The 56,311-nt window shown below is 62.6% G+C and carries 53 protein-coding genes and 3 tRNA genes (1 of these 56 cut by a window edge); 22 read left to right on the top strand and 34 right to left on the bottom strand.

From position 1 onward, the window contains the following. Positions 1-1,355: site-specific integrase (locus tag B5F27_RS05570; protein WP_087365331.1), on the top strand; the 1,355-nt coding region annotated here is incomplete at its 5' end. 150 nt (positions 1,356-1,505) lie between these two features. Here the strand turns inward: B5F27_RS05570 and B5F27_RS05575 are convergent. The 3 genes from B5F27_RS05575 to sdaAB form a co-directional block, all read right to left on the bottom strand. Further along, positions 1,506-1,582: transfer RNA gene (locus tag B5F27_RS05575), tRNA-Arg, on the bottom strand. Between the two features lie 84 nt (positions 1,583-1,666). Beyond that, a complete protein-coding gene (sdaAA, locus tag B5F27_RS05580) occupies positions 1,667-2,551 on the bottom strand; it encodes an L-serine ammonia-lyase, iron-sulfur-dependent, subunit alpha (RefSeq protein WP_087365333.1) in 885 nt (294 codons plus the stop codon). Between the two features lie 24 nt (positions 2,552-2,575). Continuing rightward, complete coding sequence (sdaAB, locus tag B5F27_RS05585) at positions 2,576-3,241, bottom strand: L-serine ammonia-lyase, iron-sulfur-dependent subunit beta (RefSeq protein WP_087246747.1); 666 nt, start codon at positions 3,239-3,241, stop codon at positions 2,576-2,578. A 164-nt stretch (positions 3,242-3,405) separates the two neighbouring features. Here sdaAB and tig point away from each other — a divergent pair, with 164 nt between their 5' ends. The 5 genes from tig to B5F27_RS05610 all read left to right on the top strand — a co-directional run bounded on the left by tig (position 3,406) and on the right by B5F27_RS05610 (position 8,706). Continuing rightward, on the top strand, positions 3,406-4,707 hold the full coding sequence (tig, locus tag B5F27_RS05590; protein WP_087246748.1) for a trigger factor: 1,302 nt from the start codon (positions 3,406-3,408) through the stop codon (positions 4,705-4,707). 229 nt (positions 4,708-4,936) lie between these two features. Continuing rightward, entirely contained in the window at positions 4,937-6,058 is a 1,122-nt protein-coding gene (locus B5F27_RS05595) for a ketopantoate reductase family protein (protein WP_158098197.1), read from the top strand. A 60-nt stretch (positions 6,059-6,118) separates the two neighbouring features. Beyond that, positions 6,119-7,021, top strand: a complete 903-nt coding sequence (locus B5F27_RS05600) for a DUF4097 family beta strand repeat-containing protein (RefSeq protein ID WP_087365337.1) — start codon at positions 6,119-6,121, stop codon at positions 7,019-7,021. Positions 7,022-7,082: 61 nt separating this feature from the next. Further along, positions 7,083-7,634, top strand: coding sequence for a histidine phosphatase family protein (locus B5F27_RS05605; protein WP_087246751.1), 552 nt, complete (start codon positions 7,083-7,085; stop codon positions 7,632-7,634). A gap of 598 nt (positions 7,635-8,232) precedes the next feature. Next, positions 8,233-8,706: a DUF2798 domain-containing protein gene (locus B5F27_RS05610; protein ID WP_087365339.1), complete on the top strand. Its 474-nt coding sequence runs from the start codon at positions 8,233-8,235 to the stop codon at positions 8,704-8,706. A 67-nt stretch (positions 8,707-8,773) separates the two neighbouring features. Here B5F27_RS05610 and B5F27_RS05615 read toward each other — a convergent pair whose 3' ends face one another. Beyond that, positions 8,774-9,595 (bottom strand): purine-nucleoside phosphorylase, encoded by an 822-nt coding sequence (locus tag B5F27_RS05615; protein WP_087365342.1) that lies wholly within the window; start codon positions 9,593-9,595, stop codon positions 8,774-8,776. 209 nt (positions 9,596-9,804) lie between these two features. Here B5F27_RS05615 and B5F27_RS05620 point away from each other — a divergent pair, with 209 nt between their 5' ends. From B5F27_RS05620 to B5F27_RS05630, 3 genes are all read left to right on the top strand, one after another. Beyond that, positions 9,805-11,883 carry an MMPL family transporter gene (locus tag B5F27_RS05620; protein ID WP_087365344.1) on the top strand — a complete coding sequence of 693 codons (2,079 nt, stop codon included), beginning with the start codon at positions 9,805-9,807 and terminating at the stop codon, positions 11,881-11,883. Between the two features lie 5 nt (positions 11,884-11,888). Further along, positions 11,889-13,631, top strand: a complete 1,743-nt coding sequence (locus tag B5F27_RS05625) for a hypothetical protein (RefSeq protein WP_087365345.1) — start codon at positions 11,889-11,891, stop codon at positions 13,629-13,631. A 186-nt stretch (positions 13,632-13,817) separates the two neighbouring features. Beyond that, a complete protein-coding gene (locus B5F27_RS05630; RefSeq protein ID WP_087365347.1) occupies positions 13,818-14,555 on the top strand; it encodes a Type 1 glutamine amidotransferase-like domain-containing protein in 738 nt (245 codons plus the stop codon). A 72-nt stretch (positions 14,556-14,627) separates the two neighbouring features. On the opposite strand, the gene B5F27_RS05635 is transcribed toward B5F27_RS05630, so the two are convergent. Genes B5F27_RS05635 through B5F27_RS05650 form a run of 4 tightly spaced genes read right to left on the bottom strand, consistent with a single transcriptional unit; the run spans position 14,628 to position 17,660 of the window. Continuing rightward, positions 14,628-15,383, bottom strand: coding sequence for an ABC transporter ATP-binding protein (locus B5F27_RS05635; RefSeq protein ID WP_087246757.1), 756 nt, complete (start codon positions 15,381-15,383; stop codon positions 14,628-14,630). Continuing rightward, a complete protein-coding gene (locus tag B5F27_RS05640; RefSeq protein ID WP_164488777.1) occupies positions 15,380-16,366 on the bottom strand; it encodes an iron ABC transporter permease in 987 nt (328 codons plus the stop codon). The genes B5F27_RS05635 and B5F27_RS05640 overlap by 4 nt, the downstream gene beginning before the upstream one ends. Next, positions 16,356-17,372, bottom strand: coding sequence for an ABC transporter substrate-binding protein (locus B5F27_RS05645; RefSeq protein WP_087365351.1), 1,017 nt, complete (start codon positions 17,370-17,372; stop codon positions 16,356-16,358). The genes B5F27_RS05640 and B5F27_RS05645 overlap by 11 nt, the downstream gene beginning before the upstream one ends. Before the next feature lie 60 nt (positions 17,373-17,432). Continuing rightward, positions 17,433-17,660, bottom strand: a complete 228-nt coding sequence (locus B5F27_RS05650) for a hypothetical protein (RefSeq protein WP_087246760.1) — start codon at positions 17,658-17,660, stop codon at positions 17,433-17,435. A gap of 241 nt (positions 17,661-17,901) precedes the next feature. On the opposite strand from B5F27_RS05650, the gene B5F27_RS05655 reads away from it, so the two are divergent. After that, positions 17,902-18,567: a hypothetical protein gene (locus B5F27_RS05655; RefSeq protein WP_087365354.1), complete on the top strand. Its 666-nt coding sequence runs from the start codon at positions 17,902-17,904 to the stop codon at positions 18,565-18,567. Positions 18,568-19,054: 487 nt separating this feature from the next. On the opposite strand, the gene B5F27_RS05660 is transcribed toward B5F27_RS05655, so the two are convergent. Beyond that, on the bottom strand, positions 19,055-19,381 hold the full coding sequence (locus B5F27_RS05660; protein WP_242956838.1) for an acylphosphatase: 327 nt from the start codon (positions 19,379-19,381) through the stop codon (positions 19,055-19,057). Positions 19,382-19,416: 35 nt separating this feature from the next. Further along, positions 19,417-21,072, bottom strand: a complete 1,656-nt coding sequence (locus B5F27_RS05665; protein WP_087246830.1) for a putative manganese-dependent inorganic diphosphatase — start codon at positions 21,070-21,072, stop codon at positions 19,417-19,419. Between the two features lie 281 nt (positions 21,073-21,353). Here B5F27_RS05665 and B5F27_RS05670 point away from each other — a divergent pair, with 281 nt between their 5' ends. Then, positions 21,354-22,709 (top strand): MATE family efflux transporter, encoded by a 1,356-nt coding sequence (locus B5F27_RS05670; protein ID WP_087365357.1) that lies wholly within the window; start codon positions 21,354-21,356, stop codon positions 22,707-22,709. Between the two features lie 117 nt (positions 22,710-22,826). After that, on the top strand, positions 22,827-23,303 hold the full coding sequence (locus B5F27_RS05675) for a hypothetical protein (protein WP_087365360.1): 477 nt from the start codon (positions 22,827-22,829) through the stop codon (positions 23,301-23,303). Between the two features lie 90 nt (positions 23,304-23,393). Here B5F27_RS05675 and gluQRS read toward each other — a convergent pair whose 3' ends face one another. From gluQRS to B5F27_RS05690, 3 genes are all read right to left on the bottom strand, one after another. Further along, positions 23,394-24,338 (bottom strand): tRNA glutamyl-Q(34) synthetase GluQRS, encoded by a 945-nt coding sequence (gene gluQRS, locus B5F27_RS05680; RefSeq protein WP_087365362.1) that lies wholly within the window; start codon positions 24,336-24,338, stop codon positions 23,394-23,396. After that, the gene (locus B5F27_RS05685) at positions 24,335-25,669 is read right to left on the bottom strand and encodes a M18 family aminopeptidase (RefSeq protein ID WP_087365364.1); all 1,335 of its coding nucleotides are present in this window, start codon (positions 25,667-25,669) and stop codon (positions 24,335-24,337) included. Before B5F27_RS05685 ends, gluQRS begins: the two co-directional genes overlap by 4 nt. 181 nt (positions 25,670-25,850) lie before the next feature. Further along, the gene (locus tag B5F27_RS05690) at positions 25,851-27,404 is read right to left on the bottom strand and encodes a PTS transporter subunit EIIC (protein ID WP_087365366.1); all 1,554 of its coding nucleotides are present in this window, start codon (positions 27,402-27,404) and stop codon (positions 25,851-25,853) included. Between the two features lie 899 nt (positions 27,405-28,303). On the opposite strand from B5F27_RS05690, the gene B5F27_RS05695 reads away from it, so the two are divergent. Continuing rightward, a complete protein-coding gene (locus B5F27_RS05695; RefSeq protein WP_087365370.1) occupies positions 28,304-28,903 on the top strand; it encodes a hypothetical protein in 600 nt (199 codons plus the stop codon). Positions 28,904-28,974: 71 nt separating this feature from the next. Here the strand turns inward: B5F27_RS05695 and B5F27_RS05700 are convergent, their stop codons facing one another. The 3 genes from B5F27_RS05700 to B5F27_RS16770 all read right to left on the bottom strand — a co-directional run bounded on the left by B5F27_RS05700 (position 28,975) and on the right by B5F27_RS16770 (position 31,285). Continuing rightward, complete coding sequence (locus B5F27_RS05700) at positions 28,975-30,099, bottom strand: DUF362 domain-containing protein (protein WP_087246769.1); 1,125 nt, start codon at positions 30,097-30,099, stop codon at positions 28,975-28,977. Positions 30,100-30,213: 114 nt separating this feature from the next. Continuing rightward, entirely contained in the window at positions 30,214-31,044 is an 831-nt protein-coding gene (locus tag B5F27_RS05705) for an undecaprenyl-diphosphate phosphatase (protein ID WP_087246771.1), read from the bottom strand. Between the two features lie 94 nt (positions 31,045-31,138). Then, entirely contained in the window at positions 31,139-31,285 is a 147-nt protein-coding gene (locus tag B5F27_RS16770) for a hypothetical protein (RefSeq protein ID WP_158098198.1), read from the bottom strand. A 125-nt stretch (positions 31,286-31,410) separates the two neighbouring features. Here B5F27_RS16770 and B5F27_RS05710 point away from each other — a divergent pair, with 125 nt between their 5' ends. The 3 genes from B5F27_RS05710 to B5F27_RS05720 are packed head-to-tail and all read left to right on the top strand — an operon-like array spanning position 31,411 to position 33,901. Next, positions 31,411-31,854, top strand: coding sequence for a PH domain-containing protein (locus tag B5F27_RS05710; protein WP_087365372.1), 444 nt, complete (start codon positions 31,411-31,413; stop codon positions 31,852-31,854). Beyond that, complete coding sequence (locus B5F27_RS16775) at positions 31,851-33,242, top strand: hypothetical protein (RefSeq protein ID WP_087365374.1); 1,392 nt, start codon at positions 31,851-31,853, stop codon at positions 33,240-33,242. Before B5F27_RS05710 ends, B5F27_RS16775 begins: the two co-directional genes overlap by 4 nt. Then, positions 33,239-33,901 (top strand): HAD family hydrolase, encoded by a 663-nt coding sequence (locus tag B5F27_RS05720; RefSeq protein ID WP_087365378.1) that lies wholly within the window; start codon positions 33,239-33,241, stop codon positions 33,899-33,901. Before B5F27_RS16775 ends, B5F27_RS05720 begins: the two co-directional genes overlap by 4 nt. A 344-nt stretch (positions 33,902-34,245) precedes the next feature. On the opposite strand, the gene B5F27_RS05725 is transcribed toward B5F27_RS05720, so the two are convergent. The 17 genes from B5F27_RS05725 to rpmH form a co-directional block, all read right to left on the bottom strand. After that, positions 34,246-34,317, bottom strand: a tRNA-Glu gene (locus B5F27_RS05725). Between the two features lie 88 nt (positions 34,318-34,405). Beyond that, positions 34,406-34,482, bottom strand: a tRNA-Met gene (locus B5F27_RS05730). A 319-nt stretch (positions 34,483-34,801) separates the two neighbouring features. Then, on the bottom strand, positions 34,802-36,127 hold the full coding sequence (gene serS, locus B5F27_RS05735) for a serine--tRNA ligase (protein WP_087365380.1): 1,326 nt from the start codon (positions 36,125-36,127) through the stop codon (positions 34,802-34,804). Between the two features lie 64 nt (positions 36,128-36,191). Next, complete coding sequence (locus tag B5F27_RS05740) at positions 36,192-37,076, bottom strand: ParB/RepB/Spo0J family partition protein (RefSeq protein WP_087246780.1); 885 nt, start codon at positions 37,074-37,076, stop codon at positions 36,192-36,194. 16 nt (positions 37,077-37,092) lie between these two features. Next, positions 37,093-37,911 (bottom strand): ParA family protein, encoded by an 819-nt coding sequence (locus tag B5F27_RS05745; protein WP_087246782.1) that lies wholly within the window; start codon positions 37,909-37,911, stop codon positions 37,093-37,095. A 183-nt stretch (positions 37,912-38,094) separates the two neighbouring features. Continuing rightward, the gene (locus B5F27_RS05750) at positions 38,095-38,406 is read right to left on the bottom strand and encodes a GNAT family N-acetyltransferase (protein WP_087365383.1); all 312 of its coding nucleotides are present in this window, start codon (positions 38,404-38,406) and stop codon (positions 38,095-38,097) included. Then, positions 38,391-38,903: a GNAT family N-acetyltransferase gene (locus tag B5F27_RS05755; RefSeq protein ID WP_087365385.1), complete on the bottom strand. Its 513-nt coding sequence runs from the start codon at positions 38,901-38,903 to the stop codon at positions 38,391-38,393. The genes B5F27_RS05750 and B5F27_RS05755 overlap by 16 nt, the downstream gene beginning before the upstream one ends. Positions 38,904-39,164: 261 nt before the next feature. Further along, entirely contained in the window at positions 39,165-39,974 is an 810-nt protein-coding gene (locus tag B5F27_RS05760; protein WP_087365387.1) for a ParB/RepB/Spo0J family partition protein, read from the bottom strand. Between the two features lie 150 nt (positions 39,975-40,124). Then, positions 40,125-40,832 (bottom strand): 16S rRNA (guanine(527)-N(7))-methyltransferase RsmG, encoded by a 708-nt coding sequence (gene rsmG, locus B5F27_RS05765; protein WP_087365389.1) that lies wholly within the window; start codon positions 40,830-40,832, stop codon positions 40,125-40,127. Beyond that, the gene (gene mnmG / locus B5F27_RS05770; protein ID WP_087365391.1) at positions 40,825-42,714 is read right to left on the bottom strand and encodes a tRNA uridine-5-carboxymethylaminomethyl(34) synthesis enzyme MnmG; all 1,890 of its coding nucleotides are present in this window, start codon (positions 42,712-42,714) and stop codon (positions 40,825-40,827) included. The genes rsmG and mnmG overlap by 8 nt, the downstream gene beginning before the upstream one ends. A gap of 56 nt (positions 42,715-42,770) precedes the next feature. After that, positions 42,771-44,141, bottom strand: a complete 1,371-nt coding sequence (gene mnmE / locus B5F27_RS05775; RefSeq protein WP_087365416.1) for a tRNA uridine-5-carboxymethylaminomethyl(34) synthesis GTPase MnmE — start codon at positions 44,139-44,141, stop codon at positions 42,771-42,773. A 183-nt stretch (positions 44,142-44,324) separates the two neighbouring features. After that, a complete protein-coding gene (locus tag B5F27_RS16495; RefSeq protein ID WP_144066484.1) occupies positions 44,325-44,675 on the bottom strand; it encodes a hypothetical protein in 351 nt (116 codons plus the stop codon). Between the two features lie 1,449 nt (positions 44,676-46,124). Continuing rightward, a complete protein-coding gene (jag, locus tag B5F27_RS17400; protein ID WP_087365395.1) occupies positions 46,125-47,309 on the bottom strand; it encodes an RNA-binding cell elongation regulator Jag/EloR in 1,185 nt (394 codons plus the stop codon). 5 nt (positions 47,310-47,314) lie between these two features. After that, a complete protein-coding gene (locus B5F27_RS05790; protein WP_087365397.1) occupies positions 47,315-48,400 on the bottom strand; it encodes a YidC/Oxa1 family membrane protein insertase in 1,086 nt (361 codons plus the stop codon). Positions 48,401-48,482: 82 nt separating this feature from the next. Further along, a complete protein-coding gene (gene yidD, locus B5F27_RS05795; RefSeq protein WP_087365399.1) occupies positions 48,483-48,773 on the bottom strand; it encodes a membrane protein insertion efficiency factor YidD in 291 nt (96 codons plus the stop codon). After that, positions 48,770-49,189, bottom strand: a complete 420-nt coding sequence (rnpA, locus tag B5F27_RS05800) for a ribonuclease P protein component (protein ID WP_087246801.1) — start codon at positions 49,187-49,189, stop codon at positions 48,770-48,772. Before rnpA ends, yidD begins: the two co-directional genes overlap by 4 nt. A 282-nt stretch (positions 49,190-49,471) precedes the next feature. Beyond that, the gene (gene rpmH, locus B5F27_RS05805; RefSeq protein WP_087231281.1) at positions 49,472-49,606 is read right to left on the bottom strand and encodes a 50S ribosomal protein L34; all 135 of its coding nucleotides are present in this window, start codon (positions 49,604-49,606) and stop codon (positions 49,472-49,474) included. Positions 49,607-50,017: 411 nt separating this feature from the next. Between rpmH and dnaA the strand changes: the two genes are divergently transcribed. Next, positions 50,018-51,340 carry a chromosomal replication initiator protein DnaA gene (gene dnaA / locus B5F27_RS05810; RefSeq protein ID WP_087246803.1) on the top strand — a complete coding sequence of 441 codons (1,323 nt, stop codon included), beginning with the start codon at positions 50,018-50,020 and terminating at the stop codon, positions 51,338-51,340. A gap of 133 nt (positions 51,341-51,473) precedes the next feature. Here the strand turns inward: dnaA and B5F27_RS16500 are convergent, their stop codons facing one another. Continuing rightward, positions 51,474-51,689 (bottom strand): hypothetical protein, encoded by a 216-nt coding sequence (locus B5F27_RS16500; protein ID WP_144066485.1) that lies wholly within the window; start codon positions 51,687-51,689, stop codon positions 51,474-51,476. Between the two features lie 57 nt (positions 51,690-51,746). Between B5F27_RS16500 and dnaN the strand changes: the two genes are divergently transcribed. The 5 genes from dnaN to gyrB form a co-directional block, all read left to right on the top strand. Next, positions 51,747-52,853, top strand: coding sequence for a DNA polymerase III subunit beta (gene dnaN, locus B5F27_RS05815; protein ID WP_087246805.1), 1,107 nt, complete (start codon positions 51,747-51,749; stop codon positions 52,851-52,853). Positions 52,854-52,867: 14 nt separating this feature from the next. Beyond that, positions 52,868-53,083 (top strand): RNA-binding S4 domain-containing protein, encoded by a 216-nt coding sequence (locus tag B5F27_RS05820; RefSeq protein WP_087246807.1) that lies wholly within the window; start codon positions 52,868-52,870, stop codon positions 53,081-53,083. Next, the gene (locus tag B5F27_RS05825; protein WP_087365401.1) at positions 53,083-54,186 is read left to right on the top strand and encodes a DNA replication/repair protein RecF; all 1,104 of its coding nucleotides are present in this window, start codon (positions 53,083-53,085) and stop codon (positions 54,184-54,186) included. The genes B5F27_RS05820 and B5F27_RS05825 overlap by 1 nt, the downstream gene beginning before the upstream one ends. Before the next feature lie 23 nt (positions 54,187-54,209). Beyond that, positions 54,210-54,479: a DUF370 domain-containing protein gene (locus tag B5F27_RS05830; RefSeq protein ID WP_087365405.1), complete on the top strand. Its 270-nt coding sequence runs from the start codon at positions 54,210-54,212 to the stop codon at positions 54,477-54,479. Positions 54,480-54,601: 122 nt separating this feature from the next. After that, on the top strand, positions 54,602-56,311 hold the 5' portion of the coding sequence (gene gyrB, locus B5F27_RS05835; protein ID WP_087246813.1) for a DNA topoisomerase (ATP-hydrolyzing) subunit B. It continues 279 nt past the right edge of the window; the window shows 1,710 of its 1,989 coding nt (coding positions 1-1,710); it begins with the start codon at positions 54,602-54,604; its stop codon lies beyond the right edge, outside the window.

Here is a 56,311-nt window from a genome sequence, read left to right on the forward strand (position 1 = left end):
GCGTCCGCTACACCTATCTCGATGAGCACGGCAAAAGCTGCGACAAATGGGAGAGCTTTCCCACCAAAGAGGAGGCGATGAACCGCAAAAAGCAGGTGGAACACGAGCTGGCCAGCGGAACTTTTTTAATTCCGTCCACCATAACGGTCGGCGAATTCCTGATGAACTGGCTGCCCAAGCAGTGCACCAAGCATAAGTGGGCTCCCAAAACCTACCAGTCCAACCTGTCCACCATCCAGAATCTCATCCTCCCCTATATCGGCAGCTTCGAGATGCAGAAGCTGAAGCCCTATCACCTGGAGAATCTGTACAGTACCCTGAGCAAAACGCCCTGTGGACAGTATATTGAGGGCAAAAAGCAGAAGCTCACCCCCAAGCAGAAACAGCGTCTGCTGTCCGGCACCACCATCCATGAGGTCCATCGGCTGCTGCACACCGCGTTCCTCTATGCGGTGGAATGGGGAGTCCTTCTGAAAAGTCCCGTCCCCCTGGAAGGCCCCAAAAAGACCACCCAGGAACGGAGCATCTGGACAGTGGAAGAAATGCGGGCGGCACTGGCCAGCATGGAGGACCCCATCCTCCACCTGGCCGTCCACCTAACCCTTGTGGGTGCACTGCGGGAAGGAGAGGTTACCGGGCTGACCCCGGAGGACATAGACTTTGATGCTGCTGGCGGAATCGGCACCTTTTCAGTCAATAAATCCATGCAGCGGGTCCAAAAGGCATCTCTGAGCCAAGTTGGAGACGGGAGCATTTTGAAATCCTTCGAGGACAAACGAGAAGGAAGCAAAACGCTTCTGGTCCTGAAAACCACCAAAACGGATGCTTCCCGTCGGGTCATTTTCCTGACGACCGCTCTCCGGGAGGAGCTGAAACACTGGCTGGACCGTCTGAAAGCAGACGAAGCCCTCGCCCCGGACCGCTACCACGACAGCGGAATGCTGCTTCGCCTGCCCAATGGTCAGGCCGTGGAGCCAGTCCTGATCCGCAAGAAATTCCTCAAGTGGCAGGACGCTCACCCGGAGTTCCCCCGCATCGTCTTCCACGGGCTGCGGCATTCCAGCGCCACCTATCAGCTTATGATCTCAGGCGGTGATGTGAAGGCTGTCCAGGGCACAACAGGTCATGCCAGCGCCAACATGCTGGTCAACACCTACGCCCATATCCAGCAGACTTCCCGCAAAGAGCTGGGCAAAAAGTTTGAAAGTGGCTTCTATGCCAAGCCCGACACCCCCAGCCCGCAGGCTGTACCCGCCGCAGGCGAACCTACCATCTCCATGACGGCTCTTTTGGAATTGCTCAAGGATGCTGACCCGGAAATGAAGGCAAAACTGCGCCTGGCACTGCTCACCTGATGCAAAAAAGGGCACTGATTGCAATGCAATACAGCGCCCTACATAATCGGACATGGAAAACACCGACCGTGCAAAAACCGTGCAGAAACCGTGCACCCATGGCTTACAAAACAAAAAAGCCATGAAATCTTTCGATTTCACGGCATTTTCTGGTGCGATGGAAGGGACTCGAACCCCCGGCCTACTGATTCGTAGTCAGTCACTCTATCCAGCTGAGCTACCAACGCATGTGTTCCGTTCGGAACGAAACATATTCTACCATCAGTTCGGCCATTTGTCAATGGGTTTTTGAAAAATATTTTAAAAAATTTTTAGACCCCTCCGGCCTCGCTGGCCAGACGGCGGGCAATGGCCCGTCCGGTGGGGGTGGCGGCCAGGCCGCCGGCGCCGGTTTCCCGCAAATCCGGGGACAGCTGCAGGCCCACGCGGCCCATGGCGTCAATGACCTCGTCGCAGGGAATGGCGCTGTCAATCCCCGACAGGGCCATATTGGCGCAGGCCACGGCATTCACCGCGCCCACCACGTTCCGCTTGACGCAGGGCACCTCCACCAGGCCGGCCACCGGGTCGCAGACCAGGCCCAGCAGGTTGCCCAGGGCCATGGCGGCAGCGGAGGCGCAGGATGCGGGGGTGCCGCCCTTCAAATAACACAGGGCAGCGGCGGCCATGGCGCTGGCCGCGCCCACCTCGGCCTGACAGCCGCCCTCTGCGCCCGCCAGGGTGGCCCGGGCGGCAATCACCTGCCCAAAGCCCGCCGCCACATACAGGGCGTCACAGATGGCGTCGTCGTCCGCCTCCCCCATCCGGGCCAGAGGCAGCAGCACCGCCGGCAGAACGCCGCAGCTGCCCGCCGTGGGGGCCGCCACAATCCGCTTCATGCAGGCGTTGCACTCGGCGGTTTTCAAGGCTTCCGCCGTCACCGCCGACAGGTATTCCCCGCCCAGCAGCTGGCCGGCTGCGGCCGCCCGCTCCACTTTGGCGGCGTCGCCGCCCACCAGGCCGCTGCGGCTGCGGCGGTCAGGGTCATAGTCCCGGCTGGTGGCCTGCATCACCTGCCACAGCCGCCGCATCTCGGCCCGGCTGTCCGCCTCAGTGAGGCGGCTCTCGGCCAGGTCGCTGCGCAGCACCGCTTGGGCCAGGCTGCACCCCTGTTCATGGGCATAGGTCAACATCTCGGCACAGGATAAAAAGGACATCTTCTTCCCTCTCTTTTTTCGTCGTTACGGGGTGTCATCCACATTCAGGCAGGTGACCTTGTGGATGCCGGACACCGCCCCCAGCTGGGGCTCCAGGTCCGCCGGAATATGGCTGTCGCATTCCAGCACCATCACCGCCTCGCCGCCCGGCGCAGAGCGGAACACCTGCATGGATGCGATATTGATTCGCCGGGCCGCCAGAGCCCGGGTCACCTCGGCAATGCAGCCGGGGGTGTCTTCGTTGTGGATAATCAAGGTGTTGGCGTCGCCCCCAAAGTCGGCGCTGACGCCATCAATGGAGGTCACCCGAATCCGTCCGCCTCCCACCGAGGCCGCCGTCAGGCTCAGCTTCCGGCGCTTGCCTTCCAGGGTCAGGACGGCGGTGTTGGGATGGGCTGCACGCAGCTCCACCGAATGAATCACGAACTCCATCCCGGCCTCCTCGGCCAGGGCGAAACTGTCGGGCAGGCGGGGGTCGTCCGGCTTCATATCCAGCAGGCCCGCCACAATGGCACGGTCGGTGCCGTGGCCCCGGCCGGTGGTGGCAAAACTGCCGTACAGGCCAATATCAGCGCGCAGGGGCGCTTCACCCAGAAGCTGGCGCGCCGTGCGGCCGATCCGGGCCGCGCCGGCCGTATGGCTGGAGGATGGGCCGATCATCACCGGGCCCAGTACGTCAAATAGGCGCATCGTTGCAAAACCTTGCCTTTCGTTGTGGGTTTGGCGCGCTCACCCGGGGGCTGCGCGCAGAAAATTACAATTTTATTATACCGCTTTTGCGTTATATGTGCTATAATAATTTTAAATTGACTATACTGCGCCCGTAGGGGGCTGCACGGAGGGTAAGATCGACTATGAAATTGGTAAGTGTAGAAACGCCTGAAAAGAACGTCTGCAAGATGACCTTCAGCGCCTCAGCCGCCGAGCTGGAGGAGGCCGCCGAGGCCGTATATCAGCGCACACGGGACACCTTTACGATCAAGGGCTTTGCCAAGGGCCAGGCCGACCGCGCCCAGATCGAGGCGGACCGGGGCGAACACATCTTCTGGTACGACGCCATCAACGACCTGATGGACCGTGACGTCCCCGGCCTGTACGAAAAGGCTCTGGCCGACGGCAACCTGCGCCCGGTGGACGAGCCCAGCTACGATCTGGTCAGCGTCAAGAAAGAGGACGGCTTTGTGGCCACCGCCACCGTCGCCCTGCAGCCCGAGCTGAATCTGACCAAGACCTCCGGCTTTGAGGTCACCTGCACCATCCCCGCCACCTCCGACAAGGAGGTCAACGGGGTCATCGAGCGCCGCCGCGCCGGCTTTGCCGAGCTGGTCCCCCACAAGGGTCCCGCCGTCAAGGGCAACATCGTCCACATGGACTACACCGGCTATCTGAACGGCGAGCCCTTCCCCAACGGCAGCGCCCAGAACCAGGCCATTGAGCTGGGCCGCGGCCGGATGATTCCCGGCTTTGAGGAGGGCGTCATCGGCCACCAGGCCGGGGACGAATTCGACCTGAAGGTCACCTTCCCCGCCAATTACCACGCCAAAGACCTGGCCGGCCAGGAAGCCACCTTCAAGATCAAGGTCCACGATGTCTGCATCCGCCAGCTGCCCGCCCTGAACAGCGATTTCGCCAAGAAGGCCGGCAAGGTGGACACCATGGAGGCATACCGCGCCCAGGTTCACGACCAGCTGGCCGCCCGCAAGCGCACCTCCGCCCTGAACCACGCCCGCAACCAGGTCCTGATGCTGCTGGCCGACGCATCCGAAGGCGAGCTGCCCGAGATTCTGGTGGAGAACGCCTACCACAACGAGATGCAGAGCTTCCAGCAGCAGCTGCAGATGCAGCGGATGAGCCTGGACAAGTACCTGGGCCAGATTCACCAGACCCGGGACGAGTTCAAGGCCACCGTCCGCAAGGTGGCCGAGAAGAACACCCGCGCCCGGATGGCTCTGCTCCAGATTGCCGACACCGAGAAGCTGGTTCCCACCGACGCCGAGCTGGACGCCCAGCTGGCCCAGCGCGCCGAGATGGCCAAAAAGACCCTGGAAGAGGTCAAGTCCAAGACCGACATGCGGGCTCTGCGCCGCAATGAGTCCATCCGCCGGGCTGCCGACTGGGTGATTGAGCACTCCACCATCACTGAGAAGCAGGCCTGAGCCTGAAATTTATCCCATTCGACCTTTCCCCCGTCCTTTCCGGACGGGGGTTTTTGTTTCCGGGGCGGGACCTGTCAACTCTGCCAAAAGCGGGGCAATATTTTCTCACCGGGTTTATGGGTTTTGTGACCCAAACACATTGACGGGATGTTTCGGCTCCGTTATAATGAGGATAAAATATCAAATATTTGACAGGTGTCCCGGACCCATGCCAAAGGAGGGCAAAACCATGGAACTGTTTCAGGTGACCCAGATGAGCGAGGCCGACTACGGCTGCGAAGAACTGCCGGAGGGCGCGCCGGTACTCTGTGCGGTGACTCTGGCCGATTCCCAGGGCCAGACCCGGACGCTGGAGCTGCCCGACGCCGCTCTGACGGCCGCCGGCATTCAGGAGGGTGACACCGTCCTCTGCACCGAAACCGGGCTGGAAAAGGTCCGGCCCATCCGCACCAGCGCCCTCATTGGGCTGGGCGCTCTGGGCATCCTGTTCGGGCGGAAGATGCCGGGGGTCCAGGTGATTGCGGGGCCGGAGCGGGCCGCCCGCTACGCCGCCGAGCCGGTCCTGTGCAACGGCCAGCCCTGTCATTTCAACTACTGCGCCCCCGCCGACGGGCAGCCGGTGGACCTGATTCTGGTGACCGTCAAGGCCACCGCTCTGGAGGACGCCATCCGGGACATGGCCGCCTTTGTGGGCCCCCACACCGTGATTCTGAGCCTGCTGAACGGCATCACCAGCGAGGAGCGGATTGAGGCCGCCTACCCCGGCCACACTCTGTGGAGCGTGGCCATCGGGATGGACGCCAACCGCAAGGGCCGCCAGCTGGTGTTCCAGGCGCCGGGCCGAATTCAGTTCGGCGAAAAGGACGGTTCCATCACCCCGCGGGTGGCGGCAGTGGCCCAGTATCTGGACCGCTGCGGCATTGTGGGGGAACCCTGCACCGACATCCTCTACAAGCAGTGGCACAAACTGATGATCAACGACGGCCTGAACCAGGCCTCGGCCGCCTTTGGGATGACCTACGGCGGCCTGGCCCAGGACGGCCCCGAGCGTGCCAAAATGCTGGAGGCCATGCAGGAGGTCATCCGTCTGGCCAACGCAGAGGGCGTTCCCCTGCCCCCGGACGACGACGTCCAGTGGCTGGCGGGGGCCATCCCCACCTTCAAGCCGGACAACAAGCCCAGCATGGGCCAGGACGTGGCCGCCCACCGTCCCACCGAGGTGGAGGAGTTCGCCGGCGTGGTCCGGCGGCTGTCGGCCAAGCACGGCCTGCCCACCCCCGCCAACGACTTTTTCTATGAGCGCATCCGGGCCATTGAGGCCAGCTGGAGCGATCCCCAGCAACAAGCCTGATCCGGGCCCTGTACCCGGCCTGTCCACCATGAACCCTATACAAGAAAGGAGCCTGTTTCCATGAAGCACCATCTGTCCACCATTGTTCTGTCCGCACTGGCTGTTGTGGCTGTCGGCGGACTGACAGTCCTGCGCACCAACCTTGTGGCGGACGCCGCCTGGCGGAGCACCGCCACCCTGGTGACCAAGAATTATCCGGTGAGCGCCGGCTTTACCGACATTTCCATCACCGAATATTACGCCGACGTGGAGCTGCGGGCTTCCCGTGACGGCACCGTCAGCGTCACCACCCGGGACGCCGAGGACGTCACCCACACCGTCACCGTCAAAAACGGCACCCTGAGCATTTCCCGCCCCGGGCCCACCGTCGGGGAGCGGTGGTTCCACGATGATGACGACGACCCCAAAGTCGTGGTCTATCTGCCCGCCGGGGATTACGGCGCTCTGACCGTCAACACCACCAGCGGCGATGTGGAGAGCGCCAGCCAGCTGAATTTCTCGGCGGCCAGCCTCACCACCGTCAGCGGCGACATCGATCTGATGGGCTCGGTGACCGGCGCTGTGAACTGCACCTCCACCAGCGGCGACATTGAACTGCGCAGCCCGGCGCTGGGTGCGGTCAAAACCAACACCACCAGCGGTGATACCGAAATCACCGGCGCCCTGATCCAGAGCCTGAAGGCTGAGACGGTGAGCGGCGATGTAGATCTGGAGCGGACCACCGCCTCCGGCGCCATCGAGATCAACACCACCAGCGGCGACGTGGATATGGAATCGGTGGACGCCGCCAGCCTGAACATCCTCACCACCAGCGGCGAGGTGGAGGGTTCTCTCCTGTCGGGCAAGAACTTCTCGGCTTCCAGCACCAGCGGCCGGGTGAATGTCCCTGCATCCACCCCCAACGCCGGCGCCTGCACCGTCTCCACCACCAGCGGCAGCATCCGGCTGACCGTCCGTCCGTAACGCCTGTTCTGCCCGGCCCCCGCAGGGCCGGGCTTTTTGGATGAACCCCCATGGAGGAGCTATGAAAACGGTTTACTTCACACGCCACGGCCAGACGGTCTGGAACGTGGAAAACAAAATCTGCGGCGTCACCGACAGCCCCCTCACCGATCTGGGCCGCCAGCAGGCCCGGGCCCTGGGGCGGCAGCTGGCCGCCGACAGCCACGGCATCACCCGGATTCTCTGTTCGCCCCTGAGCCGGGCCCGGGAGACCGCCGAGATTGTGGCCGCCAGCACCGGCCTGCCCCTGACGGTGGAACCCCGTCTGCGGGAACAGGCTTTCGGCCGGTATGAGGGCACCCCACGGAACGACGCAGCCTTTGCGCTGGCCAAGCTCCACTTTGCCGACCGGTTCGAGGGCGGCGAGAGTATGTTCCAGCTGGCGGCCCGCATTTACAGCCTGCTGGACGATCTGTCCCAGCAGGACGGCACCGCCCTGCTGGTGGCCCACAACGGCATCGCCCGGATGGTTCACTCCTACTTCAACGAGATGACCAATGAGGAATTCGCCCTGTTCGGGATCGGCAACTGCGCTTTGATCGGCTACGATTTCCCTGAATCCAAACCCTATTGATTCCCCGGGCTGTCCACTGGGTACCATACACTCTAGCCGCTCTTTATGACGCGGCAGGGAGTTGCAGACTATGCCGCGCTCACCCAGGTCCGGGCTGTGCCCGGATACGATGCAAACTCCAATATAACCCTGGAGTTCTCTTTTTGAGAAATCTGTGTGAAGATTTGGACGACTGTCTCAAACAATAAAAAGATCCTCCGCCGACAGGATGAAGGCGGGGGAGCTTTTTGCAGGGGCAGAAAGGAGAGAAAACCGTGGGACGTCCCGGGCTGTCCTTCGGACACCCCGAACTGTTTTTCCTATCACCGCCCGAATCAACCTCGCATCGTACCGGGCCGCAGGCCCAAACGCCGGGAGCGAGCCGGAACGTAAAGGCCCCGCGAAATCTTCGGAGACCCGGAAACTTGATGGTACCCAGTAAAAAGTCTTTTGCCTACTTTTCTTCCAGAAAAGTAGGTATTACGAGGGGCGGAAAAATGTGCTATAATATGCAACTGGTGCATATGGTGACGATTGGCAACGCACATTCCCTGGAATGATAACGAACAACACAGTGCACGTCCCCGGAAGGGGAATCATTCCAGGAGGATTTTTTACCATGCCCAAAACCAAACTGCAAAACGTCGTCTTTACCGCCATCATGGCCATCTGTATGGTCTATGGCATGATCGTCTACAACGTGGCCCTGAACACCGGCGGCGTCCACGCCGAAACCTTCGCGCTGGCTCTCCATGAACTGTACATCATGGCCCCCATCGCCTTTGTTCTGGAATTCTTCGTGGTGGACAACCTGGCCCATCGGCTGGCTTTCACCTTCATGAAACCGGACGACCGCCCCCAGTTCATCTCCTACGCCATCTCCTGGTGCATCTGCTGCGTGATGTGCCCCATCATGAGCCTGATCGCCACCATCCTGTTTAAGGAAGAACACACCTTCGCGGTGTGGGTCCAGACCTGGGGCATGAACCTGCCCTGTGCCCTGCTGTGGCAGCTGTGCTACTGCGGCCCTCTGGTCCGGCTGATTTTCCGGACCCTGTTCCGCGAAAAACAGGACTCCCCCGCCTCCCGCTAATCCAAACGCCCCCGCCCCGGCTGACGCCGGAACGGGGGCGCTTTTTTGTATCGTATGCAGATGGGGCTTACATCTTCTGGATGACTTCGCCCAGCCAGCGGCACATCCGGTCGCCGGCGGCGTTGGCAATCTCCAGCACCCGCTGATGGCTGTGCTTGACGGTCTGGATGCCGGTGGCCATGTTGGTGATGCAGCTGACCGCCAGTACCTTGATGCCCAGATAGTTGCAGACCATGGCCTCGGGCACGGTGCTCATGCCCACGGCGTCGGCGCCCATGCCGGCAAAGGCCCGGATCTCGGCGGCCGTCTCATAGCAGGGACCCATGAAGCCCAGATAGACGCCCTCTTTGTACTCGATGCCCTGGGCGTCCGCCACGCTCTTGGCCAGGTCCAGAAGCTGGTGGTTGAACATCTCGGTCATGTCCGGGAAACGGGGTCCGAACCGCTCGTCGTTGGGTCCGATGAGGGGGTTGGTGCCCATCATGTTAATGGTGTCGGTGATGAGCATGAGGGTGCCGGGCTCAAAGGTGCGGTTGACGCCGCCGGCGGCATTGGTCAGGACCACCTTTTCGATGCCCAGCAGCTTGAACACATAGAAGGGATAGCAGACCTCCTTCATGGTGTAGCCCTCATAGAAATGGAACCGGCCCTCCATGGCCAGCACCGGGGTGTCCCCCAGCTTGCCCTCCAGCAGGGCGCCCTTGTGGCCCGCCACCGTGGACTGGGGGAAGCCCGGAATATCCCCGTAGGGGATCTCCCGGGTATCGGTGAAATCGGCGGTCAGGTCTCCCAGGCCGGAGCCCAAAACCACCGCAATCTTGGGATCAAAGCGCAGCTTCTCCTTCAGGTAAGCCGCGCTGGCAGAGGCTTTTTCATACAGTTGTTCCATGGTATGACTCTCCTTTGCTTTTTTCTTTTATTATACGGTTCGGCCCCCGGCTTTGCAAGATACAGTCCCCCTTTAACAAACCTTATCTTATGTACAAAAAAATTCACAGGTTGTTCATTCCCTTTCTCTGGCAAAACTCTTATAATAAAGGGCAGAATGTTCCGGCGCAGACTCTGCCCAGGGAACACGTTTTAGAAAGGAACCGCTTCATGAAAGGAACAGGCTTTTTTGCCGCCGTTGTCCGGCGCCGCAAACAGGTGCTGGCCGGCTATGCCATCGCATCGGTCCTGTGCGCCGTGCTGTGGATGCTGGTGTCGGTCAACTACGATATCAACGATTACCTTCCCCCCACGTCTCCTTCCACCACCGCCATCGAGGTGATGGAGGACGCCTTTGCGGGAGGCATCCCCAACGTGCGGGCCATGGTGCAGGACGTCACCGTCCCGGAGGCCCTGGCCTACAAACAGCAGATTTCCCAGCTGGAGGGCGTCACCGCCGTCACCTGGCTGGACGACGTGGTGGACGTCACCGTCCCCCTGGAAATGCAGGACCAAAAGACGGTGGAGGCCTACTACAAGGACGGCGCCGCCCTCTTTACCATCACGGTCCTGGACAGTGAGCGGACCGAGGCGGTGGACGCCATCAGCCAGCTGCTGGGAGACCAGGGCGCCCTGACCGGCTCGGCAGTCTCCACCGCCGCGGCCACCAATTCCACCGTGGTGGAGGTGGCCAAGATCGCCGCCATTGCGGTGGTGTACGTCTTCTTCATTCTGGGCCTCACCACCAACAGCTGGGCCGAACCCCTGCTGATTATGATCGGCATGGGTGTGGCCATCCTGCTGAACAACGGCACCAACCTGATGTTCGGGGAGATCTCCTTTGTCACCAGCGCAGCCGGCAGTATTTTGCAGCTGGCGGTGTCGCTGGACTATTCGGTCTTCCTGATTCACCGGTTTGAGGAAGTGCGGGCCGCCCGGCCCGGCGCAGACCCCGGGGACTGCATGGTGGAAGCCCTGTCCAAGTCGGCCTCCTCCATCCTGTCCAGCGGCCTGACCACCGTCATCGGCTTTGTGGCCCTGATCCTGATGCAGTTCCAGATCGGCCCCGACCTGGGCCGCGCCCTGGCCAAGGGCGTCGCCCTGAGTCTGGTGACCGTCTTTACCTTGGTGCCGGCCCTGGTGGTCACCGCCCTGCCCTGGATGGACCGCACCCGTCACAAGCCTCTGCTGCCCAGCTTCCATGGTTTCGGCCGGTTTGTCAGCCGGATCATGCTGCCCATGGTGGCGGTGCTGGTCATTGTGATGGTCCCCTCCTATCTGGCCTCCAACGCCAACACCTACTACTACGGCGCCGGCCATATGTTCGGCACCGACACCAAGGTGGGCCGGGACACCCAGGCCATCGACGACACCTTCGGCCAGAGCGACACCTATGTCCTGCTGGTCCCCGCCGGGGACACCGCCACCCAGAGCGAGCTGTCCGACGCCCTCCACGGCCTGCCCGAGGTCACCAGCATCATCTCCTATGTGGACAACGCCGGGCCCGAAATTCCCCCCGAATATCTGGACGACGCCACCCTGTCCCAGCTGGTTTCGGATGGCTACACCCGGATGGTGATTTCGGTGGCCGCCGACTTTGAGGGAGACGCCGCCTTTGCCCTGGTGGAGAACGTCCGGGCCATCGCCCAGGAATACTACCCCGACAGCTGGTATCTGGCCGGCCAGGGGGTCAGCACCTACGACCTGATGGACACCATCACCAGCGACATGATCAAGGTGAATCTGGTGGCCATTGCAGCGGTGTTCCTGATCCTGCTGGCCCTGGAACACAGTCTGGTGCTGCCCATTGTGCTGGTGCTGAGCATCGAGACCGCCATCTGGTTTAATCTGGCCCTGCCCTATTTCACCGGAACCACCGTCTTTTACATCGCCTACCTAATCATCAGCTCGGTGCAGCTGGGCGCCACGGTGGACTACGCCATCCTGTTCTCCGACCGCTACCGAGAATACCGGGAGACCATGGACAAAAAGCCGGCCATCGCCTCCACCGTGGCCACCGTCACCACTTCGGTGCTGACCACCGGCAGCGGCCTGGCGGTGGTGGGCTTCCTGATGGGAGCCATCTCCACCAACCAGCTGCTGAGCCAGCTGGGCACCTTCCTGGGTGTGGGCAGCATCGCTTCCCTGACCATCGTGCTGCTGGCCCTGCCCGGCATCCTCTATCTCATTGACCCGCTCATCACCCGCAAAAAGCCCGGGGCCTCCGCCCCTGTGCCCAAGGAGGGCTGAACCCCATGAAACTTGCATCCCTTTCCCGCCGCGCCGCCGCGGCACTGCTGGCGGCTGCGGTGCTGTGCACCACAGCCCTGCCGGTCTTTGGAGCCGACGAGGCTTCCGCCGTCAACGACCTGCCCAAAGAGGAGGTCATCTACGGCAAGCTGGCCGCCGACGGCAGCGTCCAGAGCATCTATGCCGTCAACCACTTTGAGGCCTCCGCCGGCGACACCATTACCGACTACGGCAATTACACCGCCGTCCGCAACATGACCACCACCGATCCCCTGACCCAGGGGGACAACACGGTATCGGTGACCCCCGCCGGCGACGGTCCGGTGTATTACGAGGGCACCATGGACCCCTCCACCCCGCTGCCCTGGCTGATTGAGGTCCATTACATTCTGGACGGCGTCGAGAAAACCGCCGGGGAACTGGCGGGACAGAGCGGCGCGCTGATCATCCGCATCAACGTCAGCCCCAACCCCGACTGTCCCGGGGACTGGTTTGACCAGTATGCCCTTCAGACCACCGTCACCCTGGACACCGCCAACGCCTCCAACATCCGTGCCGACGGCGCCACCATCGCCAGCGTGGGCAGCCAGCGGCAGATTGTCTTTACCCTGCTGCCCGGCCAGACCAGCGAGGTGGAAGTGGCCGCCGACGTGACCAACTTCACCATGCCGGCCATCACCCTCAACGGCGTATTGCTCCAGCTCAAGCTGGACATCGACGGGGTGTCCCTGACCAACCGGATCAACCAGCTCACCACCGGCACCGGCCAGCTGGACGAAGGCACCGCCGCCCTCAGCGAGGGCATCGCGGCCCTGGAGGAAGGCCTGGCCATGCTGAACGAACAGTCCGGCCTGCTGACCAGCGGTTCCTCCGCCATCCACAGCGCTCTGCTCCAGCTGCAGAGCGCCGTGTCGGGGATTTCCGCCTCCAATGACCAGCTGAACGCCCTGCTGACTGCTTCCAGCCAGATCGGGAACGGTCTGGCCCAGCTGGACGACGGCGTGGCCCAGCTGGACAGCCAGGTGAACTACGACGCCTTCAAAGCCATTCTGGCCCAGAACGGCCTGGATCTGGACACCCTGGCCGCCGGCAACGCCCAGGCCATCGCCATGCTGCAGAATCTGACCGGCCTGCCCTTCGGCATCGGCGACCAGATCAGCCAGATTGTCCTGCTGCTCCAGGGCAACGCCGCCCTGGCCGGGGCGGTCCAGGTCTATCTGGACACCGTCAGTGAGGGCATCGGCACCCTGCGCCAGGGTACTTCCGCGGTGCGGGAGGGATACGCCGCCTTTGACAGCGGCATCCAGGCCATGGCCTCCATCCTCACCGGGATGCTCCAGAATCTGGCCCTGCTGTCCGACGCCGTCACCACCCTGGCCACCCAGTACGGCACCTTCGACACCGGCGTCAACGCCTACACCGCCGGCGTGGAACAGATTCTGGCCGGCGCACAGCAGCTGAACGCCGCCTCGGCCCTGCTGGTGGCGGGCGCGCACCAGCTCTACACCGAGACCAGCAGCCTCCACCTGGATGAGGAGCTGAGCAGCCTGCTGGACGCCCTGTCGGGCGGCCAGGCTCCCGCCTCCTTCACTTCCAGCCAGAACACCAACGTCACCGCCCTGCAGTTTGCCCTCCAGACCCAGCCCATCGCCCTGGACGAAAGTGCATCCGCCCAGGAAGAGCCGGCCAGGGAATTGACCTTCTGGGAAAAGCTACTGGACCTCTTTGGCCTTTACAAAGAGGACTAAAACAAAAGAATATTCCGGAAAAGTTTCACTTTTGTGCGTTTTGTGAAAAGTGAAACTTTTTCTTTTGGTGGAAATTGCACTCCCCACTTGCGGCGTTTTGTGCTACAATAGTACCGCTGTACATACTGGCCGGCTCTGCGCCGCCGGATGTAGCTTTTTGTTTCTGGCCATGAAAGAGGAATCCGTATGACCCTGTTTTTGACAAGCAGCCCCACCGGCTGCCCCTTCGAACCCGGCCCTCAGCCCGCTGCTCTGGACCCCAAAAACCAATTTGTTGACAAGCTGCGCGCTGTCTGGCCCGAGGAGCCCCCCGAAGGGCTGTATCTGGCGGCCGACCCCGAAGCCCATGCCGCCAACGACGAGGCCTGCGCCTTTTTCGCCGGCTGCTTTGCCCGGGCAGGGCTGCGTCTGGACGGTCTGACTCCCTGCGACAGCCGCAATAAAGACGAGATCGGCGAACTGCTGACCCGGTGCAATTTCCTGATTCTGGGCGGCGGCCACGTTCCCACCCAGAACCGCTTTTTCTCTGAGATCGGCCTTCCTGCCCTGATCCAGAGCTACGAAGGCATTGCGGTGGGCATCAGCGCCGGCTCCATGAACGCCGCCCGCATCGTCTACGCCCAGCCCGAAGAGGCCGGCGAAGCCACCGATCCCCTCTACAGCCGCTGGATGTCGGGCCTGGGCCTGAGCTATGTGAGCATCTGGCCCCACTATCAGTACTCCAAAGACCTGTCGGTGGACGGTCAGCCCCTGATGGACATTGCCCTGGCCGACAGCAAGCGCCGTCCCTTCATGGGCCTGCCCGACGGGTCCTACATTCTCTGTGTGGACGGCCACGAGACCCTCTACGGCGAAGGCTGGTATTTCAGCAACGGCCGCGTCTCGCTGGTCAACGAGGAGGGCGAGGAGCTGCCCCTCTGGTAACCCGCCGCAAGATCATTCTGCAACAAAAAATCCGCACGTTTCCGGCTGGAAACATGCGGATTTTTCTTTTTGTCACAGGTAATAGTAGTGCCAGCCGTTTTCGGCCTGAATCCGGCCGATCCGGACCCCAAAGGCCTCTTCCAGCGCCCCCGACTGCCAGACTTCCTCGGGGGTGCCCAGAGCCATCAGCCGGCCGCCGGCCAGCAGGGCCACCCGGTGGGCGGTCCGCAGGGCCAGACTCAGTTCATGGGACACCAGGCCCACGGCCCGGCCCTCGGCGGCCAGATCCCGGGCGGTGGCCATCACTTCCAGCTGGTGTTTGGGGTCCAGCCAGGTGGTGGGCTCGTCCATCAGGATGGTGGGGGCCTGCTGGGCCAGCGCCATGGCCAGATAGACCTTCTGGCGCTGGCCGCCCGAGAGGGTATCCATCATCCGGCCCGCCAGGTCAGCGGCGCCGGCGGCCTTCAAAGCCGCATCGGCGGCGGCATAATCCGCGGCCCGGTACTGCCGCGGGAAAGACAGGTACGGGAACCGCCCGTGAAGCACCATCCGCCGGACGTCAATCCGGGGCGCGGGGCGGTTCTGGGGCATATAGGCGGCCTTGCGGGCGGCCTCGGTGGGGGTCATAGCGGCCAGGTCGGTCCCATCGTAGAGGACCTGTCCCGCCACCGGGTCCAGCAGACCCAGGGCGGTTTTCAGGAGGGTGGTTTTGCCGCAGCCGTTGGGCCCCAGCAGCACCGTCACTTCCCCCGGCCGAAAGGACAAGCTCACGTCCTCCACCACCGGGCGGCCGTCGTAGCCTGCGCTCAGGTGAGAACATTCGATCAACGCCGCCGTCCCCCTTTCTGCCGCAGCAAAAGCCAGATGAAGAAGGGCCCGCCGCCCAGGCTCAGTACCACGCCCACCGGGATTTCATAGGGGGCAAAGAGGGTGCGGGCGGCGGTGTCGCAGACGGTCAGCAGGGCCGCGCCTCCAAAGGCGCAGCCGATCACCAGGGGGCGGCTCTCCTCCCCCAGAAACCGGCGGATGAGGTGGGGCACAATCAGTCCCACAAAGCCGATGAGGCCCGACACGCTGACGGCAGCTCCCGCCAGACCGGCGGCCAGAGCCAGCAGAATCACCCGCATCTTCCCCACCCGCAGGCCCAGACTGCGGGCGGTCTCGCTGCCCAGAGCCAGCACGTCCAACTCGTTGGTCAGCAGCAGGACGCCCGCCAGGCAGATCAGCCCCACCGCGGCGGCGGGGCCCACCCGGGCCATGGTGACGCTGCCCAGGCCGCCCACCCGGAAATCCGAATACCCGTTCAGGGCGTCGGGGGCCAGGGTCACCACCAGGTCCACCAGGGCGGAAAAGATGCTGGACAGGGCCACGCCGGTGAGAATCAGGGTCATCCGGGAGGAACCCGCCCGCTGGGAAATGGCCAGCACCAGCATGGCGCTGCCAAAGGCTCCCAGAAAGGCGGCCACCGGGGTGATGCCCACCACGGTGGGGGCCACCGCACAGCAGAGGGCCACCGCCGCGCCGGCACCGGCGTTGATGCCGATGACGTTGGGGGAAGCCAGCGGGTTGGCCAGCACGGTCTGAATCACCACGCCCGCCACCGCCAGCGCCGCCCCCGACACCAGGCATCCCACCGTCCGGGGAAGGCGGACATACAGCACAATGGCGGTGCCGGTGCCGGTGCTCTTTCCGGTCAGGGCGGCCAGAAGGTCCCCGGGCGGCACCGTCACAGCGCCCACGCAGATGCTGAGCACCGCTGCCAGCACCGCCAGCAGAACGGTGACCCTCAGCACCGTCTTTTTATGCGCCATAGAGGATGTCCACCAGCTGCTCATAGGCCTCGCCCCAGCGGGCATTGGGCTTGAGGTGATAGAGGTCCTTGTCCATGTAGTAGTAGTTCTCCTCCTGCACGGCGGTCAGCTGCTGCCATGCGGGATTGGACAGGACGGCCCCCTCCAGCTGGACCCGGGCCGGCTCGGGGTCGGCGCCCTGCAGAACAAAGAAAATCTTGTCCGGGTCGGCGGCCAGAATGGCCTCCATGCTCAGGTCCTCCAGCAGGGTCTCATCCTGATCCGCAATGTTGATGCAGCCCAGGTCCTTCAGCATGGCGCCCAGCACGTTGCCCTTGGAGCTCTTGGCCTTGACCAGAGAGGCCGCGGCGCGGATGTAGAGGACGGTGGGCGGGTCCTGGGTTTCCAGGGCTGCGGCAGCCTTGGCCCGGGCGTCTTCCACTTGCTGGGCCACCTGGGTGCCGTAGGTCTCATAGTTTTCGGGGCAGCCGGTGAGGTCGGTGCAGACCTTCAGCACCCGCAGATAATCCTCAAAGGTATCCACCCCAAAGTAGGCCACCGGAATGCCGGCAGACTCCAGAATGGACTGCATTTCCAGGTTGGAGGAGGTGTTGGTGCTGGCCAGAACCAGGTCCGGCTCGCTGGCCAGCAGGTCCTCCACGCTGGTGGACATGGCGCCGCCCAGGTTCACCACATCCTCCGACAGGCCCAGATCAAAGTCGCTCCAGGCATCCGAAGCGGTGGCGCACAGGGTATCCTTGCCGCCGGCGGTGCACCAGATATCGGCGTAGCTGCCGATGGTGGCGGCCACCCGCTGGGGGGCGGCGTCCAGGGTGATTTCCCGGCCCAGGTCATCGGTGAAGGTATAGCTGTAGGCTGCATTTTCCTCCGGGGAAGCCGCGGAAGAAGAGGCGACCGGCGCCGCCTCCGAAGAAGCCGCGGAAGAAGCCTGGCCGCAGCCGGCAAACAGCAGGCCGCAGGCCAGCAGGAGCGCCGTGGCGGCGCAGAGGGTCTTGTGTTTGTTCATGGGAAATATTCCTTTCAAAGTGATGGGGCCTGCCGAGGTAGGCCGGACGCGGCGGGCCTTTTAAAAAGGCCGCCAGCCAGTGCAGTAGCGCGCATAGTCCCGGTCTGCATTCTTGACGTAGAGGACATACTCCTCCTGGCCCTGTTTGTTCCGGCGGGTGCGGACTTTATAGGGCAGGCCCGCCCGGGAGAGGGTTTCCAGGATGTCGTCGATGGTCTCTTTTTCCTCGCTGGTGTCAAACTCCACCCAGTGGCACAGAAACAGCCAGAACTTGATGAGCGGTTCCATAACAGCTTCTCCTTTCACGACGTGATTTTGCTGGAACAGGTTTCATTATAACACAGCCGCGCTGGTTTGTCATCGCCGGGCGGCGGCGGCAATTGTGAATCTTTACCAAAAAACCGGGCGCAATTTTTCCGCCCGATCCGCCGGGGCTCTCACATTTTCACCATTTTTTCATAGTATACTTCTTTCTGGCAGTCGGCTTTTGCCGAACTGTGAACATCAAACCAGAAAGAAGGTTTTTCCCATGCACTCAGCCGCCCCGGTCCGCCGCAGTCTGGCAGCGCTTTTCCTTGTTTTGTCGCTGTGTTTGACTTGTCTGCCCCGCGCCTTTGGCGCCAGCCTCGAAAATTGGTACGGCATCCAGGTTCTGTCCTTTGACACCTCCCAGATCCTCTCCATCGGCAACCAGGCCCCCGGCCAGTGCAGCCTCTACGCTCTGCGGTACGCCCGCACCATTCTGGACGGCGCCACCAATTCCGGCGCCGGCATGTGGTCCAATGGCGCGGTCTGGTCGGCGGGCGGCTATACCGGCTTTTCCGGCGACCTGTCCGCCTGTCTCACCAAAATCTACACCGAGCTGGCCGCCGGCCATCCGGTGATTGTACATCTGCAGAATACCACCGTCAGCGGCGTCTCCAAGCACACCAACCGCACCTCCACCGAGGAATACCATCTGACCGGCAGCGGCTGGGATGTGGTGAACTATCCCCACATCTCCACCAGTTCCACCTACGGTCACTGGGTCTGTGTGGTAGGTTTTGACACGGCCGCTGACCCCAACAACCTCCAGGAAAGCGACTTCTTCGCCCTGGACCCCGCCCGGGTGTCTGCCAACGGCGCCCTGGCCTTGACCCGCCTGCTGAACGGCACCATCTGGACCGAAAACAGCCCCCTGAAAATCCTGGCCTGAACATGACAAAAGCTCCCCCATCCGCCTTACGGGCCGATGAGGGAGCTTTTTCTTTGCAGTTATTACGCCCTGAGCCCCTACGGGGCAACGGCGGCGACTGCGTCCTGCGGACGAAACAAGGAGCTGCCGTTGGCGCAGCGGTCTAAAGATTCAAGCATCCATTCTGATGCGCCGAATCTTTAGGGAACCGCAAGAGGACAGACCGCAGGTCGGGGGGAAATGCCCCCCCGCCTCAGGCGGTCGGTCCTCTTGTGCTTAGTCAATTTTCCCTGTAGTTATAAGTGCCTTTGCGAAAAAGGGAGAACTTTATGTCTTGAGCCCCTGCGGGGCAACAGCAGCGACTGCGTCCTGCGGACGAAACAAGGAGCTGCCGTTGGCGCAGCGGTCTAAAGATTCAAGCATCCATTCCGATGCGCCGAATCTTTAGGGAACCGCAAGAGGACAGACCGCAGGTCGGGGGGAAATGCCCCCGCCTCAGGCGGGCGGCTCAGTAGCCTCTGACCGAAAAGCCCCGGGACCAGGGGTCGGGCGGGAGTTCCTCTGAGCGGATGCCGGTGATCTCAATGTATCCGCCGGCGGCGATCATATCAAACATCCGGTCAAACAGCTGCGGATCACCCTGGACCTCCAGGGTGACGGTGCCGTCGTCCTCGTTTTCCACCCAGCCGGTCAGGCCCAGCTGGCCGGCGGCGTACCGCGCCCGGTACCGGAACCCGACCCCCTGCACCCGGCCCGACACCCGGTAGCGGCGGCGCACCGTCCCCTCCGGCAGGGTGGGCGGGGTGCGGTCTTTTTGTTTCAGAAAGTCAAACACGGTTCCTGTTCACCTGGCCTTTCCCGGTGTTTCTCTTACAGTTCCTGATAGGCGTCCATCATGGCGGGGATGAACTGCTTTTTGCGGCTGACCACACCCGGCAGAACCCAGCTGCCGTCCTCCTGGGGCTCGCTGTCAAAGGCAGCCCGCAGCATCTCGGGGGCGTGACGGCCGGTGCAGATGACCACGCTCTCCTTCCGGGGCACTTCGGTCAGCATCATATACAGATCCTCCACGTTCTGCTTGCGGCGGGCCTCCTCCAGATAGGGCATCAGCAGGGACTGGGCCGCCTGCAGGTTGGAGTGGGTCATGTAGCTGCCCTGGGCCACGCCGAACCGCAGGTCGCCGCACATAAAGACCTTGAAGTCCTGCAAAAAGACTTCCTCGGGGGTCTTGCCGTCCAGCCGCTCGCCGGCCTCGAACATTTCGGCGGCGAAGTCCTCCAGGTTGACCCCGGCAATGGTGGCCAGCCGCCGGGCGGTGGCCTCATCCAGCGGGGTGCAGGTGGGGCTGCGGAACATCAGGGTATCGGACAGGATGGCGGCCATCATCAGGCCCGCCATCTGGGGCGGAATCTCCACCCCCTGCTCGTCGTACATCTGGGTGACGATGGTGCAGGTGCAGCCCACCGGCTGATTGCGGAAATACACCGGGCCGCTGGTCTCCAGGCTGCCGATCCGGTGATGGTCGATGATCTCCAGGATCTCGGCCTGGTCAAAACCTTCCACCGCCTGGGTGGCCTCGTTGTGGTCCACCAGAATCATCCGGCGCTTGCGCAGGTTGATGATGTTCCGGCGGCTGACCATGCCGCAGTATTTGCCGTTCTCGTCCAGAATCGGGAAATAGCGGTGGCGGTATTTGGCCATCACGCGGGTCACATCCGCCACCGGGGTCACCCGGGTGAACTTGAGGATGTTCTCGCTGGTCATATAGTACGAAATGGGGGCGCACTGGCTGATGAGCTTGCCCGCCGCGTAGGTGTCAAAGGGGGCGGTCATGATGTTGACGCCGGTCTCCTCGGCAATGCGGCTGATGGTCTTGCCCACCTTGGAATCGTTGCAGATAATCAGGAGGGAGGCCTCCTGCTCGATGGCGCACAGCTGGCTCTCATAGCGGTTGGTGAGGATGACGATGTCCCCCTTCTCCACCACGTTTTCCAGCATTTCGGGGGTGGCGGTGCCGATATGGACGTTGCCTGCGGTGCAAACTCCGTCCTCACTGCCCACCACCATCTCGCCGCCCAGGGTCTCCAGAATGTTCCGGTAGGTGGTGTGGGTCTTGGCCAGAACCGCCGTGTCGAACACGTCCATGTTGGCGGTGGCGATATCCTTCACCGTGATGACGCCCAGCAATTCATTGTCGGCGTTCACCACCGGCAGGGTGTCGATATCCCGGTCCCGCATGATCTGCCAGGCCCGGCGCAGGCTGGTGGAACCGTCGATGCCCTCCATCTCGCGGTAATCCACATCCCGGATTTTGGGGTTGACGTCGGTGCACATCCGGGGCGGCTCCACCCCGAAGCGCTTGAGGACAAACTCGGTCTCCTGGTTCATCTTGCCGGCGCGGCGGGGCTCACAGACCAGGTCGCTGGTGCGGTTCTTGAGGGCCGCATAGGCAATGGCCGAACAAATCGAATCGGTGTCAGGGTTGCGGTGGCCGATGACCACCACTTTATGTGCTTCTTTGGGCATGTTTTCATTTACCTCCATCCATTGGATTCAATGCCTCTCCCGGCCTCCTGCACGGGCCGCGGAGGGCTGGCTTTCCCTTCTCATTCCTGTTTTTATTGTAGCATATCCGCCCGCGGGGGTAAATAGCTCCCCTGCGAAAATCCCGCACAGAGGACCGGGGCGAAATTTGGTTTTCCCACCGCTTGCATCGGCTATTGCTTTGTGCTATAGTATCCAAAGTAGTATACAACATATCGTCCCCTTTTCCGGGGCGCTGCGCGCGGGGAGGAATCGAAATTCACATGACAGAATCCGTCTCATCCAAGCCGGTCTTTACCCGGCAGCAGCTGATTGCCCTGCTCCTGCCTCTGGTGGCGGAACAGGCCCTCAGCGTCACCATCGGTCTGGCCGACACCCTGATGGTTTCCTCGGTGGGCGAAGCCGCCGTGTCGGGCGTCAGTCTGGTGGACACCTTCAACACCCTGATGATCCAGATTATGACCGCGCTGGCCACCGGCGGCGCGGTGGTCACCAGCCAGTACATCGGCCACCGGGAACCCAAAAACGCCAAGAACACCGCCGGCCAGATCATTCTGGTGATGGTGGCCTTCAGCTGTGCGGTGGCCCTGGTGGTGGTGTTTGGCCGCCACATGATTCTGCGGGGCATCTTCGGCGCCATCGACGACGACGTCATGGCCTTCGCCGAGACCTATTTCCTGCTGTCGGCACTGAGCTATCCCTTCATCGGCCTGTACAACGCCGGAGCGGCGCTGTTCCGGGCCCAGGGCAACAGCAAAATCAGCATGCTGTCCAGCCTGGTGATGAACGTGCTGAACATCGGCGGCAACGCCCTGTTTATCTTCGGGTTCAAGTGGGCGGTGTTCGGCGCGGCCCTGGCCTCCCTGCTGTCCCGCATCATCGCCTGTACGGCAGTGATCTTCCTGCTGCAGCGGCCCACCAGCATGCTGCGGGTGGACAGCATCCAGAACCTGCGCCCCGACCGCAAATTGATCCGCCGGATTCTGGTCATCGGCATCCCCAACGCCATCGAAAACGGCATGTTTCAGGTGGGCAAGCTGGCGGTGTCCAGCCTGACCAGCACCCTGGGCACAGCGGCCATCGCCGCCAACGCCGTGGCCAACAATACCACCACCCTGTTGAACATTCCCGCCAACGCGGTGGGCATGGGCGCCCTGACGGTGCTGGGCCAGTGCCTGGGCGCCGGCGAAAAGAAGCAGGCCAAGCGGTACGGCGGCCTGATGATGGGTCTGGCCTATGCGGGCGCCTGGATCATGAACCTGACCGCCTTCTTCTTCGGCAACCGGTTTATGCTCCAGTTCTTCAATCTCTCCCCCGAGGCCAGCGCCATCGCCCTGGAAGTCATGATGTGGTTCAACATCATCTCCCTGTTCATCTGGCCCTCCAGCTTCACTCTGCCCAACATCCTCCGTGCTGCCGGCGACGCCCGCTACACCATGGTGGTGAGCATCGCCTCCATGTGGCTGTTCCGGGTGGGCCTGTGCTACCTGCTGGTGGGACATTTCGGCGGCGGGCTGCTGGCCATCTGGACCGGCATGTTTGTGGACTGGGGCTGCCGCTCTTTGTTCTTTGTCATCCGCTTTATCAGCGGCAAATGGATGGAAAACTCGGTCATCTGATTTCGCCTATACTTCAAGGCCGCTGCGGGCTTCCGCGGCGGCCTTTTTCATTGACAAGAGGCCGGGCCATCTCCTACAATAGAGAAAAGCGTTCTCACCCCGAAAGGAGGCCCCGCCATGCAAAAACCATCCGCTCCTTCTCCCCGCCTGCGCCGGACCCTCTGGGCCGGCCTGCTGGTTCTTGTTTTGGGCCTGGCCCTGTTCTGGTGGCTTCGGGTGGACCTGCGGACTTCCCTGGCCCGGTCGGACGGGGCATGGGTCCGCACCGAGACCTACAGCAGCATCCGGGAGCCCGAAATCACCACCGCCGAGCTGGTTCTGGAGGACCCCGCCTACCGGGCTCTGGTGGATCTCCTTGCCGCCCAGAGTTACCGAAAAGTTCTCCTCCCGCAGAACCCCTCCCACGACCTGACCGGCGGGGCCAATGTCACCTTTCTCACCCTCGACTTCACCGCCGGCGGCGTCCGGACCTTCAGCCTCACCCTGACCTCCGACGGCACTCTCCAGGCCGACGGGGTCGTTCTGGACACCTGGCCCGGCCAGCCCGACGGGCAGGCCCTCTTTGAACAGGCCATGGCCATCCTGCAATCCTGAACCCAACCAAAAAGCCGCCGCGGACTTCCGCGGCGGCTTTTTTCATCATTGTTCCACGTGGAACAAAACATCACAGAACAAATGCAAAAATCAGAACAGGCCCGGCTCCAGGCAGACGTCCTGTTTGGGCACTTTGGCCCAGTCAAAACCGTCCAGCAGGCTTTCGGGGGTACGGGGGGCCGGCTCGGGCTGCAGGCCGTAGAGGTAGACCAGCTTGCCGATGATTTCGGGGGCGGTGTAGCGGCTGCGGAGGTTTTCCAGGCTCTGGTCCCCGTCCCGCTTGGAGAGGCGGCGGCCGTCCACATCCAGCAGCAGCGGACAATGGGCAAAGGCCGGAGGCGTCAGCCCCAGCAGCCGGTAGAGGTAAATCTGGCGGGCGGTGGAGGACAGCAGATCCGCTCCCCGGACCACCTGGGTGACCCCCATCCGGGCGTCATCCACCACCACCGCCAGCTGATAGGCAAAGACGCCGTCGGCCCGCCGGAGATAAAAGTCCCCGCAGCCGGTGAGCAGATTTTCCCGGTGCTCCCCCATGCACAGGTCGGTGAAGGTCACTTCCTCATCGGGAACCTTCACCCGCCAGGCGGGGGCCTTGGTGCGGCTCTTTTCGGCAATCTGGGCGGGGGTCAAATTCCGGCAGGTGCCGGGATACACCACGTTCCCGTCCGAGGTGTGGGGCGCGCTGGCGGCGTGGAGCTGGGCCCGGGAGCAAAAGCAGGGATACACCAGCCCCATCTCCTCCAGCTTGTGATAGCTCTCCAGATAGATGGGTGCGCATTCGCTCTGATAGTAGGGGCCGTTGGGGCCACCGTCCGAGCCGCCCTCATCCCACACCAGGCCCAGCCACCGGAGATCCTCCTCCAGCTGGTCGGCATAGACCCGGGGGCAGCGGGCCGCGTCCAGGTCCTCAATCCGCAGGACAACCCGCCCGCCCTGGCTCTTGGCGGACAGCCAGGCCAGCAGGCTGCAGGCCAGATTTCCCAGATGCAGCCGCCCGCTGGGGCTGGGGGCAAACCGCCCGACCGGGCCGCTCACAGGCCCAGCTTCCAAACCCCGTCGGCGGGCTGGAAGATCGGGGTGTTATAAAAGACGGTGCAGGCCTTGACCATGGCGGTCACGTCGTCGCAGCTGGCGGTTTCCACGGCCGAGTGCATGGCCAGCTGGGCCAGGCCGATGTCCACCATGGGAATGGCAATCTGATGGCCCAGCAGGTTGCCCAGGGTGGAGCCGCCCCGGACGTCCGCCCGGTTGGCGAAGATCTGGACCGCCGCGCCGGCCTTTTCACAGATCCGCTGGAAGGCGGCAGCGGTCAGACCGCTGGTGGTGTAGGTCTGGCTGGCGTTGTACTTGAGCAGGATGCCGCCGCCCAGACGGACCGGGTTGCGGGGATCGCTCTTTTCGGGGTGGTTGGGATGGGTGGCGTGGCCGTTGTCGGCGCTCAGCAGCAGGCTGTTGGTCCGGGCCCGGACGCTCTCCTCCCGGGTAACCCCCATGGCCTCCTCGATGCGGGCCATGGTGTCGGCCATCAGGGTGCCCTGGGCGCCCTGACGGGAAGACGAGCCCACTTCCTCATTGTCGAACATGCACCAGATGTCGGCCCGGCCTTCCTCGCGGCCCTCGCCGGCCAGAAAGCCGCAGAGGGTGGTGTAGGCGCACTCCAGGTCGTCGATGCGGCCGGACATGAACAGCTCATTGTCCACGCCCACCCGCTCGGCCTTCTGGCGGATGCAGAGCACCAGATCGTGGGCCAGGATATCCTCTGCGCTGACCCCGGCCTCGGCGGCCAGAATCTCCATCAGGGAACGGCTGTTTTCCAGGCCGCAGATAGGCTGCAGGTCCACCTGGTAGTTCCAGTTTTTGCCGGTGTTGGCTTCCCGGTCAAAGTGGATGCAGAGATTGGGAATGCACAGCAGCGCCCGGTCGGGAGCCACCAGGCGGGTTTCCACGCCGTCGGCGGTCTTGACCAGCAGGCGGCCCGCCACGCTCAGGGGCCGGTCCAGCCAGGTAGAGGCGATCATCCCGCCGTAACCCTCGGTCTCGGCCTTCAGGTAGCCGCCCTCCTTGATGTCGGGCACCTTGATCCGCCAGGTGGGCGAATCGCTGTGGCTGGCGGTGGCGTGCCAGCCGGTCAGCTTGCCCTGCGGCATGCGCCAGGCCAGCACGGCGGTGCCGTTGCGGGTGGTGTAGTAGCGGCCGCCCTCTTTCAGCTGCCATGCCTGGCCCTCGGGGCAGAGGGTGTAGCCCTCCTTCTCCAGAATTTCACAGGCCGCGGCAGCCGAGTGGAAGGGGCTGACGCTCTTGTCCAGAAACGCAAACAGCCCGTCCAGCAGGGACTGCTGGTCCCGGTAGAGTTCCTTGTTTTTCATGTTGGTTCCTCCAAAAGGGAGAGGCCGGGGAATTCCTTCCTCTCCGGTATGTTATCTAAGGTATTCCGATTATAGCGCGTTTGGCATCACCGGTCAACCGTCACACCCTTCCCCCATTCAAAAGGCCGCAGAACGCAGCCCCCACGGGGCGCATCCTGCGGCCAAAAGAGATCCTTGTTTTTCAGGGTGAAAGGGCGCTCACGCCCAGCAGCTCCTCCAGCTGCCGGCGGGCCTGCACGGCATCGAAGCCGAACACAATCTGTACTTCCTTGCTCTGGAAGATCAGGCCCTCGGGGGCCAGGGCCCGCAGCTGGTCCTCGTCCAGCAGGCTGGTGTCTTTCACCCAGACCCGCAGACGGGTGATGCAGTTGTCCACCCGAGCAATGTTGTCCCGGCCGCCCAGGGCGGCCAGCAGTTTCTGATACGGGAACCGGCCTTTTTCCTCTTTCGGCGCAGCGGGGACCTGTTCTTCCCGGCCGGGGGTGCGGATATCGAAACGGCGGATCAGGAAGGTAAACACCCCGAAGTACACCAGAATTTCCGCCGCCGCCAGCAGGTACAGGACCGGGTAATGGGTCCGTTCCACGCCGGCGGACAGGTTCATGGCCAGCGAGGAAAACAGGCCGCTGGTAAAGCCGGTGACGCCGCAGACGTCCAGCAGCACCATAAAGACGCCGGCAATGACGCCATGGGCCAGCCAGAGGACCGGCGACAAAAAGCAGAACAGAAAATCAATGGGTTCGGTGACCGAGGCCAGGGAAGCCGTCAGGAGCAGCGGCGCCAGCACCGCGGCGGTGCGGCGGCGGTTTTCGGGGCGGGCGCAGAAGATAAAGGCGCCCACAATCCCGAAATATCCAAAGGTCTTGGTGAAGCCCACATACATCCAGCGGATGCCGTCCGAGAAGGGCATCCCCATGGCGTATTCCGCCATCAGGACGGGGTACGCGCCGGCATAGACCCGTTCCCCCACCGTCAGCGTGCCGCCCAGGGAGCTGAACTGAAAGGGCATATACACCAGATGATGGAGGCCGGTGGGAATCAGAATCCGTTCCAGAAAGCCATACAGAAACAGGCCGGTATCCCCTGCCGCCGCAATCCAGCCGGTGAGGCCGTCCACGGCGTTTTGGATCGGGGGCCAGACAAAGCAGGACGCCAGGCCCAGCGCCGCCGCGGCACCGCCGATGCACAGGAACGACCACCGCACCCCGCCATAGATGCGCAGCGGCGTGGGACGGAAGGTCTTACCGCAGGTGCGGTTATAAATCCAGCCGGTCAGGAAGCCCAGCAGAATCCCGCCGGTGACCCCCATATCCACCGTCTGGATGCCCAGTACCACGGCTTGTCCGGTGCCGTACAGGCCCAGGTTGGGGTCTGCGGCAGCCAGCTGGCCCAGCTGTTCCAGGGTGGTATGGCCTGCGGTCAAGAAAATCAAATACGAAAGCAGGGCAATCATGGCGGCCTGCTGTTTATCCTTCCGGGCCAGGAAGGAAGCAATCCCAACGCAGAACACCACGCTGAGATTCTGCACAATCACCATCATGGCATCGTAGGCCAGATTGCCCACGAAGGCCAACGGTTCCCATTTCAAGATGGGGATAAAGGTTCCCAGTCCGGCCGAGGCCAGCAAGGCGCCCACGGCCAGAACCACGCCCGCCACCGGCAGGTAACCCAGAGCCGACAGCATCGCCGTTGAGAATTCCTCCAGCGTGCACAGCATCCGCTCTTTTGGCTTCATCCCTGCATCGCTCCTTTTCTCACAGTTTCCCGCGGGCGCCGGGCCCGGATTCTGCCTTGCAGAGCCCTGCTTTTTGCAGGCCGGGACAGCGTTTTCCCCCGCTATGAGCTCATTATACAAACCCCTCCAACCCTTGTCAATCGCCAACAAGTTGCATAAAGTGCAATATATTTGCACTTTATTCTCCTTCCGCTTTCCGCTTTTTCGAGAAAAAGCTTGGCAAAAAGCTTTACTGGGTACCATACAGTTTCCGGGTCTCCCAAAGTTCCGCGGAGCCGTTACGCTTAGGCTCGCTCGCTACGTTTGTGCCTGCGGCACGGTACGATGCAAACCCCGACATGGCCTGTTTATCCCAAGTTTCAGCGGCGTTCTGTACCGGTATGCCCCCAAAATTGATCAAAGACAAAATCCTCACTCCGTTTGGGGCGGGGATTTGTGCTTTACGGGCTTTTCTGTGGATCACGAATTAAGTCTGGAAAAGTTTGTATCGTACCGTGCCGCAGGCAACGGCAGCGACCACACCCGGTGGATGAAACAGGGAGCAGGGGCCGCGGTCTGAATTTTCAAGCATCATGCTTGATGCGCAGAAAATTCAGGGCACCGCAAGATGGAGCTTTTCTGCGGGTCAGAAAATCAGGCTATGAGGTAGTTTGCATCGTACCGTGCCGCAGGCACAAACGTAACAAAAGAGCCGGAGCGTAAAGGCCCCGCGGAACCGTCGGAGACCCGGAAACTTAATGGTACCCAGTGAAAGTCTTTTGCCTACTTTTCTTCCAGAAAAGTAGGGCAGAAAAGTAGGGCCGTTGACAAGGAGAAGCAGGGACAGTATACTGATAATAGAATCCGAGTGATGATAAAAGGACTGCCGCCTCAGGGCGCAAAAAGGAGGTCTTTTTGATATGAAACACAGTCATTTGTTCCGCACCTGCGCTGCAGGATGCTGCGGAATTTTCCTTCTCTCGCTGGTACTGGCAGGCTGTACCCCGTCTGCCAGCAGCAGCTCGTCCTCTTCTTCCTCCCAGGCTCTGAGCGAGGCTCCCACCTCCCAGGCAGTGCCTTCCGGCGAGGATGACACGGCCCCCGCGCCCGTGGTGGACGGCAGCGAAAACGGCTTCAACGGCATCAGCGATCCCGCCGACGCCTTCGCCGGCAGCCTGGGCTGGGGCCCCGGCACCGCAGGCACCTCTCTGAAATCGGTGGCCGCCGCCGCATCCATGATGGAATGGGCCGACGAGAACGCCGCCGCCAACCGCAGCAGCGATGCGCTGAACGACAGCCTGTCCCAGTGGTTTGATTCGCTGGAACAGGTGGACCAGGAGAACTTCGCCGAGGCCTGGCCCCTGATTGAGGAATCCGCCCAGCGGATTCTGGACGACCCCAAGGCCGTTCAGGGCGAACTGTCCGACGCCGGCGTCCAGGAGACGCCCTCCTGCTCCGAGGAAGACTGGTCCGCAGTGGCGGGCGTCCTCAACGCCATCGTCCCCGCACCCCAGCAGTAAAACCGGAAATCAAAAGGCCGCAGCCTTCCACAGGCTGCGGCCTTTGTTGTTGAAAAGTCAGGTGCGCAGGATCAAATTTTCTTCAGGACGTAAGCCCGCTGGCCCAGACCGATCTTTTCGGCCTGCTCCAGGGTTGCCTTCCACTCGATGTTGGGGTTGGAATCCTTGAAGTTGTCGTGGTAGCAGTTCCAGCCGGGACGGGCCAGGTTCTGGCCCAGCTGGCTGTTGGCAATGGGAGTTGCCGCCAGGCAGGCGTCGGCGCAGGCCTGATCCAGAGCCACCGGGTCAAAGGATGCGAACATGCCGATATCCGGCAGGATGGGTGCGTCGTTCTCGCCGTGGCAGTCGCAGTTGGGGCTGATGTCCTGCACCAGGCTGATGTGGAAGCAGGGACGGCCGGCGCAGACGGCGGCGGCGTATTCGGCCATCTTGCGGTCCAGATCCTCGTTGGCGCTGCTGTCCTTGGAATAGACGGCGTCAAAGCTGCATGCGCCGATGCAGCGGCCGCAGCCCTTGCACAGATCGTAGTCGATGACGGCCTTGTTCTCTGCATCGTAGTGGATGGCGTCCGAGCCGCACTCCTTGGCGCAGCGGTGGCAGCCGCGGCACAGTTCCCGCTGGACCGCCGGAGCGCCCGAAGAATGCTGTTCCATCTTGCCGGCGCGGCTGCCGCAGCCCATGCCGATGTTCTTGATGGCGCCGCCGAAGCCGGTGGACTCATGGCCCTTGAAGTGGGTCAGGCTGATGAAGATATCGGCGTCCATGATGGCGCGGCCGATCTTGGCGGTCTTGCAGAACTCGCCGTTGGGCACCGGGACTTCCACCTCGTCGGTGCCCCGCAGGCCGTCGCCGATCAGCACCTGGCAGCCGGTGGTCATGGGCCAGAAGCCATTCATCTGGGCGCAGGTCAGGTGCTCCAGGGCGTTCTTGCGGCTGCCCGGATACAGGGTGTTGCAGTCGGTCAGGAAGGGCATGCCGCCCTGTTCCTTGCACAGGTCGGCCACCACCTTGGCGTAATTGGGCCGCAGAAAAGCCAGGTTGCCCAGCTCGCCAAAGTGCATCTTGATGGCCACAAAGCGGCCGTCCATCTCAATGTTGCGGATGCCCGCCGCCAGGCACAGGCGGCGGAGTTTCTCGGTCAGGCTGGTGCCCACCGGGCACCGGAAATCAGTATAGTATACAGCAGAACCTTCCATGTTGTTTGTCCTCCTTTGGGGCCGGGCGGGCAGCCCGCCCAAGATTCTCTCTTATGGGAAAGTATACCACAAACCCGCAGGTCAGGAAAGACAAACCGGGGATTCTCTGCCCGCTCAGCCGAAGGCGCTGACGGCGGCCACCGCCAGCACCACCACGCCCAGCGCGATGCGGTAGACGCCAAAGAACTTGAAGTCATGGCTCTTGACGTAGGACATCAGGAACCGGATGGCCACCATACTCACCACAAAGGCGGACAGGCAGCCGGTGACCATGATGGCGATTTCGGTGCTGGTCATGGTCTGGCCTTCCAGCACAAACTTCACCACCTTGAGCAGGGATGCGCCGGCCATCACCGGGATGGCCAGATAGAAGGTGAACTCAGCCACCGCAGCCCGGGACAGGCCCAGCAGCAGGCCGCCCACGATGGTGGCGCCGCTGCGGGAGGTGCCGGGGATGATGGCCAGGGTCTGCCACAGGCCGATGATGAGGGCCTCGCGGTAGCTGATCTGATCCAGGCGGGTGACCCGGGCGGCTGCGCCGCGGTTTTCCACCAGGATGAACAGGACGCCGTACAGAATCAGCATGGCGGCCACCGTGATATAATTATAGAACTTGGCCTCCATCCAGTCGTCCAGCGGGCTGATGACCAGCACCGGCAGGGTGGCCACCACCACCTTGAACCACAGGCTCCAGACCGGGGCCTTGGAGGTAATGCGGCCATGGCGCAGGCCAAAGGGCCACAGTTTGCCCCAGAACAGGACCACCACCGCCAGAATGGCGCCCAGCTGGATCACCACCCGGAACATGGACATAAACGCATCGCTGGCGTCAAACTGGATCAGCTGTTCCACCAGAATCATATGTCCCGTGGACGAGATGGGCAGCCATTCGGTGACGCCCTCCACGATGCCCATCAGCAGGGCCTTGATGATTTCAATCAACATAGAAATTTCCTCCCTGTGCGCCATCACACGCGCACGTTCTCACATTGATTCTTTCAGTATACCATACTATGAGCCTGCCTGCACCCCTAACCCCCTACTTTTCTGGAAGAAAATTCGGGCTTTCCTGCGTCTTAAAGCCAAAGCGGGGCTGCCGGCGGTCCTGCTTTTGTTCTGCGGGGCGGATGGTTTTGGTCCCCGGTTTTTGCGAAAAAGAAGGGTTCCGGCCGGTTTTCCCTTCCATCGTTGACGCTCCCAGCCAATCCGGATATAATAGGGGCGGAACGCAGGACGGCCCGCCGGGCCGCAACGTTCCGTTATAAAAGCATCACACATTCCCTTTTGTAGCGTCAGAAAGGAGGCCGCGCCATGGAACAGCTCTTCGATCTCGCTGGCTCTGCGTCTACACCTACCCCTCGAGGCAGGGCGGTCCTCTGTGTCTGGGCGGCGCTGCCCGGCCTGATTGCAGCGCCCTTCCTGTTCTGGCAGGGGCTGGGATGGGGCTTTGGTTTCTGCGCTTTGTGGTGTGGGGTGGTGTTCGGGGTGTGGGTCCGGTCCTGCAGCCTGGTGGCCACTTTGGATGATTGTACCCTGACCCTCTACATGGGGGTAGCCTTCCCGGTGGAGCGGGTCATCCCCCGAAACAGCATCACCTCCACCCTGATTTTCCGCACCCCGCTGCTGCGGCTGGCGGGGGCCTGTGTCCTGGTGATCTTCACCCCCGGCATGTGGGCCATTCTGCCCGGCATCCCCCTGCAGGAGGCCGACGCCATCGGGGAAGCCCTGCTGGCCGGCGGGGAGGACGTCCTATGACCGGCACCGGGCCGCGGCGCTATCACCCCTTCTTTGCCCTGCGCTTTCTGCGCCACACCCTCCTGCTCTATCTGGTGCCCCTGGTACAGGTTTTCTTTGCCCAGGAATGGGAGGTCCTCCGGACGGCGCTGGCGCAGGATCTGGTCCTGTTCTGCCTGCTGGCTCTGGTGAGCTATGTGATGCTGCGGGCCTCCAGCTGGGAGCTGGATCAGGACGGGGTGCTTCGCCTGCACTGGAATCTGATTTTTTCCTTTGAGCGGACCATCCAGGCCAGCCAGCTGGCCGCCATCCAGATGGAACGGCCGGTGATCTACCGGCTGGGCGGAGCCAGCCGGGTGACCCTTTACCCCACCCTTTTGCCCAAAAACCAGGCGGTGACCCTCTGCCTCACCCGCAAAGACGCCCAGATGCTGGCCGACCGTTTGATGCCTGCCCCCGCCGAGGAATACTATCATCCCGCCGGCGGCGAGCGGCTGGCCCTGGCCCTGCTGGGCGCCAACAGCCTGTCCACCCTGTTTCTGGTCTGGGTGGCCCTGCGGCAGGGAGACAACGCCGCCGAGGAGATTGCGCTGGAACAGCTGGATCACGCTGTGACCTGGGCGGCCCACTGGCTGCCCGCCGGCCTGGCCTGGGCCCTGACCCTCTGGACGGTTCTCTTTGGCCTGAGCCTGCTGCGCAGTTTCAGCCATACCGTCCGATACGCGGTCTGGCGGGGCAGCGGGGTGCTGGCCAGCCGGGGCGGGCTCCTGCTGCGGGTGGAACGCCGGTTCCGGATGGACCAGCTCACCTGTGCCGAGGTGCGGCTGTCCCCTGTGGCGCGGCTGCTGCGGTGCTATCCCGTCTATCTCACCGCCGGATGCTACAACGCCGACGATCCCCTCTTTGTCTACCGGGCCGGCCAGGAAGAACTGGTGCGGCGGCTTCTGCCCAGCTTCCGGCTGCCCCCCAACCGGCGGGCCTCGCTGGCTCAGGTGCGGGGCCGCAGCCTGGCCCTGATTGCCCCTGCCGGCGGCTGTCTGGGGTTCTGTGTGCTGCTGCTTCTGGTGGCCTCCTGGGCTCTGCCTGCCGCCGTCCCGCTGCTGGCTCTGCCGGCCGCAGGCTGCGGGCTCTGGTTCCTGTTCCAGGTGGAGGGAATGTTCCGGGAGGGAGCCTGGCCCACCGACGGCCGTCTCACCTTTCTGCGGCAGCGCCGGATGTCCCTGCACTGTGTCTGCATCTTTTCTCCGGTGGTGTGCCTCCGCATCTCCCAGACGCCCTGGGCGGTGGTGCGGGGCCGCGCCAACCTCACCTTTGCTTATCCCGGCCGCTTCCATGAGCGGGTGCGCAGCATCCCGCTGGCCGACGCCCGTGCCTGTGCGGCCTTTTTTGAAAGGAAGGATTTTTCATGATTAATACCATCCTCTTTGACCTGGACGGCACCCTGCTGAACACCATCGACGACCTGGCCGATGCCGGAAACTGGGTCTGCGAACAAAACCACTGGCCCACCTTCACGGTGGAGCAGTACAAGCACATGGTGGGCAACGGCATCCCCAAACTGGTGGAGCGGTTCTCCCCGGAGGACTGCCGCACACCCCAGCAGCTGGCCGCCACCCTGGCCCAGTTCACCGCCCGGTACGATGCCCACAAGGAGGACAAAACCGCCCCCTATCCCGGCATCCCCCAGCTGCTGGCCGCCCTCAAGGCGGAAGGCATCCGCACCGCTGTCTTTTCCAACAAGGCGGACACCCTCTGCGGCGGCATCATCGACCACTACTTTGGGCACGATGTCTTTCTGGCGGTGCGGGGCAGCCGCCCCGGCGTGCCGGTCAAGCCCGACCCCACCGGGGTCTACAGCCTGATGGAACAGCTGGGCGCAGCCAAAGCCTCCACCCTCTTTGTGGGTGACAGCAACGTGGACATCGCCACCGGCCACAATGCCGGTCTGGTGACCCTGGGCGCCGTCTGGGGCTTCCGCGGGGCCGAAGAACTGCAGGCCGCCGGCGCGGATGTGCTGGTGTATAAACCGGAGGAAATTCTGGATTATCTGCACCAGACCAACCAGTAACCCTACATAGAACGCAAAAAGCACCCCGGCTGTCCAAGCTGAGGTGCTTTTGTTTGTGGGATGCGGGGTACAAGATGGACGCGGGCGGAGATGTCCCACATGGCCGTATGACCTGTACGGGAATACCCGCGGGCCGCCCTGTTCCAGCGCCGGCCTCCCTGTTTCGTCCACCGGACGCGGTCGGCGGCGCTGTCTCGTACGGCTATATGACCCGTACGGGAATACCCGCGGGCTAAAATTGATCCACTGGATCAATTTTGCGGCCTGCGGGCCGCCGCCCTGTTCGATTCCACGTACGGCTAGCATAAAAAAGCTCCCCAGCCTAAGCTGGGGAGCTTTTTATATGACCCGTACGGGAATCGAACCCATGTTACAGCCGTGAAAGGGCCGTGTCTTAACCGCTTGACCAACGGGCCTTAGAAACACAGAGCTTCGCTAAAATCTCCGACATCCTCGTCCACTATTGCAGACGACGTCCCCCTTATTTTAGCGAAACTCTGTAAATGGTAGCGGTAACTGGATTTGAACCGGTGACACTTCGGGTATGAACCGAATGCTCTAGCCAACTGAGCTATACCGCCATATTCATCTTTGCGCTCCCGCGGAACGCTCCATTATTATAACCAATCCTTCGCAATTTGTCAACAGGTATTTTGAAAAAAGTACACTTTTTTCCCACAAGTCCTGACAGGCCGCCGTTTCTCCCTTTAGCATGGCCCATCCGGCGCGGTTTTATACCGGCCGGCTGCCCCTCCAAGCCAGTCCCTTCCCCCGCCCCGGGGCCACGATCCCAGCTTTTCCCATCCGGCCGGCGTGACCGGCCCAGCAAAAAAACCGCCCCCGGTCCCGCTGTGGGGCCGAGGGCGGCTGAAAACGCTTTCTAAGGTTTTGCGGGGGTGATTACTTGTGGTTGGGGACCATCACCTCAAGGCCGCCCATGTAGGGCTGCAGGACCTTGGGAATGGTGACCGAGCCGTCGGCCTGGAGATGGTTCTCCAGGAAGGCGATCAGCATACGGGGAGGAGCCACGCAGGTGTTGTTCAGGGTGTGGGCCAGGTAGCTCTTGCCGTCGGCGCCCTTGACGCGGATGTGCAGGCGGCGGGCCTGGGCGTCGCCCAGGTTGGAGCAGCTGCACACCTCGAAGTACTTCTGCTGGCGGGGGCTCCATGCCTCGATGTCGCAGCTCTTGACCTTCAGGTCGGCCAGGTCGCCCGAGCAGCAGACCAGCTGACGGACGGGAATCTCCATGTTCTGGAACAGCTCCACCGAGTAGCGCCACAGCTTCTCATACCAGTCGTTGCTCTCCTCAGGACGGCAGACCACGATCATCTCCTGCTTCTCGAACTGGTGGATGCGGTAGATGCCGCGCTCCTCGATGCCGTGGGCGCCCTTCTCCTTGCGGAAGCAGGGGCTGTAGCTGGTGAGGGTCAGGGGCAGCTTGGCCTCATCGATGGTCTGGTCAATGAACCGGCCGATCATGGTGTGCTCGGAGGTACCGATCAGGTACAGGTCCTCGCCCTCGATCTTGTACATCATGGCATCCATCTCGGGGAAGGACATGACGCCCTGCACCACGTTGCCGTGCATCATGAAGGGAGGAATCACATAGGTGAAGCCCTTGCTGATCATGAAGTCGCGGGCGTAGGCCAGAACGGCTTCGTGCAGCCGGGCGATGTTGCCCAGCAGGTAGTAGAAGCCGTTGCCGGCCACACGGCCGGCGGCGTCCATATCGATGCCGTCAAAGCTCTCCATGATCTCGGTGTGGTACGGGATGGGGAAATCCGGCACCACCGGCTCGCCGAACCGCTGCGCCTCCACGTTGTGGGTGTCATCGGGGCCGATGGGCACGCTGGGGTCGATCATGTTGGGGATGGTGTACATGATCTCCTGGATGCGGGCGGCCATCTGGTCCTTCTCGGTGTCCAGGGCAGCCAGCTGCTCGGCGTCGGCCTTGACGGCGGCGTTGTTGGCGTCGATCTGGGCCTGCAGCTCCGCCTTCTTGGCCTCGTCGGTGCACTTCTTCAGCTGACCGAACAGGGGGCCGTTGGCCTTGCTCAGCTTGTTCCGCTGGGCCTTCAGGTTCTCGGCTTCCTGCAGGCACTTGCGGTACTTGCCGTCCAGCTCGATGACCTCGTCCACCAGGGGCAGCTTCGCATCCTGGAACTTCTTGCGGATGTTCTCTTTGACTGCGTCCGGATTCTCACGGACAAATTTGATGTCAAGCATTTCGATTTCTCCTTTATATCACTCAGGCTTCCCACAAAAACAATCGCACCGGAGCGCCGGGGTTTTACACCCCGCTCCCCTGCTGTTCGTAATGGCCCAGCAGGTTGGCAAACGCCCGCAGCTGATCGTCCGAGTAGAAATGTACCGTCAGGCTTCCTCTGCCGTCCTTATAGGCCACCGACACCTCATTGCCCAGGGTCTGGCGGAGGCTCTCCTCCACTTCCACCGGCAGGGCCGGACGGGGCGCCGGTTCCGGGGCCGCCGCCTCTTTGGCCTCCTTGGCCAGACGGCGGCACAGTTCCTCGGCCTGGCGGACGTTCAGGTTGTGCTCTGCAATGAGCTGGGCCGCCTGAACCTGCAGCTCGGGGCTGGGCAGGCCCAGAATGGCCTTGGCGTGGCCCGCCGTCAGCTTGCCGGCTTTCAAAAGTTCCAGGGCCTCCGGGGGCAGATTCAGCAGGCGCAGGCTGTTGGCCAGAGCGCTGCGGCTCTTGCCCAGCCGGCGGGCTGCCTGTTCCTGGGTCAGCTCACACCGGTCCATCAGTTCCCGGATGCCGCAGGCCTCTTCGATGGGGTCCAGGTCCTCCCGCTGGAGGTTCTCGATCAGGGCCAGCTCCATGGCCTCCTGATCCGACACGTCCAGGATGATGACCGGCACCTCGGTCAGGCCCGCCAGCCGGCAGGCACGCCACCGGCGCTCGCCCGCCACAATCCGGTACCCGCCCATGGACTGGGGCCGCACCGCAATGGGCTGCAGCAGGCCATGCTGGCTGATGCTGTCGGCCAGCTCGGACAGGCTCTCCTCCGGGAAGGTTTTGCGGGGCTGGCCGGGGTCCGGCTCAATCTCCCGCAGGGGGACGGTGCGCACCCCGCCGTCTGATTCCAGGCTGGGGGCTGCGTCCTCAAACAGACTCTCCAATCCGCGGCCCAGGCCGCCTCTTCCTCTTGGCATCTGTCACCCTCCCCTCTCAAGCCGTTTCCGGCTTGGCTGCTTTGGCGCGACGGCGGCGGGGCTGGGGGTCCCGCGGGCGGTTGCGCTTGACGAATTCAATGGCCAAATCCATATAGGCCTCGCTGCCCTTGCCCTTGGGTTCGTAGTAGTTGATGGGCTGGCCGTAGCTGGGGGCCTCCGAAATGCGGATGGCCCGGGGAATGGTGGTCTGGTAGACCTTGTCCCCGAAATACTTCTGGACCTGTTCCACCACCTGCAGGGTCAGGTTGTACCGGCCCGCGTACATGGTGAACACCACGCCCTCAATGTCCAGGTAGTTGTTGTACTTGCGGCGAACGGTCTTGAGGGTGCTGATCAGCTCGCTCAGACCTTCCAGGGCGTAGTACTCGCACTGGATGGGAATCAGGACGCTGTCGCAGGCGCACAGGCCGTTGAGGGTCAGCAGGTCCAGGCTGGGGGGGCAGTCGATGAAGATGAAGTCATAGTCCTGCTGGATGGGAGCCAGGGCCTTGCGCAGGCGGCTCTCCCGGTTGGGCAGATCGATGAGCTCCAGGGCGGCGCCCGCCAGACGGGTGTTGGAGGGCAGCACGTCGGCCCGGAAGGATGTCTTGCGGATGGCGTCCCTGGGCTCGGCGTCGCCGATCAGCAGCTCATAGGTGCCGGTCTCGACGCTCCGCTTGGAGATGCCGTAGCCGGTGGTGGCGTTGCCCTGGGGGTCCAGGTCCACAATCAGGACCTTCTTGCCCAGGGCGGCCACGCAGGCCGAAAGATTGACGGCGGTGGTGGTCTTGCCCACACCGCCCTTCTGATTTGCCACTGCTATGATCTTACCCACGAACCGGAATCCTCCCTCTCATGCAATGTTCCACGTGGAACATTTCTCAGTCTTGTTACGCACTCTATTATAATCCATTCGCAGGGGAACGTCAAATGATTCACGCCGGGAATGGGGCAAAAACCGGTAAAATTTGGGTCTGAAAAAGGCCCCCGGTTTCGGCGGGGGCCTTCTCTGCCCTTTTCAGCGGCCCAGCCGGCAGGCGGCGTGGTCCTTCTCCCATCCGTCCACCAGGACGTCGGCCTCCTCGGGATGGCGCTCAAACCAGTCCCGGGCATAGGAACAGGTGACGCGGGCCCTGCGGCCGGTGGACCGCAAAGCGTCGGCGGCCCGCTTGACCAGCTGGCCGGCCACCCCCTGTCCCCGCAGGGACGGGTCCACCCAGGTGTGGTCAATGACCACCGTCTCCGGCCCGCAGTCCGGGAAGGTAATCTCCCCCAGAACCTGGTCCTTCTCCACCGCTGTAATCCGGTTGCTGATCACTCTGTATTCCATTTGTCCAGCCTCCCTGTTTCTTCTATTTCCCGCACAAGGTAGAAGGACCGGCGGCCCTCCTCCTCAAACGTTTCCTGGATGGCGAAGCCGTTCTTTTCCAGCACCCGCACCGAGGCGGGGTTGTCGGCGTACACAAAAGCCCCCACCCGTTTCAGGCCGAACCGGGGCCCGGCATCGGCCAGGAACTGTTCCAGCGCCCGGCTGGCCACCCCCTGCCCCCAGCGGTCCTTTTCAAAGATGCAATAGCTGACCATGGCGTCGGGGTCGGGCTCGGCGTGGATGCAGTAACACCAGATATCCCCCACATAGACGCCGTCGGCCCAGACCGTCCGGCCATAGCTGTCCGCGCCGGGAGCCAGGGACCGGCGGTAGTCCTCCAGGGCCTGCTCCACCGTCTGGCTGCGCTGGGGAATCCGGGCCTGAATCTCCGGGTCCCGGGTGCGGGCAAAGTAGATGCGGACCTCCTGTTGGGTCCGGGGACGCAGTTCCAGTTCCATGGGTGATCCCCTCCTTTTCCTCCATGATACCAGACCCGCGCCCGCCGCGCAAGATGTTCCACGTGGAACCTTTTCCCACAAAAAGGCCCCCGCCCCAGACCGGAGGGCGGTCTGTGCGGGGGCCCTGAAATGGGAACCGGTTTGCGGGCCGGAGGCCTGTCCACGCCGCCCGGCCGGCGCAGGAGCGGACCGGCCGTCCGGCCCATCCCCCGCCCTGCGGCGGGGCTTGTCCGGCGGCGGAGCCGGGGGGCTTGTCCGGGTTTATTTGCCGGGACCGGGGCCGGTGGGAATCCGGACGGTGTACTCGATGTAGCCGTCCCCCTCCTCCCGTCGGGCGGTGGCGGGGACGCCGTTGTCGGTCATCAGCCGGATGGCGTGGTCGATGGTGTTGACAAAGATCCGCACGTCCCGCACCATGGGCAGGCGGCGTGGTTTCTGGGCGGGGGTGTCGGTCTCCTGCAGCAGCTGTTCCACATAGCGGTCGGCGGCCCGGGCATTCATCCGGCGGCGGCTGATGGTGATGAGGGCCTCGCTTCGGCGGTTCTCGGGCAGCCGCAGCACCGCCCGGGCGTGGCGCTCGGTGAGGTGATTTTCCAGGATGAACTGCTGCTGGTCGGCGGTGAGCTGAAGCAGCCGCAGTTTGTTGGCCAGGGTGGGCTGGGCCATCCCCAGCCGCTTGGCGGCCTCGGCCTGGGTGCAGCCCCAGAGGGCCAGCACGTCCTGCAGGCCCCGGGCCTGCTCAAAGGGGTTCAGGTCGGCCCGCTGGATGTTTTCCAACAGGCTCAGGGCGGCGGTCTGGTCGTCCTGATAGTCCCGCAGGATGGCGGGCACCCGGTCCATGCCGGCCAGCTTGCAGGCCCGCAGCCGCCGCTCCCCTGCGATCAGCTCGTACCGGTCGGGGCCCAGGCGGCGGACCGTCACCGGCTGCAGCAGCCCATTCTCCCGGATGCTGGCCGCCAGCCCCGCCAGCTCCTCCTGGTCAAAGACGCGGCGGGCCTGATACGGCGAGGGCTCGATCTGCTCCACCGGCAGCGCCACCACCTTCCCCACCGGTTTTCTGCGGTCAAACACGGCTTGTCCTCCTTCCCGTGAAGTCCCATCCCGGGCGCAAACAAAAAGCGCCCCCGTGGGAAACTCTTCCAGTTCAAGAGTACCACAGAAGCGCTGCGCTTTCCAGAAAAATCGTTCGCCGCCGTTCGAGGCGAGCTGAGATATTCCGCCTTATTTCAGGGGCGCTTTCGCAATTTTTCCGCCGTTTCTGGGATATACGGTCGGAGTCTGCGAAATTTTTTCCACCAGCACCAGGCTGCGGGCGTCCCCGCCCGGAAGATGGAAGGCCCGGGTCTCCCGGTACTTGCCTCCCAGCTTGCGGATGGCCCCCTGGGCGGCCTCCAGCTCCTCGGCAGCGGAGGCCCCCTTCATGGCCAGGAAGTGTCCCCCCACCTTGGCCAGGGGCAGGCAGTATTCGGCCAGCACCGGCAGGGCGGCCACCGCCCGGGCCGACACCAGGTCGAACTGTTCCCGCCAGCTCTTGCGGGCGGCCTCCTCGGCCCGCTCCTTGGCAAAGCTGACCCCCGTCAGACCCAGGGTCTCGCAGGCGTACCGGAGGAAGTCCACCCGCTTGCCGGTGGGCTCCATCAGGGTCAGGTCCAGGTGGGGCTTGTAGATCTTGGTGACGATGCCGGGGAACCCGGCCCCCGCCCCCACGTCCACCATCTTCCCCGCCACCTCGGGCTGGCAGGCAAACAGCAGGCTGTCCAGGAAGTGCTTGTCCTCGATGCCCTCGGGGTCGGTGATGGCGGTCAGGTTGACCTTCTGGTTGTAGCTCACCAGCAGCTCGGCGTACTGGTCCAGCTGGTCCAGCTGGGTGCCGGTGAGGGCGATGTTCCACGTGGAACACTTTTCCGCAAGGCGGTTTTTATCAATCATGGGAGGCCTCCTTCTTCTGGGCCGCAGCCAGCGCGATGCTCAGCTGGGCAAGGTCGGACGGGGACACGCCGGGGATGCGCCCCGCCTGTCCCAGGCTGCGGGGCCGGATCTTGTTGAGCTTTTCCCGGGCTTCCAGGGTCAGGCCGGTGAGGCCCTCGTACTGGAAGCCGGCCGGGATGAGAGTCTTTTCCCGCCGAGCCATGTCCCGGATCATCCGGTCCTGGCGGGCAATGTAGCCGGCGTACTTGATCTCGGTTTCGATCCGCTCGGCCAGCATGGGGGTAACCCCCTCCCCCCAGCCGATGACCTGGGCCATTAGGCTGTAGTTGATTTCGGGACGGCGGAGCAGTTCATCCGCCAGACCGCCCTGCTGGGCGGGGGTCAGGCCGGCAGCCTCCATGGCCGCCTGGAGGGGCGCGGTCTTGACGTGGGTTTCGTGGAGGCGGGCCCGCTCGGCTTCCAGCACCCGCCGGGTTTCCTCGTACCGGGCCCACCGCTCATCCGACACCAGGCCGTATTCCCGGCCGATGGGGGTCAGGCGGGTGTCGGCGTTGTCCTGCCGGAGGGTCAGCCGGTATTCGCTGCGGCTGGTCATCATCCGGTAGGGGTCCATGACCCCCTTGGTCACCAGGTCGTCCACCAGGGTGCCCAAGTAACTGGTCTGACGGGGCAGCACCAGCTGTTCTTTTCCCAGGGCGCGGCGGGCGGCGTTGAGGCCGGCCAGCAGGCCCTGGGCCGCCGCCTCCTCATAACCGGAGGTGCCGTTGAACTGGCCCGCGCCGTAGAGGCCTTCCACCTGCCGGCTCTCCAGCGTGGGGGCCAGGCTGGTGGGGTCCACGCAGTCGTATTCGATGGCGTAGGCCGGGCGGAGAATCTCCAGATGCTCAAACCCCACAATGCTGTGGTAGAAGGCGTTCTGCACATCCTCCGGCAGGCTGCTGGACGCACCCTGCAGATACATTTCCTCGGTGTTCTCTCCGCAGGGTTCCACAAAGATGGGGTGCCGGTCTTTGCCGGCAAACCGCACCACCTTGTCCTCAATGGAGGGGCAGTAGCGGGGCCCTACTCCCTCGATCATGCCGCCGTACAGGGGGCTGCGCTGGATATTGTCCAGGATGATTTTATGGGTCTCGGGGTTGGTGTAGGCAATGTAGCAGTCCACCAGATTGCGGACCGGCTGGGTGGTCATGAAGCTGAAAGGCTGCAGGGTTTCCTCCGGGTCGCCGGGCTGGCGCTCCAGCTTGTCGAAGTCGATGCTGCGGCGATGGACCCGGGCGGGGGTGCCGGTCTTGAACCGGCGCAGGGGCAGCCCTGCCGCCCGCAGGCTCTCGGTGAGGGCGTTGGAGGCGTGCATCCCGTCGGGGCCCGAGGCGTACCAGGCATCTCCCACAAAGATCTTTCCGCCCAGGTTGGTGCCGGTGGCAATCACCACGCACTTGGCGCCGTACTCTCCGTTCAGCTGGGTGACCACTCCTTTCACCTGGCCGTTCTCAATCTGGATGGACACCACCTCGGCCTGATAAATGGCCAGGCCGGGGGTCAGTTCCAGAGCGTGCTTCATCCAGGCGTTGTACTTCTTGCGGTCGGTCTGGACCCGCAGGGCGTGGACCGCGGGGCCCTTGCCCCGGTTGAGCATCCGGCTCTGAAGGGCGGTGGCATCCGCCGCCAATCCCATCAGGCCGCCCAGAGCGTCCACCTCCCGCACCAGGGTGCCCTTGGCGGTGCCGCCGATGCTGGGGTTGCAGGGCATATTCCCCACCGCGTCCAGGCTCATGGTAAAGACGGCGGTGCGGGCGCCCAACACCGCCGCCGCGTGGGCCGCCTCAATGCCGGCATGGCCCGCGCCAATCACAATCACATCATAGTCTCCAAGATGGTTCATAGAGTTCCTTTCCATTTGAGGGGATGGCTCCGGTTCGGTCCCCTCCCCTGCGCCGGTTACTTGCCCACACAGAATTTCTCAAATACCTGGTCGATGACCGCCTCGGTGGCGTTCTCACCAGTGAGGGCGTAGAGGGCGTCCAGAGCGTCGTCCACACAGACCGACACCGCGTCCAGGCCAAAGCCGGTGGCCAGAGCGTCCAGTGCGCCGTTGACGCCGTCCCGGGCCCGAAGGGCCGCCGACAGCTGCCGCTGGCCCGAGAGGCTGGCGGCGTGGGGGTCGATGCGGCCGGTGCCCAGCAGCCGGGCCACCGCCGCGGCGATGACCTTCCTGGCCCCTTCCTCTTTGCAGCAAACCGGGATCACCATAGCGAAATAGGGGGCGATCACCTCGGCGTCAAACTGGATGGGCAGGTCCTCCTTGTTGATGAGGGCAATGGCCCGGCACTCGGCACAGCGGCGGGCCAGGTCCAGATCCTCTTTGGCCAGGGGGGACGAGCCGTCAAACACCGCCAGAACCAAACCCGCCTCGGCCAGCTTGGCCCAGCTGCGGCGGACGCCTTCGGCCTCCACCGGGTCGTCGGTTTCCCGCAGACCGGCGGTGTCGAACAGGTTGAGCCGGATCTCTCCCAGCTGGACCGCCTGCTCCACCACGTCCCGGGTGGTGCCGGCGATGGGGGTGACGATGGCCCGGTCAAAGCCGGCCAACAAATTCAGGAGGGTGGATTTGCCGGCGTTGGGGCGGCCCACAATGGCGCAGTCCACCCCTTCCCGCAGCACCGTGGCGGCGTTGTAATTTTCAATCAGTTCATCCAGCCCGGCCTTCACCTCTTCCAGGGAAGCGCGCAGGGTATCGGTCTCCAGGGCGGGGACGTCCTCCTCGGGGAAATCCACCCATGCGGTCAGGTGAGCCTGCAAATCGGTGAGGATCTGCTGCTGGGCGGAAATCTTCCGGGCCAGGGCGCCGTCCCGGGCCGCGTTGGCCAGAGCTGCGCCCTGCCGCCCGCCGGCCGAAATCAAGTCCATCACCGCCTCGGCCTGGGTGAGGCTGAGTTTGCCGTTCAAAAGGGCGCGGCGGGTATACTCGCCCGGACCGGCCGGGACAGCACCTGCGGCCAGGCAGGCTTCCACCAGGCGCCGGGCCACGGCGTCGCCGCCATGACAGGACAGTTCCACCACGTCCTCTCCGGTATAGCTGCGGGGAGACCGGTAAAAGAGGGCGACCCCGTCGTCAAAGGTTTCTCCCCCGTGGACAAAGGTTCCATACAGGGCGGTATAGCCCTTGGCGTCGGCCACCCGTTTGCGGGAGTCGGCGGGGCGAAATACTTTCTCCGCCACCGCATAGCTTTCGGGGCCGGACAGGCGGACCACCGCAATACCGCCCTGGCCGGGGGGCGTAGCGATGGCCGCAATGGTACTGTTTTCCATCATGGGGTGTCCCTCCTTTGGTGTTGTGTGTATTGTACCACGTTTGGACAAAAAATGAAATACAGCCGGCGGGCGGCACATTTTCCACCGGTTTCTCTTTTCCTGTGGAAAAACATTCCCTCTTTCGCGTTTTCCAAACTGTATATTTTCTTCAAAAGATACACCTTCAAAACCATCCCTGCATCATTTTGCCTTCTCTGGATGGCTATTTTCAATTTTTTGTCCTTCCATCGCGATACTTTTTCGAGAAAAAGTAGGCAAAAAGCTTTTCACTGGGTACCATCCAGTTTCTGGATCTCCGACAGCTCCACGAAACCGTTCCGCTCCGGCTCGTTCCCAGCGTTTGTCCCTCTTGCGCTTAGCCGATTTTTGCGGCGTGCCAAGAATGGCGCTTGCAAAAACCGGAGCGCGGCGCCAACGGAAGCTCCCTGCTTCATCCACCGGATGCGGTCGCTTCCGTTGCCTGCGGCACGGTACGATGCAAACTACGACATAATCTAGAAAATGCCCAAACAGCTTTTCAATGTGTACCATCCAGTTTCCGGGTCCCCGACAGCTCCACGGAGCCGTTCCGCTCCGGCTCGTTCCCGGCGTTTGTGCCTGCGGCACGGTACGATGCAAACTACAACATAATCTAGAAAATGCCCAAACAACTTTTCAATGGATACCATCCAGTTTCCGGGTCTCCGACAGCTCCACGAAGCCGTTCCGTTCCGGCTCGTTCCCGGCGTTTGTCCCTCTTGCGCTTAGCCGATTTTTGCGGCGTGCCAAGAATGGCGCTTGCAAAAACCGGAGCGCGGCTCCGGGTTGCGGTACCCTGCTTTTGCTTCGGGTGTCGTCGCGCCCTTGCAAAAGACAGACCGCTGCCCCTGCTCCGCCTCGGCTGTTTCTGCCGCAGGCAGCGCCTCGGCTGCGCAGCCAACGACAGCTCCCTGTTTCATCCACCGGATGCGGTCGGTGTGTTTGCCCCCGCCCTGCCGCGGAAATCTGCGGGCCGGTTTTCCACAAAGATTCCCTGTTCTGTGGAGAATCCGAGACCCTTTTGAAAAAGGCTCATCCCTCCCCTTTCAGCTGCACATCCGATACCCCCAAAGCCGATGGACTATCAGACACATAGCCCCTGTCAAACAAAATTTCCCCGCCCCCAAAGGAGCGAGGAAATTTCTCTGTTATAGGTGCCGCAATGCGCGGTTATAGCAAAACAGATGGGGGCAGCTTTTCCCCGGGATCGGCCGAGCCTTGCAAAAAGAGGAAATCAGGGTATACCAACACTTTGCATCGTACCCGGGCGCAGGTCCGGGTTGCCGTTGCCCAAATTTTCTGCGCTGGACGCGGTCCGCTTGAAAATTTGGATGGCTGTCCTCTTGCGCTTAGCCAATTTTCCCGGCGGGCGGCAGTGCGCCCTTGTGAAAATTGGAGCGCTGCGCCAAGCACAGCTCCCTGTTTCGTTCACAGGACGCGGTCGCTGTGTTTGCATACCGCGCCGCAGGCGCAAACGCCGGAAGCGAGCCGGAGCGTAACGGCCCTGTGGAAGTTCCGGAGACCCGGAAACTTGATGGTACCCAGTGAAAAGCTTTTTGGGTATTTTCTAGATTATGTCGTAGTTTGCATCGTACCCGGGCGCAGGTCCGGGTTGCCGTTGCCCAAATTTTCTGCGCCGGACGCGGTCCGCTTGAAAATTTGGACGGCTGTCCTCTTGCGCTTAGCCAATTTTCCCGGCGGGCGGCAGTGCGCCCTTGTGAAAATTGGAGCGCTGCGCCAAGCACACCTCGCTGCATCGTCCGCTGGACGCGCTTCGGTGTGCTTGCCCCAACTCCGGCTCGGCTGTTTCTGCCGCAGGCAGCGCCTCGCCTACGTTGCCAAACATAACGTAAGCGCGGCAAAGTCTGCAACCCTCTGTCACCCTATAAAGAGCGGCCAGAGTGTATGGTACCCAGTAAAGTTCTTTTTGCCTACTTTTTCTTTCAAGAAAAAGTAGGGAGGTTAGAGTTCGATTTTGCCGAAGTCCAGGTCGGCGAAATCGTCGACGCGCTGGCTGCGCTTGGGCGCAACGGGTGCGGCGTCGGCAGCGTCCACCGCCACATAGGTGCGGTCAGGCACGCTGGAAGGACGGGGCCCGCGATTGCCGCCCGAACGGGAACGGCTGCCGTTGCCGCGGCCCGAACGATCGTTGCGGCCGCGGCCGTTCCGGTCATTGGGCCGGCGATCCCCACGCCCGCCGCGGCTGCGGCGCTCGCTGGCCTCGGTCTGGGCGCCGGGCTCGGTGGAATAGATCACCACATGGCGGTCCTTGCCCTCGCCCTTGCTCTCGCTGCGCAGGCCTTCCATCTGGCTGATGGCCGAGTGGATGATCCGGCGCTCATAGGGATTCATGGGTTCCATCGAGAAGCTGCGTCCGCTGCGGCGCACCTTCTGGCCAATCTTCTGGGCCAGAGCAGTCAGGTCGTTCTCACGCTTGCCGCGGTAGCCGGCCACATCCAGACCCAGCTTGATGTAATCGCCTTCCAGGCGGTTGGCCACCAGGCTGGCCAGATAGGACAGGCTCTCCATGGTCTCGCCGCGGCGGCCGATGAGCGCACCCATCTTGTCGCCGTCCAGGCGGATGATGGTGGCCTCACCCTTCTGCAGGGCGCTGAAGGTCACATTCTCCACGCCCATCAGGGCCACGATCTCTTTCAGATAATCCACCGCGGCTTTCACCTTGGCGTTGGACTCAATATCAATGGGCACCGGGGTCTCGTCCACCGGCGCGGGAGTGGCAGTCACAGCGGCCTTGGGCTCTGCCTTGGTCTCCTCCTTGGCGGGAGCGGGCTTCTTGGCAGGCTTGGCAGCGGGCTCGGTCTTTTCCACAGGCTGTGCGGCCTGGGCAGGCTCGGCCTTCTCGGCGGGTTCAGCGGGCTGGGCGGGCTCCGCCTTTTCGGGCTTCTCCACCTTCACGGCAGCCTTCACCACCGGCTTTTCCACCGGAGCGGGGGTCGGGTCTTCCTCCTCGACCATGACCCGCACCCGGGCAGGAATCTTCTTCAGGCCCAGAAATCCGGTGCTCTGGGGCATTTCCAGAACTTCATAGCTGACGTTCAGGTCGTCTTCGTTGACACCCAGGGCGGCGCAGGCTGCGGCACGGGCTTCCTCCACCGTCTTGCCGGTGGCTTCCTTGGAACGGATCATTCTGCTCACTCCTCCTTCGTTTTGTTCAGCTCAGACAGAGGTACCGTCCTCTCGTCTTTGTACTTTTCCTGGTCCAGCTGGCGGGCGTACTCCAGACGGCGCTTGTTCATCTCGCTGGCCGAGATGTTCTTCTCCACGGTCTGGCCGGTCTTTTCGTCCACAACCTTCACCACGGTGCTCTTGACGCCGCGGCGCTGTTCCTTGCGCTTGGCCTCGATCTCGGCGGCCACCTGGGCCTTGACCTCGTCAGGGTTATAGATTTTCTTCATGACGGCGCTCTGGATCACCATGACCACGTTGGAAATGACGTAGTACAGAGAGAAAGCGGTGGGAACGGTGAAGCAGAAGAAGATATACATCAGGGGCATCAGGTACATGGTGACCTTCATGCTGCCCTGGAGCTTCTGGCCGCTGCTGTTCATGCTGTACCAGGTGGAGACAAAGCTGGTGAGCAAAGCCAGGATGGGGAAAATCAGCAGAGGCAGGTTCTCGGCCGACAGGCTGTACTGGGGAACCCGGGTCAGATCGATGCCGAAGAAGCTCATGTGCTTGCTGAACTCGGTGATGGTCTGCACCTGGCTGTCCGAGAAGATGCTGATGATGCTCTGCTCCCCGGCCAGGATCTGCTCGATGATCAGGTTGTCCCGGGTGATGTTGGTGAACTGAATGCCCAGGTTGGTCAGAGCGGTGCCGGCGGTGGTCAGCAGGTCGTTGCTGATGTGGAAGATGCGGTTCAGGGGCTCATAGACGACGCCGATGACGCCGAACATCACAAAGAAGTTCAGCAGCATGGGCAGGCAGCCCGAGGTGGGGTTGTAGCCGAAATCCTGCTGCAGGCGGAGCATCTCCTCCTGCTGCTTTTCGGGCTTGTCCTTGTACTTTTTCTGGATCTCCTCAATCATGGGCTGGAATGCAGTCATCCGCACCATGTTTTTCTGCTGCTTGAGGGACAGCGGGATGCTCAGGAGCCGGATCAGCAGGGTGAAGATGATCAGGTCCCAGCCGTAGTTGGGGATGATGTTATAGATCAGCTCCATGACGTAGCCGAGCGGCCAGGCGAGAATGTAGAGAAAATTCATATGCGCTTCCATTCTGTCCCGCCTGTGAGCGCGGAACGTTTTTTATGCGTGGGACAACCCGCTCACAGCTGCCGGGCCGTCACAAGAAGCAAAGTTATTTTTTGGGCCTGCGGGCCGGATGCAGCGCCCGGCGGGGGCTGCGCCACCGTCCCGGCTCGGGGACGGGGTCATAGCCCCAGCGGCCAAAGGGATTGCAGCGCGCGATCCGCCAGGCGGCCAGCAGCAGTCCCTTCAGACAGCCGTGGACCTGGATGGCCTGGATGGCGTATTCGCTGCAGGTGGGTGTGAACCGGCAGTTGTGCCCAAGCCCCGGGCTGATCCAACGCTTGTACAGCCGGATGGGGACGCACAGCGCATCCCGGCAGAGTTTCTGCCAGCGGTTCACGGACGGCTCCCCTCCTGGGCGGACGGAGCGGTCTTTCTTGCGGGGGGCAGGCTGGAGGGCGGGGGTGCGCCGGGTTCCAGAGCCCGGTCGGGCAGGCCGGCCTGGCGGAACAGCCGGGCCACGGCCCGGGACACCTGCCAGCTCTTGAGGCGGGGTGTGGCGGCGCGGGCCACAAACACCAGGTTATAGCCCCCGATGTTGTAGTCGAGATGTTCGTCGATGGCCGCCTTCATGACCCGGCGGGCGCGGTTGCGCTGGACGGCGCAGCCCACCTTCTTGGTGGCGGTCAGGCCGACGCGGGTTTGTTTGGCGCGGGTTTTCAGCACATACAGCACAAGGGCATGGTCCACATACGCCTTGCCCCGCGCATAGACCCGCCCGAACTCACTGTTATGCCGCAGCGGACGGTATCGCATCTGCGGGCCTCCTATCTTGTCCGGTCCTGTGTGAAAAGCAGGGCCCTACCATGTCAGTATAGCAAAAAACGGGCGGCTTTGAAAGACCGCCGCCCGAATTTTTTCACACAATTCCAGTTTTTCCTGAAAAAATAAGGCCACCAATTTCCATCAGCGGCCTTTTTCGTGCGCATTCTTTGATTGTCTGGCCGGAACTGCCCGCCCTGCGGCCTCCTCGGCGGGCCGCCTTAAAGGCAGCCCGGACGCCGCGGCAGCCGGATGCAGCCGGCCTCACTGCTGCAATCAGACAGTCAGGCTCTTGCGGCCCTTGGCACGGCGGGCATTGATGACCTTGCGGCCGTTCTTGGTGCTCATACGGGTCAGGAAGCCGTGAACCTGCTTGCGCTGGCGCTTCTTGGGCTGAAACGTTCTCTTCATGGTGATATCCTCCTAAAACTTGTCCCCCGGGGTGCGGGGTGATCGTCGGTTATGCGCCCCTGTAATGCGCCCCTGAAACGCGGGGCCAGAGGGGACAGGCTTGCGATTTAATAGTATATCGCATCAATTTGCCTTCTGTCAAGCATTTTTTCGCTTTCCATCAAAATTTTTCTGTGCAAAGTTTTTCAACATTTTCACTTTTGGCCGTTGAAAACCGCCCCATACACAACATTTTGGGGATAGGCGCCGTTCCCGACACAACATCAAACCGGCGCATGGAACCCCCGTTTGCGGCCCATACTCATTACATTATATAAATAGACCCCCGATTCTGGACGTTTTGGCGATTTTGTGTTATACTGACAGGGTATCGGTACCTATGTTGAAAACTTCAATGGAGTGGATGTTTTTATGGATTCTTTCAAGGACGTATTAGAAGCCGCCCAGCTCTACTGCAAAGGCCAGATGGCAGAGCCCACCTACAACCTTTACATCGACGGGCTGGAGCCGGTGAGCTTTGAGGACTCGAGCCATATCACCTTGTCGGTGCGAAACGATTTCATCTGCAAGATTGTGAGTGACCGCTACCTCGGGCTGCTGAAGGAAGCTTTCAAGTCTGTCCTTGGCTTTGACGTGGACATTCAGCTGGTTGTCCCCAGCACCCCGCCCCATGAAGTGGTCCTGGCTCAGCAGTATGACCTGAACCCCGCCAGCCCCCAGGGCAATTATGAGTTCACGTTTGAAAACTTCATCAAAGGCCCGTCCAACCAGTTCGCCTTTGCGGCGGCCCAGGCTGTGGCGGCCAACCCCTCGGGGGCCTACAATCCCCTGTTCATCTACGGCGGCTCGGGCCTGGGCAAGACCCACCTGCTCACCGCCATCCAGATCGAGATCAAGCGGACCCATCCCGACTTTGTCATCATGTATGTCACCTGCGAGCAGTTCACCAACGAGCTGATCGCCGCCATCCGGGCCGGCAGCACCGAGGATTTCCGGATGAAATACCGCGTGGCCGACCTGCTGCTGATCGACGATATCCAGTTCATCGCCGGCAAGGAGTCCACCCAGGAGGAGTTTTTCCACACCTTCAACTCCCTCCACGACGCCCACAAGCAGATTGTCATCGCGTCGGACCGCCCCGCCAAGGAGATCAAGAGCCTGGAAGAGCGTCTGCGCACCCGCTTCGAGTGGGGCCTGACCGCCGACGTGCAGCCGCCGGATTTTGAGACCCGCGTGGCCATCGTCAAGCGCAAGGCCGAGCTGCTCCACCTGGATCTGCCCGAAAATGTGGCGGAATTCATCGCCAATCACCTGAAAAACAACATCCGCCAGCTGGAGGGCGCCGTCAAGAAGCTGAACGCCTACTATATGCTGGAGGGCATCCAGCCGGTGATCTCGGTGGCCCAGAACGCCATCAAGGACATCCTGAACGAGACCCAGCCCATCCCGGTGACGGTGGAAAAGATCATCGGGGAGGTGTCCCGCACCTTCAACGTGTCGGTCACCGACATCCGGGGCACCAAGCGGAACGCGTCCATTGCCAGCGCCCGCCGCGTGGCCATCTATATCCTGCGGGAGGTCACCGGCATGAGCATGGAGGACATCGGCCGGGAGTTCTCGGGCCGGGATCACTCCACCATCGTCTACTCCCTCAAGACCATGGAGCGGGACATGAAGAACGACCAGCACCTGCGGGAGACGGTGGACGACATCATCAAGAACGTGAAGGCCTGACCGGAAACAGCCGTCAGCCGTTGGATTTTCCCCAAAAAAGGCAGAATAAGTCGAAAACCCGGGGCCTCTCCCCTGCTTTTGTCCAAAACGGGCCGGAAGGCCGGAGAAGTTCTCCACTTTTTACACCGAGTTTTCAACATTCAACTTTTCTTTTCCACAGCGCCTGTGAAAAACCTGGACGCCAACCCCGATTCCACCAACTGTCCACAAACCCTTCACAATCTGGTGGAAAAGCAAAACCCCTGTCAGGAAAAGGAAAATCCGAGTTTTCCACACAATCCCCAGCCCCTACTACTTTTACTGCAACAAGTTTAATAGAGAGGCGCTGACGCACCTCTTTTTCATCCAAACGGCCGGTCTGCCCAGACGCCCCGGCCAATAAGAGCAAGCAAAGGGAGAACATATCTTGAAAATCATCTGTGATAAGACACTTTTGAGCGCCGCCATCGACGGCGTCTCCCGGGCGGTGACTCTCCGGTCCACCGTGCCGGTGCTGGAAGGCATCCTGTTGAAAGCTGAAGGTTTCACCCTGACCCTCACCGGCTATGACCTGGAGCTGGGCATCGTCACCACCATCGAGGCCAACGTCCTGGAGCCGGGCGAAATCGTGCTGAATGCCAAATTGCTCAGCGACATGGTCCGCCGGATGCCGGCCGGACAGATCAACATCTCGGTGGCTGACAACGGAAAAACAACGATCCAGGGTGGAGTTGCCCAGTTTGAGATCCAGAGCATGCCCGCCACCGATTTTCCCCAGCTGCCCAACACCGGCGCCGAGGAAACCCTCACCATCAAGACCGGCACCTTCCGGGAGATGGTGGAGCGGACCCTGTATGCCGTCAGCCAGGACGAAAAACGCCCCGCCCACACCGGCGAGCTGTTTGAAATCGGCACCGAGAGCCTGACGGTGGTGGCCCTGGACGGTTTCCGGCTGGCCATCGTGGAGCGGAAAGTCCCCGCCAACAAGGAAATCCGGATCATCGTCCCCGGCAAAACCATGAACGAGGTACTCCGGCTGCTGGCCAACGACGACGAGGCCGAGGTCCGCATCTGCGCCAACCGCCGCTATGTGGTCTTTATTACAGCGGGTTATACCATCATGAGCCGCCTGATCGAGGGCGAGTTCCTGAACTACAAGAACGTCATCCCCGAGGGCTACCGCACCCAGGCGGTGCTGGACACCAAGGGCTTCATCGAGACCATCGAGCGTGCCTCTCTGATTATTACAGAGCGTTTAAAGAACCCCCTCCGCATCACCTTTACAGAAGGTAAAGTCATCGTCCGCTGTCAGACCAGTCTGGGCCGCGTGGTGGATGAATTTGCCGCCGCCTGCGAGGGCGAAGAAGTTGAAATCGGTTTCAATAACCGCTATTTGCTGGATGCCCTGCGCAACGCCCGGACCGAACAGGTCCGCATCCAGCTGAGCGGTCCCCTGAGCCCGGTGAAGATCCTGCCGGCCGAAGGGGAAGATTTCCTGTATCTGGTGCTGCCGGTGCGGTTTAGGAACGATTGAGGAGGCTTGTGGGTATGGAACGGGTTGTGATTCACACCGAATATATCAAGCTGGACGCCCTGCTGAAATTTGCGGGCCTGGCCGAGACCGGCGGCGAGGCCAAGGAGCGGATTCAGGCCGGCGAGGTGCTGCTGAACGGCGAAGTCTGCACCATGCGGGGCAAGAAATGCGTGCCCGGCGACACCATCCAGCTGGACGGCCGGACCGTCAAAATCGCTGAGGGACAGTAATGCGCCTGGCTTCACTGACCCTGGAAAATTACCGCAACATCGCCGCGGCCTCCCTGGTGCCCGGGCCTGAGCTGACCGTCATCTGCGGCAACAACGGCCAGGGAAAAACCAACCTGCTGGAGGCCGTCTGGCTTCTGACCGGGGGCAAGAGCTTCCGCGGCGGCAAGGACATCGAGCTGATCCGGCGGGACGCCCCTTTCGCCGCCCTGGAGGCGGTCACCGTGGGGGACAACGGCAAGGAGAACCAGATCCGCCTCACGGTGGGCGCGGCCGGGACCGAGCGACCCGGCCGTTACGCCGTCTGGAACGGCGCCGCTCCCAAGCGGGCATCCAGCCTGGCGGGGAGCTTTCCGGCGGTGGTCTTTGACCCCGGGCATCTGAGCCTGGTGAAAGGCCCTCCCGACGGCCGGCGCCGCTTTCTGGATGCGGCTCTGTGCCAGCTCTACCCCGGCTATCTGGCCCTTTACCGCCGGTATACCCGGGTGCTGCAGCAGAAAAACAGCCTGCTGCGCCGCTCCTCCATCCAGCCCGAAATCCCCCTGCGGGAAAAGCTGGACCTGCTGGAGGTGCTGAACCTGGAACTGGCCCGCTGCGGCGAGGAAATCCAGAGCCGGCGGCGGGACTATCTGGCCCTGCTGTCCCCCATGGCGGCGGACAATTACCGGGAACTGTCCCGGGGCGCCGAACAGCTTTCCATCCGGTATGAGGCTCAGTTTGAGCCGGGCGGGATGGCCCAGCTGCTGGCCCGCCGCCGCGACGAGGAATTGCGGGCCGGTCAGAGCCTCTGCGGCCCCCACCGGGAGGACCTGGCTCTGGATCTGGACGGCCAGCCCGCCCGCAGCTTTGCCAGCCAGGGCCAGCAGCGCAGCGTGGTGCTGAGCCTGAAAATGGCCGAGGCCGACGCCTCCGCCCGGATCACCGGGGAACGGCCGGTGCTGCTGCTGGACGACGTCCTCAGCGAGCTGGACGAGGGACGGCGGGCCTATCTGCTGACCCGGATGCGGGAGCGGCAGACCTTTGTTACCAGCTGCGACGACGCGGCCCTGCTCCATACCGACGGCGTCATCTGCCGGATGGAGGGCGGCGTCCTGACGCAGCTTTAGCCTTTCAGAGAGGGAGGCAGACCATGTATCTGCATCTGGGCCGGGACTATGTCCTGAACAGCCGGGACATCATCGGGATTTTCAGCCTGGAGACCACCACCGTGTCCCCCCGGGGACGCAGCTTTCTGGAGTATGTCCAGAAAAACGGGGCGGTGGTCAGCCTGTCGGACGAACTGCCCCAGAGCTATGTTCTGGCCGACAGCCCGGTGGACACCGTCTATTTGTCCGAGCTGTCCAGCGCCGCTTTGCGCCGCCGCGCCGAGCAGCCCCTGCCCGACTGGGCCGGGGAATAAGGCCCGGAGCGCAGATTTTTGCCCTTTTCAGCGCAGGTTTTTCCCGCTGAAAGGACACACTGACATCCACCGCGAAAAAACGTTTGAATAGAAGCAAATCTGATACAAGAGGGAGAGATACAATGGCAGAGGATATCATCACCGGCGCCGACACCGCCACCGACCACGAGTACGACGGCAGCGAAATTCAGGTCCTCAAGGGCCTGGAAGCAGTCCGCAAACGGCCGGGTATGTATATCGGCTCCACCGGCGAGCGGGGCCTGCATCATCTGGTCTATGAGATCGTGGACAACTCCATCGACGAGGCCCTGGCGGGCCACTGCGACCACATCGAGGTCAAGATCAAAGAGGGCGACATCATCGAGGTCACCGACAATGGCCGCGGCATTCCGGTGGGCGTACAGCCCGACACCGGCCTGCCGGCCGTCACCGTCGTCTTTACCATCCTGCACGCCGGCGGCAAGTTCGGCGGCGAGAACTCGGGCTATAAGGTCTCGGGCGGCCTCCATGGCGTGGGCGCCTCGGTGGTCAACGCCTGTTCCGAATGGCTGAACGTCCGGGTCCGTCGGGATGGCAAGGAATACGAGCAGACCTTCCGCCGCGGCGACCCCGACGGCCCCCTCCATGAGGTGGGCGACGCACCCGAAGGCTCCACCGGCACCCGGGTCACCTTCAAACCCGACCCCGAGATGTTCAAGGAGACCACCGTCTTCAGCTTCGACACCCTGGAAAAGCGCCTGCGGGAGGAGAGCTTCCTGAACGCAGGCCTGAAAATCACCCTGACCGACGAGCGGGAGCTCTACACCCCCATTCTGGAGGACGGCCAGGAGGGCGAGCCCTGCTTCCGGCAGGAGGTCATGTGCTATGAGGGCGGCATCCGCAGCTTTGTCAGCTACCTGAACGAAAAGCGGAATCTGGAAGTGCTGCACCCCAACGTGATTTACCTCTCGGGCAAGACCGAGCGGGCCGAGGCGGAAATCGCCATGCAGTACAACACCAGCTACAATGAGCTGCTGCTGAGCTTCGCCAACAACGTCAACACCCCCGACGGCGGCACCCACGAGGAGGGCTTCAAGTCCAGCCTGACCCGCGTGTTCAACGACTACGGCCGCAGCCACGGCCTGCTGAAGGACAAGGACGAGAACCTGTCCGGCTCGGACGTCCGGGAGGGCCTGATCTGCGTCATCTCGGTCAAGCTGCAGGAGGCGGAGTTTGAGGGCCAGACCAAGGCCAAGCTGGGCAATACCGAGATTCGCACCCTGGTGTCCAACATGGTCTACAGCAAGCTGACCGAGTTCTTTGAGGAGAACCCGGCGGTGGCCAAGGCCATCTTTGAGAAGGCCACCCAGGCGGCCCGCGCCCGCGCCGCCGCCAAGAAGGCCCGGGAACTGGTCCGCCGCAAGAGCGTGCTGGAAAACAGCCGTATGCCCGGCAAGCTGGCCGACTGCCGCGAAAACGACCCCTCCAAGACCGAAATCTTCATCGTCGAGGGCGACTCGGCCGGCGGCTCGGCCAAGATGGGCCGCGACTCGGCCATCCAGGCCATCCTTCCCCTGTGGGGCAAGATGCTGAACGTGGAAAAGGCCCGGGCCGACAAGATCTACGGCAACGACAAACTGATGCCGGTGGTGCTGGCTCTGGGCTGCGGCATCGGCGATGAATTCGATATCTCCAAGCTGCGCTACGACAAGGTGTTCATTATGGCCGATGCCGACGTGGACGGCTCCCATATCTGCACCCTGATGCTGACCTTCTTTTTCCGGTATATGCGGCCCCTGATTGAGCAGGGCCACATCTACGTCGCCCAGCCGCCCCTGTTCCGGGTGCAGAAG

This window comes from Faecalibacterium sp. An192 (assembly GCF_002160175.1).
Lineage (GTDB): Bacteria > Bacillota > Clostridia > Oscillospirales > Ruminococcaceae > Faecalibacterium.

Coding starts and splice junctions, on each gene's coding strand:
- B5F27_RS05670 (WP_087365357.1), top strand. CDS start 21,354: ATGACAGAATCCGTCTCATCCAAGCCGGTCTTTACCCGGCAGCAGCTG.
- sdaAB (WP_087246747.1), bottom strand. CDS start 3,241: ATGCGCCTATTTGACGTACTGGGCCCGGTGATGATCGGCCCATCCTCC.
- mnmG (WP_087365391.1), bottom strand. CDS start 42,714: ATGAACCATCTTGGAGACTATGATGTGATTGTGATTGGCGCGGGCCAT.
- rsmG (WP_087365389.1), bottom strand. CDS start 40,832: ATGATTGATAAAAACCGCCTTGCGGAAAAGTGTTCCACGTGGAACATC.
- B5F27_RS05605 (WP_087246751.1), top strand. CDS start 7,083: ATGAAAACGGTTTACTTCACACGCCACGGCCAGACGGTCTGGAACGTG.
- B5F27_RS16770 (WP_158098198.1), bottom strand. CDS start 31,285: ATGGAAGGGAAAACCGGCCGGAACCCTTCTTTTTCGCAAAAACCGGGG.
- B5F27_RS05625 (WP_087365345.1), top strand. CDS start 11,889: ATGAAACTTGCATCCCTTTCCCGCCGCGCCGCCGCGGCACTGCTGGCG.
- B5F27_RS05790 (WP_087365397.1), bottom strand. CDS start 48,400: ATGGAAGCGCATATGAATTTTCTCTACATTCTCGCCTGGCCGCTCGGC.
- B5F27_RS05690 (WP_087365366.1), bottom strand. CDS start 27,404: ATGAAGCCAAAAGAGCGGATGCTGTGCACGCTGGAGGAATTCTCAACG.
- B5F27_RS05655 (WP_087365354.1), top strand. CDS start 17,902: ATGCACTCAGCCGCCCCGGTCCGCCGCAGTCTGGCAGCGCTTTTCCTT.
- rpmH (WP_087231281.1), bottom strand. CDS start 49,606: ATGAAGAGAACGTTTCAGCCCAAGAAGCGCCAGCGCAAGCAGGTTCAC.
- B5F27_RS05720 (WP_087365378.1), top strand. CDS start 33,239: ATGATTAATACCATCCTCTTTGACCTGGACGGCACCCTGCTGAACACC.
- B5F27_RS05700 (WP_087246769.1), bottom strand. CDS start 30,099: ATGGAAGGTTCTGCTGTATACTATACTGATTTCCGGTGCCCGGTGGGC.
- jag (WP_087365395.1), bottom strand. CDS start 47,309: ATGATCCGTTCCAAGGAAGCCACCGGCAAGACGGTGGAGGAAGCCCGT.
- B5F27_RS05615 (WP_087365342.1), bottom strand. CDS start 9,595: ATGGAACAACTGTATGAAAAAGCCTCTGCCAGCGCGGCTTACCTGAAG.
- B5F27_RS05675 (WP_087365360.1), top strand. CDS start 22,827: ATGCAAAAACCATCCGCTCCTTCTCCCCGCCTGCGCCGGACCCTCTGG.
- B5F27_RS05685 (WP_087365364.1), bottom strand. CDS start 25,669: ATGAAAAACAAGGAACTCTACCGGGACCAGCAGTCCCTGCTGGACGGG.
- B5F27_RS05595 (WP_158098197.1), top strand. CDS start 4,937: ATGGAACTGTTTCAGGTGACCCAGATGAGCGAGGCCGACTACGGCTGC.
- B5F27_RS05695 (WP_087365370.1), top strand. CDS start 28,304: ATGAAACACAGTCATTTGTTCCGCACCTGCGCTGCAGGATGCTGCGGA.
- B5F27_RS05650 (WP_087246760.1), bottom strand. CDS start 17,660: ATGGAACCGCTCATCAAGTTCTGGCTGTTTCTGTGCCACTGGGTGGAG.
- B5F27_RS05610 (WP_087365339.1), top strand. CDS start 8,233: ATGCCCAAAACCAAACTGCAAAACGTCGTCTTTACCGCCATCATGGCC.
- B5F27_RS05665 (WP_087246830.1), bottom strand. CDS start 21,072: ATGCCCAAAGAAGCACATAAAGTGGTGGTCATCGGCCACCGCAACCCT.
- B5F27_RS05600 (WP_087365337.1), top strand. CDS start 6,119: ATGAAGCACCATCTGTCCACCATTGTTCTGTCCGCACTGGCTGTTGTG.
- B5F27_RS05630 (WP_087365347.1), top strand. CDS start 13,818: ATGACCCTGTTTTTGACAAGCAGCCCCACCGGCTGCCCCTTCGAACCC.
- B5F27_RS05705 (WP_087246771.1), bottom strand. CDS start 31,044: ATGTTGATTGAAATCATCAAGGCCCTGCTGATGGGCATCGTGGAGGGC.
- tig (WP_087246748.1), top strand. CDS start 3,406: ATGAAATTGGTAAGTGTAGAAACGCCTGAAAAGAACGTCTGCAAGATG.
- B5F27_RS05640 (WP_164488777.1), bottom strand. CDS start 16,366: ATGGCGCATAAAAAGACGGTGCTGAGGGTCACCGTTCTGCTGGCGGTG.
- serS (WP_087365380.1), bottom strand. CDS start 36,127: ATGCTTGACATCAAATTTGTCCGTGAGAATCCGGACGCAGTCAAAGAG.
- B5F27_RS05825 (WP_087365401.1), top strand. CDS start 53,083: ATGCGCCTGGCTTCACTGACCCTGGAAAATTACCGCAACATCGCCGCG.
- B5F27_RS05710 (WP_087365372.1), top strand. CDS start 31,411: ATGGAACAGCTCTTCGATCTCGCTGGCTCTGCGTCTACACCTACCCCT.
- B5F27_RS05755 (WP_087365385.1), bottom strand. CDS start 38,903: ATGGAACTGGAACTGCGTCCCCGGACCCAACAGGAGGTCCGCATCTAC.
- rnpA (WP_087246801.1), bottom strand. CDS start 49,189: ATGCGATACCGTCCGCTGCGGCATAACAGTGAGTTCGGGCGGGTCTAT.
- B5F27_RS05740 (WP_087246780.1), bottom strand. CDS start 37,076: ATGCCAAGAGGAAGAGGCGGCCTGGGCCGCGGATTGGAGAGTCTGTTT.
- mnmE (WP_087365416.1), bottom strand. CDS start 44,141: ATGGAAAACAGTACCATTGCGGCCATCGCTACGCCCCCCGGCCAGGGC.
- sdaAA (WP_087365333.1), bottom strand. CDS start 2,551: ATGTCCTTTTTATCCTGTGCCGAGATGTTGACCTATGCCCATGAACAG.
- B5F27_RS16495 (WP_144066484.1), bottom strand. CDS start 44,675: ATGGTACACATTGAAAAGCTGTTTGGGCATTTTCTAGATTATGTCGTA.
- B5F27_RS05820 (WP_087246807.1), top strand. CDS start 52,868: ATGGAACGGGTTGTGATTCACACCGAATATATCAAGCTGGACGCCCTG.
- B5F27_RS05750 (WP_087365383.1), bottom strand. CDS start 38,406: ATGGAATACAGAGTGATCAGCAACCGGATTACAGCGGTGGAGAAGGAC.
- B5F27_RS05645 (WP_087365351.1), bottom strand. CDS start 17,372: ATGAACAAACACAAGACCCTCTGCGCCGCCACGGCGCTCCTGCTGGCC.
- B5F27_RS05620 (WP_087365344.1), top strand. CDS start 9,805: ATGAAAGGAACAGGCTTTTTTGCCGCCGTTGTCCGGCGCCGCAAACAG.
- B5F27_RS16775 (WP_087365374.1), top strand. CDS start 31,851: ATGACCGGCACCGGGCCGCGGCGCTATCACCCCTTCTTTGCCCTGCGC.
- dnaA (WP_087246803.1), top strand. CDS start 50,018: ATGGATTCTTTCAAGGACGTATTAGAAGCCGCCCAGCTCTACTGCAAA.
- B5F27_RS05830 (WP_087365405.1), top strand. CDS start 54,210: ATGTATCTGCATCTGGGCCGGGACTATGTCCTGAACAGCCGGGACATC.